The 55,506-nt window shown below is 49.3% G+C and carries 64 protein-coding genes, 3 tRNA genes and 3 pseudogenes (1 of these 70 only partly in view); 46 read left to right on the forward strand and 24 right to left on the reverse strand.

The window, feature by feature from the left end:
• A protein-coding gene (locus tag V5J35_RS10890) for a S41 family peptidase (RefSeq protein WP_354011256.1) crosses the window boundary here: on the forward strand, positions 1–1,171 show its 3' end. It extends 2,105 nt beyond the left edge of the window; the window shows 1,171 of its 3,276 coding nt (coding positions 2,106–3,276); its start codon lies off the left edge, out of view; its stop codon occupies positions 1,169–1,171.
• 12 nt (positions 1,172–1,183) lie between these two features.
• Here V5J35_RS10890 and V5J35_RS10895 read toward each other — a convergent pair whose 3' ends face one another.
• Both V5J35_RS10895 and V5J35_RS10900 read right to left on the reverse strand, forming a co-directional pair.
• Complete coding sequence (locus V5J35_RS10895) at positions 1,184–1,777, reverse strand: thioredoxin family protein (RefSeq protein ID WP_354011257.1); 594 nt, start codon at positions 1,775–1,777, stop codon at positions 1,184–1,186.
• A gap of 76 nt (positions 1,778–1,853) precedes the next feature.
• Positions 1,854–2,444 (reverse strand): annotated as a pseudogene (locus V5J35_RS10900) (BtpA/SgcQ family protein); the annotation flags it as partial.
• 63 nt (positions 2,445–2,507) lie between these two features.
• On the opposite strand from V5J35_RS10900, the pseudogene V5J35_RS10905 reads away from it, so the two are divergent.
• Positions 2,508–2,651, forward strand: a pseudogene (locus V5J35_RS10905) (transposase); the annotation flags it as partial.
• A gap of 182 nt (positions 2,652–2,833) precedes the next feature.
• Here the strand turns inward: V5J35_RS10905 and V5J35_RS10910 are convergent.
• The 4 genes and pseudogenes from V5J35_RS10910 to V5J35_RS10925 form a co-directional block, all read right to left on the reverse strand.
• The gene (locus V5J35_RS10910; RefSeq protein WP_354011389.1) at positions 2,834–3,532 is read right to left on the reverse strand and encodes an IS701 family transposase; all 699 of its coding nucleotides are present in this window, start codon (positions 3,530–3,532) and stop codon (positions 2,834–2,836) included.
• Positions 3,435–3,986 (reverse strand): annotated as a pseudogene (locus V5J35_RS10915) (IS701 family transposase). The gene V5J35_RS10910 and the pseudogene V5J35_RS10915 overlap by 98 nt, the downstream one beginning before the upstream one ends.
• A gap of 198 nt (positions 3,987–4,184) precedes the next feature.
• The gene (locus V5J35_RS10920) at positions 4,185–5,462 is read right to left on the reverse strand and encodes a tyrosine-type recombinase/integrase (protein ID WP_354016343.1); all 1,278 of its coding nucleotides are present in this window, start codon (positions 5,460–5,462) and stop codon (positions 4,185–4,187) included.
• A complete protein-coding gene (locus V5J35_RS10925; protein WP_354016344.1) occupies positions 5,462–6,064 on the reverse strand; it encodes an XRE family transcriptional regulator in 603 nt (200 codons plus the stop codon). The genes V5J35_RS10920 and V5J35_RS10925 overlap by 1 nt, the downstream gene beginning before the upstream one ends.
• Before the next feature lie 183 nt (positions 6,065–6,247).
• On the opposite strand from V5J35_RS10925, the gene V5J35_RS10930 reads away from it, so the two are divergent.
• The 15 genes from V5J35_RS10930 to V5J35_RS11000 all read left to right on the forward strand — a co-directional run bounded on the left by V5J35_RS10930 (position 6,248) and on the right by V5J35_RS11000 (position 14,950).
• A complete protein-coding gene (locus V5J35_RS10930; protein WP_354016345.1) occupies positions 6,248–6,559 on the forward strand; it encodes a hypothetical protein in 312 nt (103 codons plus the stop codon).
• A complete protein-coding gene (locus V5J35_RS10935) occupies positions 6,559–9,315 on the forward strand; it encodes a toprim domain-containing protein (RefSeq protein ID WP_354016346.1) in 2,757 nt (918 codons plus the stop codon). The genes V5J35_RS10930 and V5J35_RS10935 overlap by 1 nt, the downstream gene beginning before the upstream one ends.
• A 351-nt stretch (positions 9,316–9,666) precedes the next feature.
• Complete coding sequence (locus tag V5J35_RS10940; protein ID WP_354016347.1) at positions 9,667–9,996, forward strand: hypothetical protein; 330 nt, start codon at positions 9,667–9,669, stop codon at positions 9,994–9,996.
• Positions 9,996–10,223: a hypothetical protein gene (locus tag V5J35_RS10945; protein WP_354016348.1), complete on the forward strand. Its 228-nt coding sequence runs from the start codon at positions 9,996–9,998 to the stop codon at positions 10,221–10,223. Before V5J35_RS10940 ends, V5J35_RS10945 begins: the two co-directional genes overlap by 1 nt.
• Before the next feature lie 112 nt (positions 10,224–10,335).
• Complete coding sequence (locus V5J35_RS10950) at positions 10,336–10,836, forward strand: hypothetical protein (RefSeq protein WP_354016349.1); 501 nt, start codon at positions 10,336–10,338, stop codon at positions 10,834–10,836.
• A 23-nt stretch (positions 10,837–10,859) separates the two neighbouring features.
• Positions 10,860–11,366: a hypothetical protein gene (locus V5J35_RS10955; RefSeq protein WP_354016350.1), complete on the forward strand. Its 507-nt coding sequence runs from the start codon at positions 10,860–10,862 to the stop codon at positions 11,364–11,366.
• Between the two features lie 24 nt (positions 11,367–11,390).
• Entirely contained in the window at positions 11,391–11,657 is a 267-nt protein-coding gene (locus V5J35_RS10960) for a DUF7673 family protein (RefSeq protein WP_354016351.1), read from the forward strand.
• The gene (locus V5J35_RS10965; RefSeq protein ID WP_354016352.1) at positions 11,650–11,871 is read left to right on the forward strand and encodes a hypothetical protein; all 222 of its coding nucleotides are present in this window, start codon (positions 11,650–11,652) and stop codon (positions 11,869–11,871) included. The genes V5J35_RS10960 and V5J35_RS10965 overlap by 8 nt, the downstream gene beginning before the upstream one ends.
• Positions 11,871–12,140 (forward strand): hypothetical protein, encoded by a 270-nt coding sequence (locus V5J35_RS10970; protein WP_354016353.1) that lies wholly within the window; start codon positions 11,871–11,873, stop codon positions 12,138–12,140. Before V5J35_RS10965 ends, V5J35_RS10970 begins: the two co-directional genes overlap by 1 nt.
• Before the next feature lie 189 nt (positions 12,141–12,329).
• Complete coding sequence (locus tag V5J35_RS10975; RefSeq protein WP_354016354.1) at positions 12,330–12,563, forward strand: hypothetical protein; 234 nt, start codon at positions 12,330–12,332, stop codon at positions 12,561–12,563.
• A 33-nt stretch (positions 12,564–12,596) separates the two neighbouring features.
• Positions 12,597–12,770 carry a hypothetical protein gene (locus V5J35_RS10980; RefSeq protein WP_354016355.1) on the forward strand — a complete coding sequence of 58 codons (174 nt, stop codon included), beginning with the start codon at positions 12,597–12,599 and terminating at the stop codon, positions 12,768–12,770.
• Positions 12,771–12,804: 34 nt separating this feature from the next.
• On the forward strand, positions 12,805–13,527 hold the full coding sequence (locus tag V5J35_RS10985; protein WP_354016356.1) for a hypothetical protein: 723 nt from the start codon (positions 12,805–12,807) through the stop codon (positions 13,525–13,527).
• A 342-nt stretch (positions 13,528–13,869) separates the two neighbouring features.
• Positions 13,870–14,151: a hypothetical protein gene (locus tag V5J35_RS10990; protein WP_354016357.1), complete on the forward strand. Its 282-nt coding sequence runs from the start codon at positions 13,870–13,872 to the stop codon at positions 14,149–14,151.
• Positions 14,152–14,233: 82 nt separating this feature from the next.
• On the forward strand, positions 14,234–14,449 hold the full coding sequence (locus tag V5J35_RS10995; protein WP_354016358.1) for a hypothetical protein: 216 nt from the start codon (positions 14,234–14,236) through the stop codon (positions 14,447–14,449).
• Between the two features lie 180 nt (positions 14,450–14,629).
• Positions 14,630–14,950 carry a hypothetical protein gene (locus tag V5J35_RS11000; RefSeq protein WP_354016359.1) on the forward strand — a complete coding sequence of 107 codons (321 nt, stop codon included), beginning with the start codon at positions 14,630–14,632 and terminating at the stop codon, positions 14,948–14,950.
• Here the strand turns inward: V5J35_RS11000 and V5J35_RS11005 are convergent.
• From V5J35_RS11005 to V5J35_RS11020, 4 genes are all read right to left on the reverse strand, one after another.
• A complete protein-coding gene (locus V5J35_RS11005; protein WP_354016360.1) occupies positions 14,893–15,129 on the reverse strand; it encodes an Arc family DNA-binding protein in 237 nt (78 codons plus the stop codon). The genes V5J35_RS11000 and V5J35_RS11005 overlap by 58 nt on opposite strands.
• 89 nt (positions 15,130–15,218) lie before the next feature.
• Positions 15,219–15,470 carry an ogr/Delta-like zinc finger family protein gene (locus V5J35_RS11010; protein ID WP_354016361.1) on the reverse strand — a complete coding sequence of 84 codons (252 nt, stop codon included), beginning with the start codon at positions 15,468–15,470 and terminating at the stop codon, positions 15,219–15,221.
• A gap of 44 nt (positions 15,471–15,514) precedes the next feature.
• Complete coding sequence (locus tag V5J35_RS11015) at positions 15,515–16,612, reverse strand: phage portal protein (RefSeq protein ID WP_354016362.1); 1,098 nt, start codon at positions 16,610–16,612, stop codon at positions 15,515–15,517.
• A 15-nt stretch (positions 16,613–16,627) separates the two neighbouring features.
• On the reverse strand, positions 16,628–18,448 hold the full coding sequence (locus V5J35_RS11020) for a terminase large subunit domain-containing protein (protein WP_354016363.1): 1,821 nt from the start codon (positions 18,446–18,448) through the stop codon (positions 16,628–16,630).
• Positions 18,449–18,605: 157 nt separating this feature from the next.
• On the opposite strand from V5J35_RS11020, the gene V5J35_RS11025 reads away from it, so the two are divergent.
• From V5J35_RS11025 to V5J35_RS11130, 23 genes are all read left to right on the forward strand, one after another.
• Entirely contained in the window at positions 18,606–19,481 is an 876-nt protein-coding gene (locus tag V5J35_RS11025; RefSeq protein WP_354016364.1) for a GPO family capsid scaffolding protein, read from the forward strand.
• A 67-nt stretch (positions 19,482–19,548) separates the two neighbouring features.
• The gene (locus tag V5J35_RS11030; RefSeq protein ID WP_354016365.1) at positions 19,549–20,568 is read left to right on the forward strand and encodes a phage major capsid protein, P2 family; all 1,020 of its coding nucleotides are present in this window, start codon (positions 19,549–19,551) and stop codon (positions 20,566–20,568) included.
• A 72-nt stretch (positions 20,569–20,640) separates the two neighbouring features.
• Positions 20,641–21,369 (forward strand): phage terminase small subunit, encoded by a 729-nt coding sequence (gene gpM / locus V5J35_RS11035; RefSeq protein WP_354016366.1) that lies wholly within the window; start codon positions 20,641–20,643, stop codon positions 21,367–21,369.
• 167 nt (positions 21,370–21,536) lie between these two features.
• Positions 21,537–21,998: a head completion/stabilization protein gene (locus tag V5J35_RS11040; RefSeq protein WP_354016367.1), complete on the forward strand. Its 462-nt coding sequence runs from the start codon at positions 21,537–21,539 to the stop codon at positions 21,996–21,998.
• Entirely contained in the window at positions 21,995–22,459 is a 465-nt protein-coding gene (locus V5J35_RS11045; protein WP_354016368.1) for a phage tail protein, read from the forward strand. Before V5J35_RS11040 ends, V5J35_RS11045 begins: the two co-directional genes overlap by 4 nt.
• Positions 22,456–23,124 (forward strand): virion morphogenesis protein, encoded by a 669-nt coding sequence (locus tag V5J35_RS11050; protein ID WP_354016369.1) that lies wholly within the window; start codon positions 22,456–22,458, stop codon positions 23,122–23,124. Before V5J35_RS11045 ends, V5J35_RS11050 begins: the two co-directional genes overlap by 4 nt.
• Positions 23,125–23,171: 47 nt before the next feature.
• Positions 23,172–24,311 (forward strand): DUF2586 domain-containing protein, encoded by a 1,140-nt coding sequence (locus V5J35_RS11055; RefSeq protein WP_354016370.1) that lies wholly within the window; start codon positions 23,172–23,174, stop codon positions 24,309–24,311.
• Positions 24,312–24,429: 118 nt separating this feature from the next.
• Positions 24,430–24,876, forward strand: coding sequence for a phage protein (locus V5J35_RS11060; protein WP_354016371.1), 447 nt, complete (start codon positions 24,430–24,432; stop codon positions 24,874–24,876).
• Between the two features lie 6 nt (positions 24,877–24,882).
• Positions 24,883–25,332 carry a hypothetical protein gene (locus V5J35_RS11065; protein WP_354016372.1) on the forward strand — a complete coding sequence of 150 codons (450 nt, stop codon included), beginning with the start codon at positions 24,883–24,885 and terminating at the stop codon, positions 25,330–25,332.
• The gene (locus V5J35_RS11070; RefSeq protein ID WP_354016373.1) at positions 25,329–25,541 is read left to right on the forward strand and encodes a hypothetical protein; all 213 of its coding nucleotides are present in this window, start codon (positions 25,329–25,331) and stop codon (positions 25,539–25,541) included. The genes V5J35_RS11065 and V5J35_RS11070 overlap by 4 nt, the downstream gene beginning before the upstream one ends.
• An 8-nt stretch (positions 25,542–25,549) precedes the next feature.
• Positions 25,550–25,801 carry a hypothetical protein gene (locus V5J35_RS11075; protein WP_354016374.1) on the forward strand — a complete coding sequence of 84 codons (252 nt, stop codon included), beginning with the start codon at positions 25,550–25,552 and terminating at the stop codon, positions 25,799–25,801.
• A gap of 21 nt (positions 25,802–25,822) precedes the next feature.
• A complete protein-coding gene (locus V5J35_RS11080) occupies positions 25,823–26,104 on the forward strand; it encodes a putative phage tail assembly chaperone (RefSeq protein ID WP_354016375.1) in 282 nt (93 codons plus the stop codon).
• 65 nt (positions 26,105–26,169) lie between these two features.
• Positions 26,170–26,292, forward strand: coding sequence for a DUF6890 family protein (locus V5J35_RS24290; protein ID WP_419095902.1), 123 nt, complete (start codon positions 26,170–26,172; stop codon positions 26,290–26,292).
• Positions 26,293–26,310: 18 nt separating this feature from the next.
• Complete coding sequence (locus tag V5J35_RS11085) at positions 26,311–28,449, forward strand: phage tail tape measure protein (RefSeq protein WP_354016376.1); 2,139 nt, start codon at positions 26,311–26,313, stop codon at positions 28,447–28,449.
• A 4-nt stretch (positions 28,450–28,453) separates the two neighbouring features.
• Positions 28,454–28,825 (forward strand): DUF2590 family protein, encoded by a 372-nt coding sequence (locus V5J35_RS11090; protein ID WP_354016377.1) that lies wholly within the window; start codon positions 28,454–28,456, stop codon positions 28,823–28,825.
• On the forward strand, positions 28,822–30,015 hold the full coding sequence (locus tag V5J35_RS11095; protein ID WP_354016378.1) for a baseplate J/gp47 family protein: 1,194 nt from the start codon (positions 28,822–28,824) through the stop codon (positions 30,013–30,015). Before V5J35_RS11090 ends, V5J35_RS11095 begins: the two co-directional genes overlap by 4 nt.
• Positions 30,012–30,557 carry a phage tail protein gene (locus V5J35_RS11100; protein WP_354016379.1) on the forward strand — a complete coding sequence of 182 codons (546 nt, stop codon included), beginning with the start codon at positions 30,012–30,014 and terminating at the stop codon, positions 30,555–30,557. Before V5J35_RS11095 ends, V5J35_RS11100 begins: the two co-directional genes overlap by 4 nt.
• A gap of 3 nt (positions 30,558–30,560) precedes the next feature.
• On the forward strand, positions 30,561–32,198 hold the full coding sequence (locus V5J35_RS11105) for a phage tail-collar fiber domain-containing protein (RefSeq protein WP_354016380.1): 1,638 nt from the start codon (positions 30,561–30,563) through the stop codon (positions 32,196–32,198).
• A complete protein-coding gene (locus V5J35_RS11110) occupies positions 32,198–32,701 on the forward strand; it encodes a DUF4376 domain-containing protein (protein ID WP_354016381.1) in 504 nt (167 codons plus the stop codon). The genes V5J35_RS11105 and V5J35_RS11110 overlap by 1 nt, the downstream gene beginning before the upstream one ends.
• The gene (locus tag V5J35_RS11115) at positions 32,698–33,228 is read left to right on the forward strand and encodes a baseplate complex protein (protein WP_354016382.1); all 531 of its coding nucleotides are present in this window, start codon (positions 32,698–32,700) and stop codon (positions 33,226–33,228) included. The genes V5J35_RS11110 and V5J35_RS11115 overlap by 4 nt, the downstream gene beginning before the upstream one ends.
• A 47-nt stretch (positions 33,229–33,275) precedes the next feature.
• A complete protein-coding gene (locus V5J35_RS11120) occupies positions 33,276–33,977 on the forward strand; it encodes a hypothetical protein (protein ID WP_354016383.1) in 702 nt (233 codons plus the stop codon).
• On the forward strand, positions 33,947–34,633 hold the full coding sequence (locus V5J35_RS11125) for a hypothetical protein (RefSeq protein ID WP_354016384.1): 687 nt from the start codon (positions 33,947–33,949) through the stop codon (positions 34,631–34,633). Before V5J35_RS11120 ends, V5J35_RS11125 begins: the two co-directional genes overlap by 31 nt.
• A gap of 223 nt (positions 34,634–34,856) precedes the next feature.
• Positions 34,857–35,918 (forward strand): hypothetical protein, encoded by a 1,062-nt coding sequence (locus V5J35_RS11130; RefSeq protein ID WP_354016385.1) that lies wholly within the window; start codon positions 34,857–34,859, stop codon positions 35,916–35,918.
• 45 nt (positions 35,919–35,963) lie between these two features.
• On the opposite strand, the gene V5J35_RS11135 is transcribed toward V5J35_RS11130, so the two are convergent.
• The 4 genes from V5J35_RS11135 to V5J35_RS11150 form a co-directional block, all read right to left on the reverse strand.
• Complete coding sequence (locus V5J35_RS11135) at positions 35,964–36,443, reverse strand: hypothetical protein (RefSeq protein WP_354016386.1); 480 nt, start codon at positions 36,441–36,443, stop codon at positions 35,964–35,966.
• A gap of 534 nt (positions 36,444–36,977) precedes the next feature.
• A tRNA-Thr gene (locus V5J35_RS11140) sits at positions 36,978–37,053 on the reverse strand.
• A gap of 376 nt (positions 37,054–37,429) precedes the next feature.
• Positions 37,430–37,516: transfer RNA gene (locus V5J35_RS11145), tRNA-Leu, on the reverse strand.
• An 80-nt stretch (positions 37,517–37,596) separates the two neighbouring features.
• Positions 37,597–37,683, reverse strand: a tRNA-Leu gene (locus V5J35_RS11150).
• A 166-nt stretch (positions 37,684–37,849) separates the two neighbouring features.
• Between V5J35_RS11150 and V5J35_RS11155 the strand changes: the two genes are divergently transcribed.
• Positions 37,850–38,881 carry a hypothetical protein gene (locus tag V5J35_RS11155; RefSeq protein ID WP_354011258.1) on the forward strand — a complete coding sequence of 344 codons (1,032 nt, stop codon included), beginning with the start codon at positions 37,850–37,852 and terminating at the stop codon, positions 38,879–38,881.
• A 96-nt stretch (positions 38,882–38,977) separates the two neighbouring features.
• Here the strand turns inward: V5J35_RS11155 and V5J35_RS11160 are convergent, their stop codons facing one another.
• Both V5J35_RS11160 and V5J35_RS11165 read right to left on the reverse strand, forming a co-directional pair.
• Positions 38,978–39,253, reverse strand: coding sequence for an HU family DNA-binding protein (locus tag V5J35_RS11160; protein ID WP_034877734.1), 276 nt, complete (start codon positions 39,251–39,253; stop codon positions 38,978–38,980).
• Positions 39,254–39,387: 134 nt separating this feature from the next.
• Complete coding sequence (locus tag V5J35_RS11165) at positions 39,388–39,555, reverse strand: rubredoxin (RefSeq protein ID WP_354011390.1); 168 nt, start codon at positions 39,553–39,555, stop codon at positions 39,388–39,390.
• Positions 39,556–39,893: 338 nt separating this feature from the next.
• On the opposite strand from V5J35_RS11165, the gene V5J35_RS11170 reads away from it, so the two are divergent.
• From V5J35_RS11170 to phoR, 5 genes are all read left to right on the forward strand, one after another.
• Positions 39,894–41,132, forward strand: coding sequence for an NCS2 family permease (locus V5J35_RS11170; RefSeq protein WP_354011391.1), 1,239 nt, complete (start codon positions 39,894–39,896; stop codon positions 41,130–41,132).
• Between the two features lie 140 nt (positions 41,133–41,272).
• Positions 41,273–41,833, forward strand: a complete 561-nt coding sequence (locus V5J35_RS11175) for a chorismate--pyruvate lyase family protein (protein WP_354011259.1) — start codon at positions 41,273–41,275, stop codon at positions 41,831–41,833.
• A gap of 66 nt (positions 41,834–41,899) precedes the next feature.
• Positions 41,900–42,808, forward strand: coding sequence for a 4-hydroxybenzoate octaprenyltransferase (gene ubiA / locus V5J35_RS11180; protein ID WP_354011260.1), 909 nt, complete (start codon positions 41,900–41,902; stop codon positions 42,806–42,808).
• 137 nt (positions 42,809–42,945) lie between these two features.
• On the forward strand, positions 42,946–43,635 hold the full coding sequence (gene phoB / locus V5J35_RS11185; RefSeq protein WP_354011261.1) for a phosphate regulon transcriptional regulator PhoB: 690 nt from the start codon (positions 42,946–42,948) through the stop codon (positions 43,633–43,635).
• Between the two features lie 33 nt (positions 43,636–43,668).
• The gene (gene phoR, locus V5J35_RS11190; RefSeq protein ID WP_354011262.1) at positions 43,669–44,982 is read left to right on the forward strand and encodes a phosphate regulon sensor histidine kinase PhoR; all 1,314 of its coding nucleotides are present in this window, start codon (positions 43,669–43,671) and stop codon (positions 44,980–44,982) included.
• 82 nt (positions 44,983–45,064) lie between these two features.
• Here the strand turns inward: phoR and V5J35_RS11195 are convergent, their stop codons facing one another.
• The 8 genes from V5J35_RS11195 to pdhA all read right to left on the reverse strand — a co-directional run bounded on the left by V5J35_RS11195 (position 45,065) and on the right by pdhA (position 55,482).
• The gene (locus V5J35_RS11195; RefSeq protein ID WP_354011263.1) at positions 45,065–45,481 is read right to left on the reverse strand and encodes an H-NS family histone-like protein; all 417 of its coding nucleotides are present in this window, start codon (positions 45,479–45,481) and stop codon (positions 45,065–45,067) included.
• A gap of 234 nt (positions 45,482–45,715) precedes the next feature.
• Entirely contained in the window at positions 45,716–46,906 is a 1,191-nt protein-coding gene (locus V5J35_RS11200) for a DesA family fatty acid desaturase (protein WP_354011264.1), read from the reverse strand.
• A gap of 27 nt (positions 46,907–46,933) precedes the next feature.
• Positions 46,934–48,511, reverse strand: coding sequence for a SpoVR family protein (locus V5J35_RS11205; RefSeq protein ID WP_354011265.1), 1,578 nt, complete (start codon positions 48,509–48,511; stop codon positions 46,934–46,936).
• On the reverse strand, positions 48,508–49,785 hold the full coding sequence (locus V5J35_RS11210) for a YeaH/YhbH family protein (protein WP_354011266.1): 1,278 nt from the start codon (positions 49,783–49,785) through the stop codon (positions 48,508–48,510). Before V5J35_RS11210 ends, V5J35_RS11205 begins: the two co-directional genes overlap by 4 nt.
• A 93-nt stretch (positions 49,786–49,878) precedes the next feature.
• On the reverse strand, positions 49,879–51,801 hold the full coding sequence (locus tag V5J35_RS11215) for a PrkA family serine protein kinase (protein ID WP_354011267.1): 1,923 nt from the start codon (positions 51,799–51,801) through the stop codon (positions 49,879–49,881).
• Positions 51,802–52,325: 524 nt separating this feature from the next.
• Complete coding sequence (locus tag V5J35_RS11220) at positions 52,326–53,384, reverse strand: dihydrolipoamide acetyltransferase family protein (RefSeq protein ID WP_354011268.1); 1,059 nt, start codon at positions 53,382–53,384, stop codon at positions 52,326–52,328.
• A 39-nt stretch (positions 53,385–53,423) separates the two neighbouring features.
• Complete coding sequence (locus tag V5J35_RS11225) at positions 53,424–54,404, reverse strand: alpha-ketoacid dehydrogenase subunit beta (protein WP_354011269.1); 981 nt, start codon at positions 54,402–54,404, stop codon at positions 53,424–53,426.
• Positions 54,397–55,482 (reverse strand): pyruvate dehydrogenase (acetyl-transferring) E1 component subunit alpha, encoded by a 1,086-nt coding sequence (gene pdhA / locus V5J35_RS11230; RefSeq protein WP_354011270.1) that lies wholly within the window; start codon positions 55,480–55,482, stop codon positions 54,397–54,399. The genes V5J35_RS11225 and pdhA overlap by 8 nt, the downstream gene beginning before the upstream one ends.
• Between the last annotated feature and the right edge of the window lie 24 nt (positions 55,483–55,506).

Consider the following 55,506-nt stretch of genomic DNA (forward strand, 5'->3'; position numbering starts at 1 on the left):
CGTCTGGTCTCTGCTGGGGAATCAGTTTGCTGACCGTTCAATGAATAGCACAGACTGGCCGGCACAGCTGGATACTCACCTGCAGATGTTGAACCGGGTTACAAACCGAAGTGACCTGAATCACCTTATTGGCAGCATGATCGGTCAGCTGGGGGTGCTTCATCTGGAGATTGACGGAGGTGACCTGCGATTCAACGACAAGTGGAGTATAGAAAGCTCTCTGGGGGCTCTCTTCTCAATGGAGGACAAAGGGTTACTCATTGATCAAATTTATAAAACTGACCCTGATTTTCCCCTGAAACGCTCCCCGTTAGCCCGTCCTGGCATCCAGATTGAAGAAGGAGACAACATTACAGCCATCAACAACCTGCCGCTGGATCATCAGCAACCGATAGAAGAACGGTTAACGTTCAAAGAAAACCAGCAGGTGTTGCTGACCGTTAAAAAGCCGGGCATTCCAGACCCCATAGAGCAGATTGTCTGGCCAATATTGCCTCAGGAATCTGCCAGGCTACGCTACGACTCCTGGATGTACGACCGGCAACAGCGCACCGAACATCAGGGGCAGGGAAAGCTTGGCTACGTTCACCTGAGAGGCATGGAGGCCGATAATTTCGAACAGTGGGTGCAACAGTACTATCCCGTCTTTAATCGTGGCGGACTAATACTGGATCTGCGCAACAACTCTGGCGGAAACATTGACAGCTGGATTACCAGCCGTCTGCAGAGAAAAGCCATAACGTTCAACAGTTATATGGGGTCCACCGTGGACTGGAATATGCCATACGCCTTCAGGGGACATATCGTTGTTTTGGTTAACGAGCATACTGCTTCTGATGCGGAAGAACTGGCTGAAGACTTGAGGAACCTGGGACTGGCCACCATTATTGGCACTCGCACCTGGGGCGGAAGAATATGGATGTTTTTCTCTGAACTGATGGATCAGGGCTTTGTGACGGTTCCCTATATTGCAGGCTACAGAGCCAATGGCCGCTGGCTGGCAGAAAACTGGGGCATAGAGCCCGATATTCAGATTGATAATCTGCCCTATTCTACCTTCAACGGCAGTGACTCTCAGCTGGACAAGGCTATTCAGTTTCTGCTTGAGAAGCTGGAAAAAGAGCCTGTAGAAACCCCTGCAAGACCTGATTTCCCGATTGCCCGCCCATAGTTGATATGGGTGTTAATTCCCTCGCCATTTTATTGAACACCCCATGCTGGGCTGCTGATCCTTCGGGCCTTTACCGGTGGCTGCGATGGTTCGCATGGCATTGAGCAACTCCGGAACCCGGTCAGACGGATCGTCCATTCGGGCATTATCCAGCCTGCCGCGATACTGAAGCCTTCCTTCCCGATTTAAACCAAAAAAATCGGGCGTACAAACAGCGTCGTATTGTTTGCCGACGGACTGGTCTTCATCAATCAGATAAGGGAAGTCAAAGCCATGCTGGCTGGCAAACTGTTTCATCTTTTCCGGAGAATCTTCCGGGTACGCTTCGTAGTCATTAGACATAATGGCAAGGACATTAATGCCTTCCGCCATCAGTGAACGAGTGTCTTCAGCCAGTCGTTCTGCAATCTTCTGAACATAGGGACAGTGGTTGCAGATAAAAGCGATCAGCAGGCCTTTCTCTCCCAGATAATCACTCATGGTATAGCGGTTACCATCAACGTCTTTCAAGGTGAAGTCAGGCGCTTCCCAGTCAAAGTTACAAACCGGTGTATCCAGTAGCATGATTGCCCTCTCTTTTTTAGTCAGGAACCTGTCGGACTCCATTTATTTTAACAGTGCAGCCTGATTATGACCGCTATTCAACGCTTTCAGGCGGCATTTTTCAGCTCATGTTTTTCGATCAGCGGAAAGAATTTACTTTATCCATAAAACGGGTGACCCGGTCCTGATCGACAAAGTTTTCAAAGACCCCATCTTTCTTGAATGTGGTAGCCGTTACACAACCGTCGGCTATACTCAGCTGCTCCTGAACGTTTGATACGCACAGGGCGTCCGGACGATGGTTAAACACTGTCGATTTTGCAATGCTGTACAGGTCACGATCCCCCATGTAAACCACCGCTTCAGGCACAATGTTAAATAAAGTCTTTACATGACCAGCACCAATACGATGCTGATGGCGAATGCTCTCTCCGGTATTCGTATCCCAGACACCAAAGCCACTGGCATAAACACCGGAAAAGATTTCACGAACAAACAACCCGTCTACCGCTTTGGCAAGATCAAATGAGGCCACCGTGTCCCAGAGAACATTGACACCATAAGGAACCGTGATATCAGATTTCAGTTCGCCAATGGTGCGAGCCATTGCTGCGGTGGTTTCCGGTTCCACTCTTGTCAGATAGGGCAGGCTGAACTCATTTGAAAACATCACAGCGTCAACGCCACCATTTTGCAGAGCAAGCAGATCTTCCCCTGCCTTATCAATGTAGTGGTTTAATGATCTCGGACACCATTTTAGGTGGTAAAGTTGTCACCTTAGAAGAGGTGTTCAATGACAAGAAAACGTCGTTCATATACAGCAGAATTTAAACTGGAAGCTGCCACACTGGTTCTTGATCAAGGGTATTCAGTACCTGAAGCCAGCAAATCGCTTGGCCTGAATGAGAACGTTCTGCGCCGGTGGGTAAAACAGTTAGGGCTAGTCCTACAGCTGCACATTCAGTAAATATTGACTTCGCCAGTGCAGCACAGGGGCTGAGTACTGATGTTTGCGCCTGAATATCGACCAATGCAACACATGATCAATGCAATGGCATGGTAACAACCAGACCATTGTTCCGATGATTAACTTGCGAAGCTCCTGCAAGGTCAATGATATTATCCCAGTATCATCTGTTTTTTTTCATGCCGAGCTCTCGTTAACGCCAAAAAGGTTTGAGCCAGCATGACAAGTGTCATGTGTCGATACCAGGAATTCCAGTTTCTGACTTCATACTGATCCATGCCCAGCATGTCTTTGGCTTCTTCAAAACAGGTTTCTATGGCCCAACGCTGTCCAGATGCTTCTACAAGGCCCCTTAAGCTTGATTTATGTGCGGGAGCACAGCAACGAAAGATAACTACTTCATCCAGGTCTACTGAGGCGACGGGCTTTCTAAAAAGCAAACTGTGCTGCCAGCCTTCTGGTTCACAGCCATTAATCGGAATCACACACCATTGGTAAAGCCGTGCTCCTTTTGTTCCAGCACCACTCGACAGTGTTTCCCATTCGGCACTTTTCAGTAGTTCTTTTGCCAATGCGCGAGCCTTCTTCTGAACGTGTCCCACCCAGGCATAATGTTTTCCTGTGATGCCAAGAACATAGGGCTGCTGACGGTCTTCAAGATGCTTTCGTAAGTGAGAGCTTTCACCATAAACACTGTCGCCAAGAACCCAGTCTGGCATCATGCCTTGATCCAAAGCGGCAAGTAACATCTGTTCAGCCAGTTCTGTTTTGGTTTGGTTTGGTTTGAAAACTGACTGATTCAGGAACTCCTGCTCGATGGCAACGGGGAGGATCGTTTGTCCATGATTCAGGCAGGTAAAGTCGAGTGTCCAGTAAACAATGTTCTTCTTTGGTAGTACAAGCGAGATAAACAGCAACCTGACTATTTTCAATTCGACCTGCAGTACCACTGTATTGCCGCTGAACACCGCAAGAGTGTTTGCCCTATTTGATAAAGCCTGTTTCATCTACGACTGGTGAGTAGCTTTTGCCTGATAGAAACGCCAGATGCTCATGGAGAAGCTCTGCACGAATTGCTTCCTGATCCCAAACGGCACGACTAAGAAGGTGCTGATAGAGAAAAGGGTGACTATGACCTGCGAATTCAGCCATTTGCCACGTGTTATGCCTGGGTATGTGGCTCAGTAGACCCAGTACATAATCATGAATGGTATCGCTAGTTGGTTTTCTGGAGCAGTGTTTTGCAGCGAGCTTTAACAGGTGATCCAGAAGGCTGGTATCAATATCAAATAATGAACTAGACATAATGCTAACCCCGAGTACGGGATTAGCTTAGCTCATTATTTAAGTGCAGCTGTAGGACTAGACCTAAATGCCAGATACGAAAAAGCCCGAAGCGTTTACTAACGCTTCGGGCTTCATCATGTTTGGTGCCGGCACCAAGAGTCGAACTCGGGACCCACTGATTACAAGCTGACCCAGATCACAACACAAGCCATTGATTTATAAAGGTTCTTGATTATCTGAATCATCCTGTGACACCTTTGTGACACTTTTAGACAATCTCGCTGCTGCATCTGCAGCGTTCTTCTGTTGAACCTTTCTTCCGTCCAGGTAAAGCATGGTGGTGCTGATGCTGTCGTGATCTGCAAGTTGTTGCACAGAGTAAGGATCGGTTCCGTTCAACAATAACTGAGTGATCATTGTAGCCCGCATTCCCCAGTGGAAAGGTTTTAGTTTGGGCAGTCCGGCTGCTCTGCAGGCTCGGGTTGCCTGAGACGATACGTCACTGGTGTCGCTATACCACTGTCTGCCATCACCCTTGTCCAGCCAGTACTTTTCGTTTTCATTTCTCTCGGCCAGATCTTTTTCCAGAAACTCGTACAGCTCATCATTAATGGGTTTGTCAGGCCATTTATCTTTTTTATTTTCCCAACCCAGTTCTTCATTATCGCGGATTTTAATAATCCGCCGTTTCATATCAATGCAGTTCAGTGGCAGTTGCCAGATAGCCCCCAGACGCAGCAATGATTGAGTAGCTACCATATAGGCCCGCAGCAAATTCCGCATATCACGAATCAGTCGCTCATTGTCTGCCCGTTGTCTGCCAGTCAGGTCTTCAGATCGTTTAGCCAGCCCACGCTTATATTCACTGATAATAAATTGCTTGAGCTTTTCCAGTTCAGAAAGCTCCAGGGTTTTCATATCTTTCTTCTTAACCTTGGGAGCATTCACTTTGGGCTTATGCTTTAGAATCCTTTGATCGTAGAAACACCATCGAAGAAAGACCCGTAGTTGTCTGGCATGGACATTCTGACTGGTGACAGCCATGAGCTTTCCACTCTTACCAGGTAAGGTTTTCAAATGCTTAAGGAACTTAACTTCATGCTCTTTATCGTAATCCCGAACCCGATGATTTTGATTCGCCTGGATGTAATACTTGATCGTGTTCTTGTAGGATTTAACCGTCTCTTCTGATCGATGTATCTTTACTTCATCCAACCAAACCCTACTGGCCTGCTGAACTGTCCAGTTATTCTTAGCCTGCTGTTTCTTCGCTCTCTCTGCTTTCTCGGCCTCACTGGCCCGTTGAATCTTTCTACCCTGTTCCTGATAAAGCTCCATCAGCTTCAGCTGTTTATCCATATCAGACAAATGGCTCAAAGAATCAACAGAACATAGCGTCCGCCGAACACCCCGCCGACCTTTCTCCCAACCGCCCTCTGGTGGGAACTCTCCGACCCATTTATCGCCTCGTTTGGAAAACAGCTTCCTGGACATTATCGGGCTCCGAACCAGGCAGGTGTGCCAATGATTTCCAGGTCATCCACCTCAACCTCAAAAGGCAGATACTTATCACTGCCCGATCTGACCTCTACACAGCCTTTAGCCGGGTTTAACTGGATGTATCGAAGAAACAGTTGTTCTTCATCCTTAACCCGGATCAGGGCCATTCCGTTTGGTTGCTTGTTCATTGTGTTGATCACAATGTACGAATCTCTGTGAATAGACGGCTCCATACAATCGCTGGTCTCGTGGTACATCACTGCCTTTTCAACAGGAACCCCCAAAACATTGACCAGGTAATTACGGTCAAATAGAAACGGGGCTTTAACTTCAAATCCGATGAATGGAATAGCCACATAACCTGACGCATTTTGAATACCACTCGGATCACCTTTACCGGTGGCCAGCCAGTCAATCGTTACGCCAGCCGCATCAGCAATAGCTGATATCTGCGTCAGCCCGGGACTCTTAATCTCATCACGAATGAGCCTTGATTGTTGCGATGGGCTGATGCCTGTCAGCTGCTGTAATGCACTGGAGCCCCCCAGTTTTTTCTGAATGAACTGGACTCTCTCGCCAAGGGTTTCCATTTGCATGGCGCTATCACCTTTCATGATTCAAAACTAATACGCGAAAATATTGCAAATAATGTTGACTTTCCCAGTAAAGGGCTTAATCTACATATATGCAATATTAGTGATTATTTGCGATTTTTAATAAATATTAGCAAATATTTTTCCTTAACCGAGAAGTTTTAGCAGAACAGGGATAACAGGGCAATGACAAATAATGAACTATCAGAACTTCTTACCACATTACTGCAACGGCTCAGCCAGGGAGAGAGCATCGATATCCGCCACGACCAGATGTATCCCCTCAAAGTGGTTCTGGCCCGGCTGGATATATCCAAGCCTACGTTGATGAAAGCCATCCGGTCTGGCGAATTCCCGGAACCAACCGTCGTCTGTGGTCAGGATCGCTGGCCATCGTATGCCATCAATCAATACCTCTGGAAAAAAACGCCACACATTCAGAAAACAGAAGAACTGCGCCAACAGGCGGCCCAGGCTCTGGCGCAGGAGAACTCCTGATGCCATACGATCGAGACGCCGAAATCCTTGACGCCCTGATCAATGATCAGAGTTTCAAGTTCAATCAAAAGAATAAGAAGGTGTTGAATCAAGGTATATGCCCGGACTGCAATCGAAACTCAGTCTGGGTAAAACGGGATAAGCCAGGTCGCGTTTACTGTGACCATCAGACCAGCTGCGGTTACACCGAAACCACCAAAGAACTCTACCCTGATCTGTTTGAAAACTACTCTGATCGATGCCCGGCCACTCCCGAAGACCCCAGGGCAACCGCACGGGCTTATCTGGAAGACCGTGGATTCAATAGCGGCATTATTGTCGACTGGTACGACCAAGGTTGTATGCAATGCTATGGCCTGTATGCACCCACCGTCCGCATACCACTCTGGGGAAACCTGTTTGAAGAACGGATTATTGATAAAAAGCACGTTCAGAAAATAGGACGCAAAAGTAATTTCTCTTCCAAGGAAGACAAGACCGACAAGCACTGGGAACCCCCAGGATTCAAGCTTGAAGAAAACGACAGCTGTGTGATTACAGAAGGTGCATTCGATGCCTGGGTGTTCTACCACCTGAAACATTTTGAAGTGGCTGATTACAAAGCGGTGTCATCCTTTGGCAGTGGCAACCTGCCCAGAAATCTGATCAAAGAAAACGCAGGAAAAAACATTCTCTGGATACTCGCCTACGACAATGACGAAGCGGGCCTGAAAGCACTGCCGGGTCACATCCGGTTTATTGAAGAACTGGGCGAGCGTTACCAGGTCATGCTCTGCCAACCAGGTATGGACTGGAACGATGTTTACAAAAAGAAAGATGAAGACGGTCATTCAACACTCACCAGGGAATACCTGAACGACTGTCTCTGGCGTGGTCGTGTGGCTACTTCAAAAGAAGTCGGTGAACTCGCCTTCTGGAAATGGCTAAAGTCTAAATCTTCTCGTCTGGTTGTTGAATTTGGTGACGCCTTGTGGCGTTTCAAGATGAATGACAAGACCACTGAAGAATTCAAGGCATACCATGGGCAGGATAGCGACTCCCACTTCTGGATCGATCCAAAAGCCAATGTTACCGAAGCCATTAAAGTGTTCAGTGGCTATTCCGGAACCCCTGCCAAAATCAGCCCGGTATTACCCAAATTTCTCTATCTGGAGAAAGACTCCATCACAAGGGAACAGTGGTATGTCTTCCGCACCTCATTTTCCAACGGCAGCCGCCCGGAACTGATTTCCCTGACCAGTAGTGACCTGAAATCGCCGGGCGCATTCAGCGAGGCATTAAAAGCCAACACCCCCGGTGGACGCTTTACCGGTGACACCGTGGATATGGAGATTCTGGAGAAACGCTGGTTCGACTATGGCATCAGCACAGTAAGAACCTTGTCATTTATTGGCTATGACCGTGAAACCGGCATCTACGTTTTTACAGGGGAAGAAAACCCGAACAACCCCAACATGCCAAAAGACTTTGGCTTCTATAACAACCGGATGATCAAGGCCAACAAAATGGGCTTTATCACAGCCGGTAATCTCCGCATCAAAAGCAACAAAACCAGCCTCAACCTCTGCCGGGCCAACGGCAAATGGACCCCGGACTGGCTGCCACTGTTTCAGAAGGTATTCACCGATAACGGGCTGGCAGCTATGGCCTGGTGGTTGGGTACTCTCTTCTCAGAACAGATCAGGAATGAGTTTAAGTCCTGGCCTTTTGCCGAGTTCAGAGGTAAAGCCGGTGCAGGTAAGTCAGCCCTGCTGATTTTCTTATGGCGATTACTGGGCAGAGCGAACTATGAAGGAGACAGCCCCCAGAGTGGTTCCGATGTAGGTAGTGCAAGGGGTATGGCCGAGGCGGCCAATTTCCCCTACGTTCTGCTCGAAGGCGACGCCTCAAAGCAGTTCAACATTGAGTTATTAAAACCACTCACAGAAGGCGGGATACTTCGTCGGACAGGCATCAAGAACAGAGGTACGGATACGGACGTTATTACCTTCAAAGGTGGACTCTGTTTCGCCCATAACGATCCGATTGAAGCATCAGAAGCCATCATGTCTCGCCTTTTTTCTCTGTACTTCACACGAGACCATCAGATCTCCGGGCAGTCGGATTACTGGTTCCGTGAACTGATGGCCATGCAGGCCGAGGACCTATGCGCATGGCGTGACATAGCACTCAGTAATGAAACCACCATCCTGACCAAATTCCGCAATGAGTTTGCCCGGCTGGAGGTCGAATACAAATCCCGCGACAGCTCCATGCGTATCCGGATCGCCGAGTTCCACGCCATGGTGGCAGCCTTCGCCAACTGCCTGCCCATCATTTTCGGTACCAGATATCTGACTAAAGCCGTACTTATGCGGCTGGAAGAGTTTATCTGGAGCCGTGCGGTTGATCGGGAAAAGAGGCTGCGCAAAGACCACCCGCTCGTCGAGCAGTTCTGGGAATACTACGAGCACCTGAATGTTGGCCACAGTGCCGGCTACTCACAGAGCATTCAGACCGAACGGCTAAACCATTCAATCCCGGACGAATACATCGCTATCAACCTCACAGAGTTTGAAGCCACCTGTAAATCCGCAAGATTGGAAGGTCTCAGAATGCGAGAGCTGAAACCGCTGTTAAAAGCCTGTCAAAAGCACCCGTTTGTGGCCACCAAGAACGTGAAAAGCAAAATCAAACCCATGAAGCCAGACGGGACATCAGACACCGCTTACTGCTGGGTTTTCCAGAAGAAACCAAATAAGGGCAAGAAAAAATAACAACACTCGCGACACCGTATGTCCGACAGGAACCGCACTGACCGCACCAAGGCAAAAGGAAGGCAAAAAAAACAATGAATACAAAGAGATACAAGAAAACAGTAACCCGCACTTTTTGCGCACTTTTTACGAACCCGATTGATAACCGAGGTGCGAAAAAAACGAACCAGAATAGAACTGTAAAAATCAATAAAAACAACCTCTTACCAGCTCCGGTGAACTTTGGTGCGGTTAGCCACTTCACCACCAGACCCGCGAAACATCTGGGCTACAGCCTTATTCAGTCCCCCGGTGCGGTAAATGCGGAAACCTCAGCACATACCCTCGCTTTCTGTGAATAAGGAGACAGTCATGAGCCACAACATCACCAGAGAACAGCGCCCCCAACTGGAACAGCAGCGACGGGAATCACTGGCCAGGCACCTGATCCACAGCAAGCCCAAGCATCAGCAGATGTACCTGAAAAGTCTGAAGTCCGACACCTTGCGGGAAGAACTGCGGGAACTGATGAAACAGGAGCTGGCGAAAGAAATCGCGCTGATGGATACCCATCTGCGCAACCTGAGACTGTCCCGACTGAAGGATCGATGCAGCCATAAAGAATTCGACAGCAGCTTCTTCCGGGACATTCAGAACAGGGTCGACACCCTGCTGGCCAGTAAAGAGACCGGAGTCGCCTGATGGAGTACACCACCCTGAACCGGCTGGCCCGTCGTTACCCGACACTGGATCTGCAATCCCTGCAGATACTGGCCCTGGTCGCAGATTGGCAGGGCGTCACCATGGCCGACCTGGCGGAAGAACTGGACACCACTCACCACTACTACATACATCCAGTTCCATGTCTCCATGCTGGCCCGGGGCAAAAAAGGACGCGAGAAAAAAGGCATGAATTTGCTGCTGGTTGAAGACGACATGTTCGACAAGCGGCGCAAGAACCTGAAGCTCACCGAAGCAGGCGAGCGGGTAATCAAGGCAATAAAGCCACTTTTGAAATAAGAACTAAGTGAGGTAAACAAGATGTCAGCAATACGTTATTACCGCTGCGATAACCCTGAAATTCTATCTGTATTTGATCAGGTACAGGATGAAAGAAGTCAGCTTCAGAAAAAAGGAGCTGAGTTGGCTGAAGCTGTAACAGCGATTACAGGTGAACCATGCAAAGTAATGTTCAATGCAAATCTGCATGAATGGACAGTAGCTGGAGTTCGTTTTGAAAAATTCACTAAAGCATTGCAGGCCGATTTTTGCAAGCCAATGAAAAGTGGAAGTTTTATTACACGGCCAAAAGTAAAAGCTGATCCGGAAATAAAAGAACTTTTCAAAGACCTGCCAATAGTAGACAGAAACAAATGCTGGGAAGCACTGGGTACCGACTGGGGAAACTTATTGTTCACCCCGATTGGTTATGCCCATAAAAAAGGTGAATTCCTCTATATCGAATGTTCGTTAGATCTGACTGAAAGACTCACCGAAATCACAGGTGGTGAATATCAGCAGATTGAAAAACAAACTCAATAACAATAAACCAACAGGTGAAATACATGAAAACAAAACGAGTCACTATTCCAGCATGTGAAGAACACTGTGGCCAAATGGCGGTGAATGTAGAGCTTGAATGGAAATGCCCTGCCTGCGGTGGCCCCAGGGGTGAGGTTTATCAAACCCTGAGTTTTGACGGAAGTCGGCGTTTAGGTTGTGACGGCTGGGTAAACCCTTGTGGTCATGTTGATAAGTACAGCGCAGTCAGAAAAGAAGCCGTTGAACGCCAGGCTGTTGAAGAGCATCCACTGATTAAACAGTTTTGGGATTCCTTGATTCATGTTTTGAAAACTTATCCGGCATTAAATCATTCAAAACACCCTGAAGAAATTGCATTCAATATGAACGAAGTTAATAAGGTATTTCTGGTGGCGCAGGTTGCACATGTCAACTTTTATGAGCTGCGTAAACTTCTACCGGAAAGTAAATCCCGTCGATTTCTGCGCAAGGCAACTATCAAAAGTATTCAAACAAATAGATCCATTCATTGCTGGATCTTTGAAGACTAATTAATAACAACAAGGAGCAATAGCATGACTATTCCAAATTCTGTAATGAACTCGTTAACCGAAGCCTTTCAACCTCCTGAGCGCACAGTGGAAGAATACGCCGAAGCAGTAACCACGCTCTACAACATAGCTCGGTTCGTCACATCCAGCGGACGCTGTGCCGCACAACTACTGCTGAGTGGTTTCAATGGCGACAACTGGCAACTGGATATCACCGATCTGATACTGCTGGATCGCGCCAATTTCAAAACCGCCATGACCTATCTGGAGTGCCGAACCCACTTTGGGTGAGCCACAAGAACGCATCGAGAACGGTTATGAAAAGTTTCAGGAACTCCAGAAAATCTGGAGCAAATTGCACGTTGATAACATGTGGAAGGATGAGTGTCCAAAGTGTTTCGGCGATGGTGAAGTCCTCGTTAACCCGGAGGGTGACGACTACAGCACAAAACCCTGCACATGCTGTGGCGGAGATGGTCAGATTGCCCACATGGGAAATTTTTGATGAACACCGATTTTATCCACGCCGCAGGTCGCAACCCGCAAATGCGTCAGCAGGCCAGAGCCGAGATCGATCAGCTCACTGAGGCATTCCTGAATCAGGGTGGTCAGATTGAAGAGATCCCCGCTGGGGTCTGCAAAGACAATATGGATAAGCAGAACCGGGCATCCACTGGCACCGCCAGACTTAACCGCAAACAGAAGGAGGCATTAAAAAAGAAAAGGGAAAGGAAAGCAGTCGGGGCGGCCACCCCGACCGAGTCAAACCAATAACAACAACCGTCATCATCAATGGAGACTGACCATGAATGATTTTAACGACCAGCTGTTTTTCCATTATCAGCGCCGACTCCGCATTAAGAATAACAGAAATCGTCAACCGCTGTGGCGATTTATCTGCCGTCAGAGTACAGGGCAAGTGCAAAAGAACAGCAAGGGTTTAGCACTGAAATCGGGGGAATTATGACCGTAGAAAACAACATCGACCTGATGCTGATGCAGGTTATCCAGATGCACCTGACCAAGTACGGGCCAGACGCCACCATAAAACAACTGGGGGAACGGATGATCGGGCTGGCCCAGGCACAAAAACAGAACAAGGTTCAGGTGGTTTCACCAGCAGGTACCGCCATGGTCGTGGTTCATGAGCGCAGCCCACTGGCTGAACTGATACTGCGTCTTAATCAAGCAGGTTAAGGGCCGGGCGGGGAAACCTGCCCGGATAACAGAATGATGGATACAAACGACAAAGCCCGGCTGGAACTTAACCTGGAACTTAAAGCCCTGCGCAGATCCAGACCAAAAACACCCGGGCAGCACCGGGAACTTAGAGAACGAATTGAAACCATTGGCTTTTTATTGGGGCTGATTGAAAGGGGAGAGGAATTAGAAAATCAGGCTTAAAAAACTTCAAAATTACAAACAGGAACCTACAACAATGCAAAAGCTAACAAAGAATCAATCCCAGTGGTTCAAGCAGGCAAGCACCAAAGAACAGCACGCCTTTATGAGAAAGGGGCCAGCAGAAGTCGCCAACTATTGGAACACCGAGTCTGAAAAAGAAACCTTCGCCCCTGTGATTCGGGGTGTACTGATCGGCAATCCCATAGACTCTGCATCAAACGCTTTAACGCTGGCAGAAAAAGAACTGCATAAACTGAAACAGCAGGAACTGCCCACACTGGATGAACGGACCCTGGGCATCGATGGCGAATGCGTGAAACAGGCCGAGGTCTGCTACGACAAAGAGCTGAGAATCGATGGCATACTGCATATCGGTTCGCTGCTGGCCACCGATGTTTTTGAATCCCGCTGGCTGGATGGACTGGTCGAGTCTTTCGCGGATCACCTTTCTGACGACCCTGAATACCTGCAGGAATCCATGCTGCCACTTCAACCCAAAACCGAAGAGGATGCCGAGTTTAACGAATGCCTGGCGGAGCACCTGCACTTCCATAACTTTCAGGGGTTCGCACTGAAGGCATCGTCACCAGTGAAAAAATATGACTCCTGCGATTCTGCCAGCTTCAGCTGGGGTCATGTCCGGTTCGCCTGGTTTTATGGCGAATCCTTTGAAGAGGCTTTTAATCTTGCCCGGGAATGGGTTGATCGAATGGAAGAGCAGGATAAGCAGACGTTTTTGGAAAAGGCTGAAGCGTAAATAACCAAAAAATGAAAAATGTTATGTTCAACCCAACAGGACAAAGATATGACTGATAAAAGTAAATGCTGCACGTGCGGCTATGAGTGGGAAACAGGAAAAAATGGTAGACACTCATGCTCGGATAACTTTAAGCGCCGAATAAATAAGGCAACCGATATTGCTGCCAGGTTCGGCCAAATTGACGGAGCTCACCATAAGACATGGGTGATAGATCAAATGGTCAGAACCCTAACCGGTGACGATTACCCTGCATTTGTCGATTACGCAAGTGAGGACATTGGAGAAGACGGGCCATTCCGTGATGAATGGGATTGCGGGATTGCTCCCTGAGAAGACATTATGAAATTAAGAGACCTTAAAGTTGAAGAAAGATCGTTTAATGAAGATATCAGAATGCCCATGTTTGCAGCATGGCAGCTTGATCAAAACGGGTTTAGATATTGGCAGTGGTTTGTTTTCACCAAAGAGTCCATGGAAAAGCGTGAAAATGCAAACGTTAATGAGCTTGATTTAGAGATAACAGAGTTCTGGCCGTGTGATTTCTATCCTTGCTCCGAAGAAACTGTTGGTGATGATGATCATGCAACAGGTGTCTGTATCAATTGTGGGGAGCCAATGTAGGCGTATAACGCCGTTTTCAGCGGCAGCCGAAGGCTGTCCGTTGGAAAACTTTGGTAGGTGGCTGATAGGCAAGGAGGTTGCCGTGAAAGAGCATGAGATAGTTGAACCAAATTATAAACTTGATATAAAAAAAGCTGCCTGTCATCACTGTGGAAATGAATGTAAACCAATATGGGATGCACAGGTAAATGGTTATGTTTCAGATTGCCACGGCGTTGGATTTGATTACGAGAATACCGCTGGTAACATGAAATCTGAAAATGACGGTTTACGTTACATAAGCGACTGGGCTGAGTAAGCCACATACCCTTTTTTAGATGTACCGATCCACAATTACAAGACTTCTGTCGTAAAAAAATACACGGCCGTAAAATAAGCATTATAAAGAACTTAATGTATTAGCGATTGCTCGTATTGTGGCTGATTTAACTGGCTGTTTAACTGGCGTTGGGGGCAAACAACCTGAAAGGAGTAATTCATGTTGATTCAACAACTAAAAGAACCTGGTACCGCTCTGGTGATGGACCGTACAAATCGAAGTTACTATCAGGTGCGAGTTCCCTGTTTCGATCCTATTCTGGATCTGGATAGCCAGCAGGCCCGATTAAATGAAGCAGTAGACATTCTGTCCCTTCTGCTCACTCTGTCGGAAACCGTCAAACCGGGTCAGGCCACAGACCAGGCGATTGCCGGAGCGGGTTCCATGCTGCGCCGGGCCATCAATCTGATCAGTGCCGAGGCTCATTCCGTCGAACCAGTATCCGATTCACCAGACTGCCTGAGTTCTGCCACTTCCTGACGCAGGGCTCGCAACTCTTCCAGTATCAATTTGGTCATCTCGTCCTGCTCGAACGACTTTTCCAGGCGGTGCAGGTACTCCGCATTCTGAGACCGGTTATTCGCTTTCGCAGAGCGGAACAGCCGACCTTTCAGGTCATCGGGCAGGCGCAGGTTGAATACTGGAAATTCTCGGCTCAAAGCAGTCAGCAATCGTTTGATGAAAAATTGCATTTTATGAAGAGGGGGAGTTACAGGTGTAGTGGCAAACTACCACTACAAGGGAAGGATTAAGCCAGTTTAGAAAACAATTCCTGTTGTTGTTTCCGGTTCATACGGGCAAATTTGTCCCGCAGTTCCGGGGGCATCAGCAGGGCAGAGGGGGAGAGAACACGGTCAAATTCAAGATTTAGCGAAAAGCCCATGCCACATTCCGGGTTATTACACGTGCAGTACAGTTTCTTCAGTTCACCAGACGCCACCACACTGTCCTGGATGGTGGCGATCTCTCCGCAGACCTTGCAACGAACCCGAACACTCATAGTAAAACCAACTGACTTTGTGACACTATGTATAATTATGACAGTCAGCCCCCTGGTCTGCCAGCTTCTGCAGCCGCTTGATCCCCAATCGGTTCGAAGGAAATCCAGCCCCGTTCCGGCAGCCACTCATTAATATCCAGCATCTGCTCCTGAATAGGCAACACTTCGTTCTTACGCCAGACCGGGTCTACTTTGCTGATATCACCAAAGTTCACATTCCCCTCTGGCAGAACGTTGGCCATGGCCGGATGCATCCGGTGGGCAGCAATAATATCGCCTCTGGAAATGTTCTTGATTTTCTCCAGCTCATCTTTGGTGGAGAAATCACCCACCGGCAAAATTTGAATATCTTTCTCACGGCCACCGGGAATATGCAGGAACATATTTTTAAAATTCCCAATCCCCTTGGAGCTGCGAATTTTGTCTTTAATGGCTTCCTGGTCTTCTTCACCCAGACCGCTGGATGATGAATAGAAGATATAGCCCATGTGGGCACCGTTCAGATAATACCGGCGACGGAACAGGGTGGCGTCCTCATTCAGCAGCATCGATTGAATAGCTCCCAGATACGAAGGCACCCCATAAATATTCTGTTTCACATCGTAGTTTTTGATATGAACCACTTCCCCCAGTTTGAAGCGGATCAGATTACCTGTCTGGGTCAGCAGTCCATAGCGCCCCGGCTCTTTCAGTCGGCGCATATTAATAGCAGGAAGATGCCGCAGCCGGGTAGCTTCTCCCATACCATTGCGAAACCGCTGGAAGTAGCAATTCTTAAACACATTAAAGTCGGTAACAGCCGCATACATATGGCGCCTGGAGAGCATGGGCGACGGATTAAAACCCAGCATGACCTGCATGGTTTTGAATTCCAGAATGGGGCCGTGGTAGGCATTTGCCATTAATAACCGGGCAAGCCCCTGCAGGCTGACAGGTGGTTCGTAATAGCTGCCGTTATGAACCAGTTGCGACCCTACATAATCATTCAGCTGGCTTTTAAGAACCGCTTCCGGTTCTCCAAATTCGCACCGGAATGCGTTCGATGGTTTGCTTTCGTCACTGGTAACAGGTTTATTTACTGCGACCTTGGATATGGAAAACTTCTGGCTCTTGCCTTTGTTCTTCCGTGACCGTCTACCCATATTGATGTCTCTCCGTTAGCCAAAGGCCACCGAGCTGCAACTCTGGCGGCTGGTATCCATGGGTTCGTGAATCAGTGCGTGCATCGTGGCCCAGGCCACATCGGCGTGTCCGGTACTGTTGGTGCGTCCGGCGCTGTAGGTCATGCCGCCATTGCTGGTACTGGTCTGGCGAATGGTCAGGAAGGCATGGACAAAATCGGTCCATTCTGCCGGATATTCCAGGCGACCCGGTTCAATAACACTTTTAGCTTTCTGAACCAGTGCCGTTTTGCTGTTGACGCTGTAATGGATCGGCTGGGCCAGTGGGAAAAAGTTCTTGATAATGTCGAATACACCCAGTCCCGGTCCGGTGGTGTCCACGCCAATATGCTGAAAGTTAAAACGCTTGGTAAGCTGCCGGATCTGGTCAGCCTGCCAGGTGAAGGATTTATCTTTCCAGTGAAGTTTCTGAACCAGCCTGAATTTGCCACCGGGTTTCAGTGGGGCAGCAATAATAACAAAACTGGCATCGTCCCTGTGTCGGCTTGGGTCGTACCCGCCATAAACCGGCAGATTACCCAGTGGCCGGTCGGCTTTGGGGTCGTAATCTTCCCAGATATCGGTATCAATGCCGCAGGCTTGCAAATCAGCCAGCCGAAATACTCCCATGGTGTCGTCCATGAATTCGCACATAAACAACTGCCGGAACTCTTCCGGGCTGTATTCAATCTTCAGCTCTTCTTTATCAAAAAGGTCACAGCCGCCAGCCTCTGCATCATCCAGGGTGATAATTTTTCGCCAGTGGTTATCCGGGCAAAGCACACCCGATTGCATCTCTTTAAAGCCCGGAAATTCTTCCCGCTTACGCTTGAACCGTTTTTGATAGCGATCCCCGGTCCACAGGTCATAGGCTTCATGAGTAACGGCGCTGGGAGTGCTTAACAGGGTTCGTCGCCACTTCTTATGGGCAGCCATTCCAGTGGCGACTTTATAGAGTTCGTTAAACTTATGAATCCAGAAAAACTCATCAATAATCACATGCCCGTGATAACTCTGGGCAGACTTACTGTTATTACTGAGGAAATAGAGAGAGGCTGGCCCGTTGGCAGTATTCAGTACCATGGGGTTGCCTTTCAATTCGATATCAAAGTGTTCCTGGTACAGGTTCACAATGTACGTTTTGAATACTTCAGCCTGTGCCCTGGTCGCAGACAGAAAAATCTGGTTATCCCCGGTCAGTGTTGCGTCTTCACTGGATTCCTGAGACAGGTACCAGGACGCACCAATCTGGCGAGATTTTAATAAATCCCTGTTTCGGTATTTCTTGGCATTAGCCAGCTCAACTTGATAGGCGAAATAGTTTTTATGAAACTTCTGCTTAAAATCTTTCTCTGTTAAAAATGAAACATCATTCTTAATTTTGTTCTTCCGGTTCTTACTGCGAACAACAGCCGGAGCACCTTCTATCTTTTTGCGGTTATCCTGAACGATATCAGAATCAACCGGAGCAGCTTTTAATTTGGCATTGTTGATTTCAATCTGTCGGGCTCGCCCCAGTTTACTTAATGAAGCAATCAGCCGGTCAATCTCATTCAGGTCTCTGTCGGTCTTATCTTCCTTCTCAGCCAGCACCGTCAGCCGACGCTGAATCGCTTCCTCCACCGACTCATTGCGCAGCAGTGCCTTCCAGTCGTCCCGATCCATCCATGAATAGAGTGTGCGCCTGGGTACGTTCAGTTCTTCCTCAATTTCAGGAATCGTCTGCTTACGTAGAAACAGCGATCGCGCTGCATAACGTATTTCGTCAGAATGGTGTTTCTTGCCGCCCTGGGACTTGTTATTACTTAAAGTACTCATACTTCGAATAATAAAAGCCCTTTCATTAATACTGGTCGTTTAATAATCGGATTTAGCTAGTATCCGATTTAATTCAATGGTTCGTTTTTTGTTCCCTGATTAGGATTCAAGTGACAGCAGTCAATAAGTTTAATTAGAACGAGCCAGGACAATGTAAATGTCGAAACTGATTACCGATTGGGTGAAAGTCGCTGAATCAGGCCATACCATTGATGGACGAACTATTGAAAAGTCCTGGCTGCAAAATGCGGCAGAGCTTTATTCCAAAAACACTTACACCGCTATTATTACTCTGGAACATTACTCTCCTGAATGGGCTGGAAACTACGGAACGGTTGAAGCTCTGGAAGCCAGGGATGAAGACAACAGTGAAGTCGGCTTATACGCAAAGCTGTGTCCAAATGACCAACTGATCCGGATTAATCGTTCAGGTCAGAAGTTATTTACCTCCCTTCGTTTCCGCGAAAATTTCCGGCAAACCGGCAAGATGTACGTGATCCAGATCGGCGTAACCGACACTCCGGCATCTATTGGCACAGAACAACTCTCTTTCCGGGTAACAGATGGTGACCGGGTTGAACCCGGTGTCGAATTAACCAGCCTGCTACCTGAATCTTCTGACGACTCAGAAGCATTCACCCCTGCAGAACAATCCTACTTTAAAAAATTCATAAAGGCGCTGGCCTTCAGCGCTCCACAATCCACGCCACAATCCACGGACTCTGAAGACGAGGGCCACGATATGAAACCTGAAGAACTGACAGCCGCCATTGCTAAAGGCATTAACGAAGCATTTGCTGCCCGGGAAGAAAAACAGCCAGCACCCGACGCAACCCCGGACGATGACAAAGACACACCAGACACACCTGAAATGGTTTCAGCCGAAGTCTTCAATACCCTGAAGACAGAGCATGATGCGCTGAAAACCGAGTTCTCCAGCTTTAAGGAAGAAATGAGCAAGGAGCTACCCGGCACCGATATCGACAACGCTGGCGGGCAGGACGACGCACCTGCTGAGAAAATAGGTTTCTGATCACAGGCAGTTCACAGGGTTGAGGGCGCATTGAGAAGAATTTAACAGGTTTCAAGAGGATAAAACCGTGAGAAAAGACACAAGGAAGCAGTTTAATGCCTACCTGTCCGAAGTGGCAGAGGTGAATGGGATTGAAGACACATCGGTATCATTCAGCGTGGTTCCCACTGCGGTGCAGGGATTGCAGGACATGATTGTGGAGCAGTCCACTTTCCTGAACATGATCAACGTGCTGCCTGTGGATGCCCTGGATGGCCAGAACGTAAAAACAGGCATTGTCGGTCCGGCTTCCGGTCGCACCAAGACCACCACCAACAACCCTCGCCAGCCAAAGAACGGCCTGAGCATGAAGGGTTACGGCTATAAAATGGTGAAGGTCGATACCGACCTGGCCATGGATTACGAAAAGCTGGACGCCTGGCAGCATCTGGGTGACCTGAACACCCGTATCCGCAATTACACCACTGCCCAGATCGCCAACGACCGGGAAATCATCGGCTGGTACGGTGAGTCTGTTTCAGACAACTCAGACATCAACGCCAACCCCATGCTGCAGGATGTCAACAAAGGTTGGATGCAGTACATGCGCGACAATCTGCCTGAGAATGTTCTGGCAGAAGGCGCTACTGCTGGCGAGATCCGTATCGGTGAAGGTGGTGACTACGTGAACCTTGATGAAGCCGTGGTGGATCTGCTGTCTATCATCCCGGTTCATCTGCGTCAGGGTTTGGTGGTTATGGTGGGCGATGAGCTGACCATGGAGCACCGCAAGCGCATTTTCACCGATAACTCCATGACACCGTCCGAGAAAGCCCGGGCTGCCGCTTCCATGATGGAATTCGGTGGACTGCCTGCAGAACGTCCTTCCAACTTCCCGCCTCGCGGTCTGGTGATCACCAGTCACGACAACCTTTCTATCTATCACCAGCCAGAAAGCTGGAGACGGAACCTGGAAGAAGAAACCAAGTACAACCGCTGGATGGATTACAACTCCCGCAACGAAGCCAACGTGGTGGAAACCCCCGAGAAATTCGCTGCACTGGAGTTCAAAAACGTCAAGCTCAAGGACGGCGATACCTGGTCGTAAGGCCAGCATCAGCAGGATTGGAGGTGAAGTCACCGCCTCCTTTTTCAATGAACCACAGCAAGGGGTGAGACCATGCGATCCGTTATGAGGCAGTATCAGGAAAAACTGAAAAAACAGCAGGAACAGGGAGAAGCCCCTGTCTCTGTGACCAAAACCAGCGAACCACTGCCCGGCAATAACGGCAGCCTGATCAAAAAGCAGCAGAACGACGCGCTGATGGCCAGGGCCATGGCAGAAGACCTGAAGATCCTGAAAGACATACAGAGCACAGAGCGCAAAGAGAAGCTGAAGGCTGATGATCTGGTACCCAAATATCGCGCCTTTGTTGAAAGCTGCCTGGCGGATGACCGGGCGCACCCGATCCTGACCCAGATCATGGTCTGGTTGTTTGATGTCAACGACATTGCCGCCGCCATGGAGCTGGCTGAACACTGCTTCAAACACAAAATCCCCATGCCGGAACGGTTCAAAAGCGGCCTTGAAGTGTATGCAGCAGACGCCCTGCACAAATGGGCAGAAGCCCGGTTCAAAGAAGGCAACAGCCCGGAACCGTATTTTTCTGTGGTGTTTAACCAGATCCGTGACGATGCCTTTGATCGTCCGGATGCCGTCACCAGCAAATATTACAAGCTGGCTGGCCTGATGGCCTTTGACAAAGACGACTTTGAAAACGCCCTGGTCTGGCTGAACAAAGCTCTGGACATGGGCGAAACGGTCAAAACCAAACGCGACAAGGCCGCCAAAGCATTGCAAAAGCTCCAGGAAGAACGGGAGCAAAACGAAGACGGGCAGGGTTCCTGACAGTATTTCGGGCTCCTCACCCCACCCGCCCCGGGCGCTGACGGTGCCAGAGATTACTCCGGTAATCACACGCCATCAGTGGGTTAGCCCGGGAACTATTCCCCGGTAACTATTTTCCGGGAACGATTTTCCGGTAACGAGTAACAACAGCAGAGAAGGCATCACCAGTGAGTTTTGCAGGCAAACAGAACACGGTAGACAGCAAGCTGATCAGCAATCAGCCATTCTGGCCTGCGCTGGATCTGGCGGAATTGATCAACAGCTATCGAACGCCGTCCGATCTGCCCACCGCCACGGTAGAAGGTACTCTGCAAATCTCTATGGTGCAGGTTAACGCCAGGCTGGCCAGCTACCGCCAGACACAGGAAGCGGAAGGCCATGAAAACCTCACCGATGTTCCCTGTGAACAGGTAGGCGATGAGTCCATACAAGTCATTTTGTACAAGCGCGCCATATTCTGTCAGGCCAAGGCCAGCATCCTGCGCGACTGGCCCAGCATTGACCGACGTAAGGAAGCAGAAAACCAGGCACGGGCCAGCGAAGAAACCGAAGACCGTTATCTGGAATTTACTGATCAGGCCATCAGCCAGTTTCTGGGCAAACTCAGTATCAATGTGGAGGCGTTATGAGCAGCAAACTGAAAAGCCTCACCTGTTACCTGATCAGCAAAAAACAGTGTCGCCAGGAAGACCTGGATAGCTGGGTAGACCACTGCCGGATCATTCCGGAAAGCAGTGTTGAAGGTGAGTACTGCCAGCTGCACCTGAACCTGACCACCTGCACCCTGTTTATCGAGGAGTTCTCTGGTAATGCCACTGAACTGGTCGCCCATGTCAGTGCCTGGCTCCAGGATAACGACGATCCCAACGACCGGCAGCGTTTTGGCCTGACCGATCCGGAGATGGACATCACCATGCTGGACAGTTCCGGCAAGAAGTGGGACGTGGATATCAGCCTGCAGTTCCTGGAACCCGTTCTGGTTCAGGAAGACCCGAATGGTTCCATTGAATGGGATAGCACCCGCTGGTCATTAATTGAAGAACCGGTGGTTGATGTAGCTACAGAAGCAGAAGGAGTGTTCCCGGCATGAGCGTGACCTTCTCCGAAGATAAAAACGCCCGGCTGTCAGCCAACAGAACGCTGGAACTGCTGATGTTGCCGCCACCCAGACGCAAGCGGGTACTGAGAAAAACCGGGCAACAGGTCAGAAAGCGCAGTCGCCAGAACCTGAAGCAACAGAAAACCATCACTGGCGCGCCCATGGCTAAACGGAAAACCGGCAATGGTCGTATGTTTCGCCGCCTGGGCAAAGACATGACCACGGTCACCAAAGACAAATCCGTTACCGTGACCTGGAAAAACACCATGACCGGCAAGATCGCCTATCGCCATCACCACGGTGTGCCGGAAACCTTTAATAAAACCCGTATGGATCGCCGTTACGGTGTGCCGGATTACGACCAGCCAGCCACCCGCAAGCAGGCCAAGGCTTTGATCGCCGCCGGTTTCAAGGTCTACACCGGCAAGAAAAAGGGCAAGACCCAGAGCAAGCGCCCCAGCCAGCGCTGGATTATGGACAACCTGACCCTGGGCCATGCCGGTTATCTGGTGCGCACACTGCGCAAGGAACAGAGCAAAAAGAGCTGGACGGTGAAACCGCCAGCCCGACCGTTTCATGGGGTGACTGAACAGGAAGGTACCGAGATTCTGGTGCAGGAAATGGACAACGAATGGCAGCGCCAGGGCAAGCGGTAACAAAAGAACGCAGATAGCTTTTTACGGATAACGATGAGGGACACACCATGGCTTTAGGATCAGTCGCTGTAAACAACCTGAATATGATGCAGGGCTCGCCCAGTGAGGTAGAGCGCCTTTACCTGTTTGTCGGTGAAATCGCCGACGGGCAGAAGGATGAAAACCGTGGTCTGGTGCATGCCATCGACAGCACCACCGACCTGACTGCACTGATCGGCAGTGATAACAGCGCACTGAAAACCACGGTCCAGGCTGCCATCAATAACGGTGGTCAGAACTGGTTTGCTTATGTTCTGCCACTGGAGCCTATCGCCATCAAACTGAATGCGGTGGATAAAGCTGTTGGTGAGGTGTCTGTTGAAGGCGTGGTGATGTGTGAAGCCGTCACCCAAAAAGCGGACTTCGAAGATATGCACGCCAAGGCCGAAAGCATGATCGGCAAATATCAGCGCCGGGTTCACTTCCTGGCCTGTTACCGGGGCATCGACAAAGATACCGAGACCTGGAGTGCTTACACCACTGCCGCCAATGCGGTGACTGACAATGTTGCAGCAGAACGGGTTTGCGCGGTTCCACTGCTTTACCCGGAGTATCTGGGTTCTCTGGCTGGCCGTCTGGCTAACAAGTCGGTCACTGTCGCAGATTCACCCATGCGAGTGGCGACCGGTTCACTGGTCGGAAACTATGCCGAGCGTCCAACGGATAAAGACGATGAACCACTGACCAAGGCGGTTCTGAAAACCCTGCACGACACTGGCCGTTACTGTGTACCCACCTGGCAGGAAGATTACGACGGCACATACACCAGTGACGCCAGCACCCTGGCACCGGTCACCAGCGATTACAGCGTGCTGGAAAACCTGCGTCTGGCCGACAAGGCCGCTCGCAGAATTCGCCTGCTGCTGATTGCCAAGGTGGCAGACCGCAAGCTCAACAGCACACCCAAAAGCATGGCACGTCATACCACCTATTTTGGCAAGCCTCTGCGGGAAATGAGCCATAGCGTGACCGTAGGCAAAGACACATTCCCCGGTGAGATCAAGCCACCGAAAGAAGGCGACATTGTGATTGCCTGGCCGACCCGCACAAAGGTTCAGGTGTTCTTTAAGCTGCGTCCCTATGAAATGCCTAAAGAACTGGAAGGCAATGTTTATCTGGATCTCAGCAACCCGGCTGATCAGGAATAACAGGAACGACCTTCATTCATAGGGGGCGACCCCCAGGGATTACCCAAAGGGCATAAAGGGGGAAGTCCCTGGTACCCAAGGGGCATAAAAGCGCAGGAGCGCGAACGGGAGAACGACCATGAGACTGTCTGGAAAAAGTTTTGATGTGAATATCGGCGATAGCCTGGTGCATGTAGACGCCATGAGCGCCTCCATTGAAGACAACCGTGGCACCGTCAAGGACAGAGGCGTACCGAATGGTTACGTCGATGGTGATAAAAGCTGCTCTGGTGAGATCGAGCTGGACTGGGACAACTTCCTGCTACTTCTGGAAGAAGCGCGCAACGCTGGCAGCTGGTGCGACCTGGACACCTTCGACATTGTGGTGTTCGGCAAAACCAACCGCACCGAAGCCAAGGTGGAACTGTTCGACTGCCTGATCAAGATTTCCGACATTCTTGATATCGACCCCAACGGCACTGAAAAGAGCAAGGTCAAACTGCCCTTTGACGTGACCGGAAAGGACTTTGTCCGGATCGGTGGTGTTCCGTACCTGCGGGCTGAAGAAACCGAGGATCTGAGGTAAGCCGTTATGACACTGGGCGAACAGTTTGAACGCTATGTATTAAATGCCCTGGCTAATCATCGCTTACCACTGAGCAAGGCGGCTATTCGCCTGCTGGTTATGATCGCAGCCCATGAATCTGGCGGTTTCCGTTATGTGAAACAGATGGGTAACGGGCCAGCCAGAGGGTTGTTGCAGATGGAGCCCATCGGGTTGGAAGAGGTGCGCCGGTATGTTGTGCTCAGGCCCGAACGGTTCAGGTCTCTGAGGCTTCCCGAGCACCTTGATGAACTGATTTTTAATACTGAACTGGCCATTGTCTGTGCCCGGGCTTTCTTTATGGCAAAGCCCGAACCACTGCCGGATGAAAACAATATTGAAGGTCTGGCGAAGTATGCCAAGCAGCACTGGAACACAGAGGCTGGTAAGGCACGCTGGGAAGATTACGCCAATGCCTACAGGGAGCTGAACGCATGACTGCCATTTTTATGAAATTGTTTCTGGAATCCCTCAAGGCAATGGCAGGAAAGATGCTGTTCGGTGTGGTGTCAGAACGCTTTCTTTCCAGAATGCTGTGCATGGCCTTGCGCAAGCTGGCAGACCAGAGCAGCAACGAATTCACCAGAGAGGCAGCGGAAGCCATGATCGAGTCACTGAAGCGGCCCGATTTGCCCAAGATTAAATAGGAATGACGATGTCTGATGCCGACACCAAACGCATTGCAGAAGAAGCCGCAGAACAGGCTGTTGAACGTGTTTTGCAACGTTTGGGGTTTGATACTGAAGACCCCAAGGCACTGCAGGCAGATCAAACGTACTTGCGCAGCCAGAGAGAGATCAGCCAGAAAGTCACACTCTCTGTTCGCATCTTCATTATTACCACTTTTATTTCAGGCGTTGTCGGTATGGCCTGGATGGGCGTAAAGAAAGTTCTGGGAGAGAACTAGAACCACAAAATGGGGTGAACCATGAGCGAGAAAAAAACCAGCAACAACCGTGAAGTCATCGTGATGATGGATGACCGTGAACTCAAATTCGAAATTGGCCTGGCGGACTACAACAACTGCATTAACAAAATGCAGCAGAAGAACAAGGTACAGCCAATTCATATGTTCCTGATCAGCTGTGCTGCGGATGATGACACCAAGGCAGCGGTTAAAGAGTGCTACGAAGACGCACTCACAATGGATCTGTTTGGCGAAGTGCTGGAAGGCTACAAGCCAAAGGTTGAATTCACGGTAAAAAAATAGAGGAACGGGCCAGGGCGATTAAGGAGAACGGTATCGAACAGCTGTTCTGCTTTGCCCAGAAGTGGCTGCCACACCATCCACCGGATGATGAAACCCTGGCTCGCGCTTTGTACCTGGAACTGGAAGACCGGGAAAACCTGGTGCATGCAGTGACCACCGGCACCGTCAGAGCCTGGAAAGGCAAATAGATTAGAAGGACGCAAGGAATGGCCAGAGCACTGGAAAAACTGATGTTTACCATTGGCCTGATCGACAAGATCAGTTCCCCGGTAGCGAAAATTCAGAACAGTCTGGCAGGTCTGGCAGACAAAGCGAAGGTCGGTTTTGCTTCCATTGCCATTGGTGTGGCGGGGCTGGTCGGTACGGGGTACGCCCTGCAATCCAGTATGCAGCCGGCCATAGAGATGCAGCAGAGCCTGGGCGAAGTGCGCAGTCTGGGAGTGCATGAACAGGCACTGGACAAACTGGAAACCAAAGCCCTGCAGTTCTCTTCACGTTATGGAGAAAGCGCGACCGACTTTGTTTCTGCGTCTTACGATATCCAGTCCGCGATTGCCGGACTGAACGGTACCGAGCTGGCTTCCTTTACGGAAGCGTCTGGCGTTCTGGCCAAGGCCACCAAATCCGACACTGCCACCATTACCAGCTACATGGGCACCATGTATGGCATCTTTAAAAACCAGGCTGCCGCCATGGGTAATGATAACTGGGTGCAGGTGGTGGCCGGACAGACGGCCAGTGCCGTGCAGATGTTTAAGACCACCGGTTCAGAAATGTCAGCGGCTTTCACCAGCCTGGGCGCAGATGCTACGTCGGTAGGTGTGGCCATGAATGAACAGATGGCAGTACTGGGTCAGCTGCAAGCCACCATGAGTGGCAGCGAGGCCGGTACCAAATACCGGGCTTTCCTGGCCGGGATCGACAAGGCTCAGAACTCACTGGGGCTGTCGTTTACCGATGCCAGCGGCAACATCCTGCCCATGATCGATATTCTCGACCAGCTGCGCGGTAAATACGGTGAAACATTGTCTGTGGCTGAAAGTGCGGAACTGTCCAAGGCATTTGGCACCAAGGAAGCCTCCGCAATGATCAAGCTGTTAATGGCAGATACCGCCGGGCTGGAATACAACATTAATAAGCTGGGTGAAGTCAAAGGGATGGATACCGCCGCCATGATGGCTGAAGCCATGATTGATCCCTGGGAACGAATGGGAGCAGGTGTTCGAGCCGTAAAAATTGGTATTGGTTCGGCGCTATTACCGGTTCTGAATCCCATGATTACCAGTCTGGCTGATGGTGCGGCCGTATTAACAGAATGGACCAGTGAATTCCCAAACCTGACCCGTTTTCTCGGCACCGGAGCACTGTCCATTCTCGGTATCGGCGCGGCCCTGGCTTCACTGAATATCGTAATGGGCATCGCCACTATTGTCTCAGCAGGCTATGCCATAGCGATGAAAGGTTTGGGATCGGCAGTTCTGTTCCTGACCAGCCCTATCACCCTGGTGGTATTGGGCATTGGTCTGTTAATTGGTGCAGTGGTTGCCCTGATCGCTTACTGGGATGACATCAAAGCCTCATTAATGGATACAGGTTGGGGCCAGACGGTGGTCTTTATGCTGGAGTCCATTGTGGGCATGTTCCAGCAGCTCTGGTCACTGGTGGTTGTGGTGGCTCAAGTCATGGCAACGGCTCTTTCTCCCCTGCTCTGGATTCTGGAAAAAGTCGCCTGGATTGTCGGTGAAGTGATTGGCGCTGCATTGCTGGCGCTTAAAGTCGTTGCGATTGGTGTGTTCTCGTTGATCAGTATGGCGATCGGTGGTGTTGCCAAGGTGCTGGAAGGCGTGATCTGGGGCATTACCCAATTATTTAAGGGCATCAGCTGGGTTCAGGACAAGGTGATCGGCCTGCTGAACAAGATTCCGGGCATTGATATTGGTGGTACTCAGGAAACGGTCCAAACCGTTGAACAGATTGTGCCAGAGGAAACTCAGCAGCTACTGGGGCGTGCCAGTCAAATTCCTGTTGAACAAAGCATGGAAGTCATTGCCGGTATTCAGCAGGCACCTGTTGAACAGAATCAGGCAGTGGCTCCAGTTATTCAACCCACACCGGTTGAAGTCACTGCACCCGCTATCAACCTGGAAACCAGCTCAGAACCGGTTGAGGCTCCCAAAGTGGAAAGCCTGCAAGCCAGTCGTGCCAGCACCGTTCCCAGTGGCGGAGTCAGCAAAAGCATCACCAATGCCATTAATAACAACAGCAGTCGTTCAGTGCATGTGGGCAAGATCGAGACCAGCCAGCCCGCCCAGAGCATTGAATATGACCTGATGCTAATAGGGTAAGGATATGGCGCAATTTACGGATATTCATATTACCGACCGGGATCTGACCCTGGACGTTGCCGGAATTCCGGAACGCATCGATGACCGCTATGTGATTGCCCAGGATCTCAAGCACGCCATTCTCGACACCGGCATTCTGGTAGAACTGATTGCGGAGCGCAGCCCTATGAAGTGGGCGCGCAATATGGTCAGGCTGGCAGACCTGGCGGAAGAAGATATCCGGATTATTCCCGGAACTGTTCTGATTCGAAGAGACAAAAAACACATCGGGAAAATCACCATCTTTGCCGAAACCACACTGGGCAGAATTGCACTGGCCGGTGAGCAGCAAAACGACCAGACCTCTCTCAGCATTAGCAGCGAGGTCACACCATGAACCATAAGGAAGATTTCACCAAAATCGTTCGGGACGCTGGCATTCCCACTACTGAGGAAGAGATGCAGGCCCAGTGGAACCAGATCAATGAAGACCAGGACAGTTTAATTAAAAACGACAACAAATGGTCGTCATTCTGGAGACTGGTCAGCGCCCTGGTGACGGCACCGGCCATGTGGGTGGTGCAGTTCCTGATTAATGAGCTATTGCCAAACAGCTTTATCAAGACCGCAGAAGGCACCTTTCTGGAAATCCTTGCCTGGGGTCTGAAGATCAGCCGCAAACCAGCAGTAAAAACCAAAGGCAAGATCACCTTTACCCGTGACCAGATTAGCAACGCCGTAGTGGTTCCAGCGGGTACACGCATTCAGTCGCCTGCCATTAACGGCAATGTGTACGAACTGGTGACACTGGCAGACACCCCTTTTCCTGATAATCAGTTAACGGTAGAGGTGGAAGCCGAAGCCGCAGAAGCCGGTGAGGGCTGGAACCTTGCGCCCGGGTATTTCTCCATACTGCCGGAACCCGTCACTGGCGTAGTGTCTGTTCGCAACGATGACGACTGGATTATCCAACCAGGTGACGAAGCCGAAACCGACGAAGAACTGCAACTGCGCTGCCGTAACCAGTTTACAGCCGTTGGAGAGTTCCACCACGATGCCGCCTACCGCGCCATTATTGCCGAATTTGCGGCTATTCGTGTGGACTATATCTGGTTCGAGCATGGCGCACCCCGGGGAGAAGGCAGTGCCAACGCTTATATCATGATCGACAGCGGCGCACCCGATCAGCCCTTTGTGACAGGCATCAACACCCATATCAACGACAACGGCTACCACGGTCATGGCGATGATATGCAATGTTTCCCCATGCCTGAAAAAGGGTATGCACTATCGCCCGATGCGTACCTGAACCCCAACCTGACCGAAGCACAGCAAAATCAACTGCTGTCAGATATTGAAAACATGATCCGGTCAGCCTTTCGGGAAAACAGCGACTACACAGTGACAAAGAGCTGGCCGTTCAGCCGCTTTTCCTTTTCCAAACTGTCGGAAGAACTGCATGCACAGTTCCCGGATCTGGTCAGTATTGAATTCAACCGTGATGACATCGTGAACGATATGGAACTGCCAGTGATCAGTTCCCTGGCTATTAAGAAGCAGGTTGCCATGGGAGGTGTAGCCCTATGATCAAACTCAAGCTCAAGTGGTGGATGAATGGCGAAAAAGAAGATGGTCAGCAGGGTGAACTGGCAAAGCTGACCAAAGCCGCGCAAGCCTGGTTTGATCGTGTCGCAGACTGGGCAAAGTGGCCAGTGCTGCAACTGGACCCGGAAACCTGCGCCCCGGGCCTGCTGCACTTAATCGCCTGGCAGCGAGGCATTACCCAGTTCCCTGGTGAACCCGAACGGCAATACCGTCTGCGCACCAAGCACGCCTATGTCAATGCCGCCGACGCAGGATCGGTGATTGGTTTCCAGAATATCTTTGCCCGTATGGAACTGGGCGCAGTTTCCATTGCAGAACGATCACCGGACAAACCCTGGGACGTGATCACCCTACAGGTCACTGACACCACCGTGGCACGGGATGCCGCCTATCTGAACTGGATCATACAAACCTATGGTCGCACCTGCCGCAGATACGAATGGGAAATTGTGACACCGATTTCAAACACAGTGCGGTCGGCATCCTTCAGTTGTGACTATGGCACCTACTATTGCAAGGAATGATCAATGGCAGAACGAATCACAAAAGCAGGGCGCAACCTGCTGGCAAAGCACCAGGGCGATGAAACACATTGCAAGATCGACAAGTTTGTTCTGGCACTGATACCTGGGCAGAACCCTGCTGATGTCATAGACCCGGACCGGGGCCTGCCGCCGGCTAACCAGGTTGTTCACGAACAGGATGTCACGCGGGATGGTTACCTGGCACCGGATATGGTGACTTATTCCTTATATATGGATGCCAAAACCGGCCCGTTTACGTTCAACACCATCTACACGGTTTCCACGGTTAACAGTAATACCGTGATGCAAATCATTACTGTGCCGGACACGCCCAAGATAGCTGACGATCCCGGCAACAGTGTGCGCGGTCAGCCAATGGTGCGTAATGCAATACTGGTGTACGACGATGCGGCAGCGATTACCAATGTCAGCATCGAGGCTGAAGCCTGGCAGTGGGATTTTGAGGATGCTACCGAGACCATTAAAGGCTTTATTGAGATTGCCACTCAGACTGAAGTGAATGCCGGAACGGATCATCAGCGGGCGGTGACACCGAAAACCTTAAAAAGCCGGTTAGCGTCGTTCACCCGTAATGCGACGGAAACGGTTAAGGGTTTTCTGGAGATTGCCACCCAGACTGAAGCGAACGGTGGCACTGATGACACAAAAGCCATCACCCCTAAAAAGCTAAACAGCCGTACCGCTACAGAAAGTCGGCGAGGTGTAGCAGAAGTCGCCACACAGGCAGAAGCTGATACGGGAACGGATGACAGCCGGATTGTTACACCCAAAAAGCTGTGGAGCATTCTAACGTCGAAGTTTGCCCGGATTGATCAGCGTCCAACCTTCAGCAAGGGCATTCTATTGGGTGATGATAAGCTGTTTTTCAATATCAGCTCCAACAATGACTACATCCGCTATGGCGATGGAGATAACACATATCATCTGGTGGCTGACGGTGACGATGCTGATTATGAAGATACTGGTAATGCCAACCTGAAACTTGGCGGCATCCAGTTAGGCAGTGGCGCAAAAGTAACAGGCGTCAGCGACTCAGCAACCAGCACCTCAAAAACCACCCTTGCCACGTCGTATGCCGTGGATGTTGCGCGGGATGATGGGACACGGCAGGCGACAGAATCAACACGCGGGCAGGCTGAGATTGCGACGCAGGCAGAGGTGAATGCGGGGACGACTCATACACGGATAGTGACGCCTAAGACGCTGGCGAGTCGGTTGGCATCCTGGGCTGCGGGGTTGTTTAAGTCGGCGGCTTATCTGGATGCCGGGCAGTATGACGGGCAGGTGGCGTTGATTGGATCGCCGGTTACTGACGGTCAAACTGCGGTAATAGTTGCAGCTGGGTCTAATGCGAATGGCAATTATAGAATCTGGTCTGATGGCTACAAAGAGCAATGGGGAATATGTGGTTCTATTGATCCGGGCGGTTCTATTACATTTTTATTGCCGATTGCTTATTCATTAGGGGACTCAACACTAACTGCATTACCAGTTGGACATGGGACAAGTAGTAATCCCCTTGGAATTAGTGGCCGAGCTTCTAATACAAGCGTTACGTTATACAACAGGGGAAGTGTATCTCAAATAGTAAATTCCTACTGGACTAGCACAGGATTTTAATGATGGAACCCTATTACAATCCAAACACTGGTGGGCCACTGCACTCTATAGAAAAAGACGGTGTCTGGCTTGGGTTTGACACCACAGGCTGTACTCACAAAGATGAGATGCCGCCAGAAGCTCAGGAATGGTTCGTGCGCCCAGCCCGTGATGGTTATAAATGGGACTGTCTCAACGGCAAATGGCCGGAAGAAGTGCCGGTCAATGTTTCAGAAGAAGACCAGAAAAAAAGACAATACCAGCAATGGAAACAGGATCGGCAGCAAGCCGTTGATACCATCCTGGTTGAAATTGACGGACTGGTATTTGATGGCGACGAAACCAGTCAGACCCGAATGATAAGGGCAGCGACACTGGCAGAAACTTCCGAAGAAAAAGTGCAGTGGATACTGGCGGATAATTCCGTGGTTGAGGTAACAGCAGACCAGTTGCGCAGAGCAGCCAGAGAAGCTGGACGAGTTCAGGTATCGCTGTGGATTCCACCTGAGAGCCTGAAGTCATGATCGAGTTAAACGGAGTCAGGGTTCCCGGCCACAATATGACAATTCGGGGAACTCTGCGTCTTGAGGACAAAGACTTGTCAGGGCAGACCAGTGCCAGTGAAACAGCTGAAGAAGGCATCAAGCCCCAGGTTCTGGCGGTATCCCTGATTATCAATATGGATGCCCCGGAAGAACTGGACACGCTGATCGGGATGGCTCGCGCAGTAGACGATCTGGGCGACCGGCTTATTTACGACATAGTGAACACAACCGCTAATAGTGCCCGGATTACCCGGATTAAATTTACTGAAAACCTGGTCTACTCCGAAAATGAAACCCAGCGTTTCTGGCAAGTCAATTTTACCTTACGGGAGTGCCAGACGGTTCCGGAAAAAATTGAGGAACGGCAGGAGCAACCTTTAGCCCAGGAACAGACCACGCAGGGCAATACCGTGGCTGACGCTTCTGAAACACCAGAAACCAAAGACCCGGAATACACAGGTATGAAAGCCTGGTTAAAAGACATTGATAACAGGCTCGGATCATGACGGGCAGAAATGGCAGACAGCGTTAAAAACACAGGAGCGGTTTTACATTGAAAGTCATTAAACAGCTCGAAGTCGATGGTAAACCTTATCCGCTGATTAAAGATGATGTCCGGCTGAGCCTGAAACGTCCGGGCCGGGCCATTCTGAATGTAACATCAACTCAGCCGCTGTCAGGTCTGGTTATTCTGGATATAGGCTGGAGCCATGCCCGGCCAAAGCGTTTTTTTATGGGGTATGTTGTCGAGTCGCTGACCGTATCCACCAATGAACAACAGCTGCTCTGTAATGAAGTCGCCGCTGCCTTGGACAGCGATCATTTTATGGGGCTGCGTCATACGACCGTCAATGATGTTCTGGCAAAGATGGCTAAAGGAACTCCGCTGACGTTTGTCACGCCGGAGTCGGGTTATTGCAAAAAACAGTCGCCGTACTTCTTCCATTTGGGTGGTGGTTATCAGGCAATGGATGCTATCGGGCCCGTATTCCAGATTCCCAACTATATATGGCAGCAACAGGGTGACGGCACTATTTTTGTGGGTTCTTGGGATGACAGCCGCTGGCCTTCCCGTTCGATTCCAATCCCCGACAAAGTGTTTAAACGACATATTGCCCAGGGTACTGCCGAACTGGCGATGGTTCCGGGCTTGCGCCCCGGTGTGTTGTTCAATCGTGGCATTGTTACTGCCGTGCAGCTGAAGAAAGAGAGAATGGTCATCTCATGGAAGAAGAAATCCGCCGCATTCACCTGAGCCAGTTTCCAGAACATAAGCATGGCTACCATTTGCCTATGTTCGGCAGAGTGGAACGCATTGCCAACCCACCCAAAGACGGTGGTGTCTGTTCTCATGCTGAACCCCTTCATGCAGTCGATATTCAACCACTGGATGAGCACTTTAAACCCAGAGGGGAATTACTGCGTGACCTGGTGGTTTCCGTTCCCTATGCAGGCCAGCACCGTGGCTTTTTCGCACTGCCCGATCCGGGTTGTATTGTTGAGTTCTGTTTCAGTTATGGTCTGCCGCACCTGATTCATATTCGCGGTGTGATCCCCTGGGGGCTGGAACTCCCGGAAGTCGATGCCAATGAAGCCCGCTGGCAACAGAGCACCACCACGTACCAGGGCTATGACAAAGACGGCAACTGGCACAAGGTCGGCAAGATTCACCAGAACATCGCCGCTATCAAACAAATCATGAAATCACCCAGGACCTGGGTAGGTTCTGATTCTGAAAACGTCCTGCAGATTCTGATTGATTTTATGGAAGAAACAGCCGCCGCTCTGGATACTATTGCCGGTCATACTCATAGCGGTGGACCTAAGCCGGATCAGGGTGGGGATATTTCCGGGAAAAGCTCGGCGATTAAAGAGATCAATAACGGAAGGCTGAAGCCTATCACGGAGTAGAAGAACAAGGAGTACAAATGTCAAAGCCCATCATTCCCTGGATCGGGGGCAAGCGAAGACCCCATTTGGCTGGGCAAGTTTCGTAGGAGGGGTTTGAGTTTTAGATTAGTCAGTGCTGAGATAGAGTGATCCCCGTCAATAAATACGACAAATGGTACTATCATGCTTATTTTCGTATTTATACAATATCTGACGCCTATTATGTCGTTTATGGAGTTAGATAGTGGATGTAGAAAAACTTGTAATTTCAAGTGATGAGGATGCGATTCGTCTTATTAATGATTTGACAAATGGTCAAGTAGACCCAGACTTTGTTGACGTTAGTTTTGACGACTGGCCAAACATCCATGTCTATCTGAAGGGTGAGAAATATAATAAGTCAATGACCCCCAGCGTTATGGCTGGGTTTATCGAGCTACAAAAAAATCTGAATAAGACCTTTGCCTTGCTCAAGTATCAGGACTCAGGCAAGCGTTTAACGGAAGAAGAACAAAAGCAGCTCGAAATTTCAGTCGAAGTCGAAGAAGGCAGCTCAGACTTGATGGCCAAGCTGGCAAAGCCTTTGGAAGTGGTGGCAAAAGGGGTCGCTAATGGAGTGCAAAACATGGACTCACTACACATGCTCATAGCCGTTTTAGGCGTTGGGGTTATGTTTGCCGGGGGGCTCTCCTTCAAGAATTATCTGCAATACCGTAGAGAAGTACGCCTGAAAGAGCTAGATACGCAGAAGAGTGTTGAAAACAGAGAAATCAGGCTTGCGGAACTTAATCAGCAGGAATTTGCCAGTGCGCAGGAAACAGAACGGCTAAAACTTCTCAAGGATGTGTTTAGTAGTCATCCAGCACTAAAAGCTGCTGAAGATTTTGCGCATGACTCCCATACGGCTTTACTGAAGGGAGCCTCTAACGCTGATTATGCAAGAATTCAGGGTTCTAACCTCCCGGTAGCGATGGTTGACGAACTCAAGCGTAATGCCAGAAAGCGGGGAATTGATGATCGTCTAACCTCTACATTCAGGGTGCTGGCTGCGGATCACAGCCCTGAATCAGAAGTGAGGCTAAAGCTTCAGAGCATTGAAGATAAAGACGTTATCAATGCTAGCTTGTTGCTTGATGAAAATTTGGACAGGGAAAAGCTTGAGTTCCTTCCAAAAATGAAAGAACTCATTATTCGTGCAGAATGGGATAAATCACCTCTGACCTTCACACTTATTGTTCGACGTTCTGGTGATAAGATTACAAAAGCGACTGTTGAATCAGTCCAGGAGCCTGCAAAAGTTGCTTAACATAAATGAGCCGGAGAAAACCGGCTCATTTGCTTCTATAGATTTTTATTGTGTAGCTTGCTCAACTTTGAACCAGTCAATATCTGCAGGGGTGTAGTCAGCGCCCGGCGCCATATTCTTTGCTATACCGTTTACGGCATAGACTTTATCTTCAGTGACCCAGTAGCCAGCATGTTCATTAATGACCACGGCGATCCCTTCACCCAAATCCCCCGTCCTGTAATTATGAACACTGTTTTTACTGTTGGGGATGGCCAGCAATACTTCGGTCACTGCCGATCCAGCACTGATGGCCGGCTCTACTTTTTCTGATTTCATGGCAACCGTTTTTTCCTTAACCACAGGTTCGGGCATTAGCACCTGACCAATCCCCCCAGCGAGAAAGAACAGGGCAACACCAGCCAGCATGCCCGGTTTGCCATATTCAGGTTTTATTTTCGCAACGGTCTTTTGGAGCTTATGTGCTCTCCAGGAACAAATAAACAGGGCGATGCCTGCCAGCGAGATTAATCCAACGAACTCCATAAATCCCTCTCCATTTTTTTATTGTTCTCAGCCTGATGGTAACCCACCCTCAGCCACCTGCAACACCAATCCAACGCCCACAACCCGTATTCACTCCCAAAAATCCCCCCGCAGCCCAGAAAAACTCCCAGCCCCAGAAAAAATTCACTCCTTCTCCCCACCTCACCTGCGCGCTTTTCGTCAAAAAGTGCAATGGTTTTAAGGTTCTGTGCATAGGAAATAATCTCTGAAGACCACAGAGTATGCGGGCTGAAATAATCAGAAGACCTTGCTGCACGATTGCACGCTACGCAGAGAAATGAACAACTGTGCAAAGATGCTGCACGGGAAAGAAAGTCAGAGAACTGGGTGCAGACCGCATGAAAACTAAGGTTGTAAGTATTTTTATTTTGCCAATGACAGGTTATTAGTGGTGACACTTTTGTGACATAAACACCCTTTTTTGGGTTAGTGACACCCTTGTGACACCCACTTTTTTACAGGCATAAAAAAACCCCAAAGTCTTGAATTACAAGGGCTTTGGGGTTTAGTGCTTGGTGCCGGCACCAAGAGTCGAACTCGGGACCCACTGATTACAAGTCAGTTGCTCTACCAACTGAGCTATACCGGCAAGGAACGATGCGTATATTATGTTCGGAGCTTGTTTTTGTCAACACGCTTTATGGATTTATAAACAAAAACAGACCCTTAGGGTCTGCTTTTGTCACTTTCCTTGTTCGGTGGCTTCCTGCCAGACCGCTTCCTGATTCAGTTTAAGCCTTCCTGGCTCCCGGGCATCCTGCCTGACTGATGGTTCTATTATGCAGGAACAGGAAAATCCGAACAGAAGGAAAAATCTATTGTCTTTGTGAGAGATCGGCTATTCGTTAGTTAATCGAGTACTAACTAAGAAGAAGGAAAGTGATTGTGGGGGATGTTTAAAAAACAAATACAAAAAAGCCAAATCGCTCTTTATCTGAAGAGTGATTCGGCTTTTTTGAGGAATTTGGTGCCCAGGAGAAGACTCGAACTTCCACGCCCTTTCGGACACTAGCACCTGAAGCTAGCGCGTCTACCAATTCCGCCACCTGGGCAAATCAAGTTTTTTAAGAACTCTTGATGTTCTTCAAATCAGCAGGTAACTCTGATTTGTGTGACCCACTCAAAAGATGAGTGGTGCCCAGAAGAAGACTCGAACTTCCACGCCCTTTCGGACACTAGCACCTGAAGCTAGCGCGTCTACCAATTCCGCCACCTGGGCCTCGTGAGCTGCGTTGTCGTGCTCAGCAAGTGGTGCGAATAGTAGGGATGATCATTGAAAGAGTCAACACCTTACGGTTGAAAATTTGGTTGCGGATTTTACGCATGCATGGCAAAAGTGCTTTTATAACTACTTGATACTCAAGTCATTACCAGGGGAGGTCAGAATGCAGTTGAACAGGAAAGACATGCGACTTCTGAACCAGCTGTTGAGTTTCTGGGTAGACAGGGCGCTGTTGACCGATGAGCAGTCGGCACTCCTGCGGCAGTCGGTTAAAGAAAAGAAAGCTGGTTGGCAGCTTCTGGCACGTTATGCCTTTTATTGCACGATCGTATGTGGCGTTTTAGCCATTGCTGCTGTTCTGATGGATGAAAAACTAATTGAGCTTCTGCTAAAACTGTTTGATGCCTCAGCCATTGTAAAGTCTGCCAGCTTTGCCATTGCAGCTGTTCTGGTTTTGTATTTTGGCCATCGGTTTGGGAAAAAGGCACCGGGCCGGTTTTATACCCGCGAATCGTTCTATTTTCTTGGCGTATTATTAATCGCTGCTTCGGACTGGTTTCTGGGGAAGGCTCTGGATACGGGTAGTGGTCACTATTCATTATTGTTGTTTCTGGCCTTCTTTATCTATTCGGTTGCGGGTCTGGTGCTTTTTTCCCAAACACTGTGGCTGTTTGCGCTGATAACACTGTTCTGGTGGTTTATTGCAGAAACCAATTATCAGGCAGGCAAGGCTCTTTATCTTTACGGCATGAACCTGCCCGTCCGGTTCAGCCTTTTTGCTGCGGCTGTTTTATGCTTTAGTTATTTAATGCCGCACAGTTCTGTCACCAGACCGTTTTTTCCAATGACAAAAATAGCAGGGCTGATATGCCTCTTTGTGGGTTTATGGGGGGTTGCGGTGTTTGGTAATTACGACGATGTCGCAAACTGGAGTGAAGTATCCCAGTACGAACTGTGGCAATGGAACCTGCCATTAGCCATTGCCTGTGGAATCGCTATTTGGGTTGGGACAAAATGGGATGATGACATTTACCGGCATGTGGGTATCAGTTTCTTCATCCTTCTCATCTACACACTGTTTTTTGAATACGTTTGGGACGTAATGCACCAGGCTTTGTTTTTTGTTCTGCTGGGATTGAGTTTCTGGGCGCTCAGCCAGTTCGCAGAAAAAATCTGGCTTAAAAAACAGACATGAAAATATAAAACGGTTAAACAACAAGAGCCCGAATGCTGTTGCAAACGAGCTCTCTTATTGTATGACAACAGGTGTATAAAAACTGGAAGGTAATACTTAATCGTTTACCGCATCTTTTAATGCTTTCCCCGGTTTGAAAGCAACAGTATTACTGGCTGCGATCTGAATAGCTTCACCGGTTTGCGGGTTCTTGCCTGTCCTGGCTGCACGACTGCGTTGCAGAAAAGTACCAAAGCCCACAAGGCTCACAGTATCTTCTTCTTTGAGTGCTTTGGTAATAACGTCAATGAGTGCATTCAGAGCCTTACCGGCTTCGTCTTTGGTAAGGTCTGCCTGATCTGCAATGGCATTAACGAGATCTGGTTTGCGCATGGTGTCATGGACTCCCTTGTTGTTTTTTTTGTGTCCCACTGGCGAGGCAACAATCAACAGACTAATCCACTGATGCCATAAGGGCAATACCTGAATGCGCCTGAATGCCTTGATAGTCGGGCTTTTAACAGAAATCAGGAAATATCAATCATTTCAAAATCTGATTTTTCTGCACCACAGTCAGGACAGAGCCAGTCTTCAGGCACATCTTCCCAGCGGGTACCTGGCTCTATGCCGTCTTCTGGCCAGCCTTCGGCTTCGTCGTAAATCAGCCCGCAAATAACACACTGCCATTTTTTCATACTCATACCAACCCCTCCTGCAACGGCCTTAAGGCTTTTTATAGCTTTAGTCCGGGTGTGAATCCAGCCAATGAGTTTAAATACCGTCGCGCATTGAGTTTACCAACCCTGAACATCAAATGTCAGATAAACGCGTCACATTCAACTAAATTGAATGCGCTTTGTTCTGATATGAATGCTGGTTCCATGACTGGATAATAAACACTTGAATTATTGAGGAGTCAGGTGTGAACAACACGACACAGGCGGTTCCAGGAGCCTCCGCAGGGCTGAAACCATCGTTTCTCGAACGCATTTTCAAGCTGAGCGCACACAATACCACCGTTAAAACGGAGCTGATGGCCGGTGCAACCACCTTCATCACCATGTGTTATGTGATCTTTGTTATTCCGGCTATTTTGTCAGATGCCGGTATGGATTCCGGTGCGCTGTTTGCCGCAACCTGCCTGGTGGCTGGTCTGAGCACCATCTTTATTGGTGTCTACGCAAACTGGCCGATAGGTCTGGCACCGGGCATGGGATTGAACGCTTTCTTTGCCTATGCTGTTGTACAAGGCATGGGATACAGCTGGGAGCAGGCCATGGGTGCTGTGTTCTGGGGCGGTATTGGCTTTATGTTGTTAAGCCTGTTTAAAGTACGTGAATGGATCATCGACAGCATCCCTTCCGGACTTCGCGTAGGTATTACCAGTGGTATCGGTTTGTTCCTGGCTCTGATTGGCCTTAAAAGTGCCGGAGTGGTAGTGGCCAGTCCCGGAACCATTGTTACTCTGGGGGATATCACTCAGTTTGGCCCTCTGATGGCGAGCCTGAGCCTGTTCCTGATTCTGGGTTTGTCTTTCCGCGGTATTAAAGCATCAGTATTGATTGCTATTGGTATTGTCTCCCTGATTGCCCTGATCGCAGGTGACGTATCCTATACCGGCATTGTGGCTGCACCACCAAGCGTTGCCCCCATTGTTGGCAAGCTGGATATTATGGGTGCTCTGTCACCTGAAATGATTGGCGTTATTGTTGCCTTCATGTTTGTAAACCTGTTCGACACCACCGGCACTTTGATCGCTGTGGGAGACAAGGCAGGTCTGGCCGACGAAAATGGCAAGATGACCAACATGAATCGCGCTCTTATGACCGATGGCGCTGCGTCCTGGATTGGTGCCATTATGGGTACACCAACAGTCACCACTTACGTTGAAAGCGCCTCTGGCGTGGCAGTCGGTGGCCGTACTGGTTTGACGGCTGTCACTGTGGGTGTGTTGTTCCTGCTGTGTATGTTCCTGTCGCCTCTGGCTGGAATGGTGCCTGCCTATGCGACCGCTGGCGCACTGGTCTATGTAGCGGTTCTGATGGTGGGCAGCCTGACCCGTATTGACTGGGATGACCTGACAGAAGCAGGGCCGGTACTGATCACAACCATTATGATGCCGCTGAGCTTCTCAATTGCTAACGGCATTGCCCTTGGTTTTATCGCTTACCCGGTGATTAAGGTACTGGCTGGCCGGACATCGGATGTAAGCATCAGCGTCTGGGTTCTGGCCGCTCTGTTTGCACTGAAGTTTGTTGTCTTTGGTATCTAAACTTCAGCTTCCCCTCTTCACAAGGTGTGCGTTCTGCACACCTTGCTCTTCAAAAGAACTTCAAAAGAATTACCCTACAGAACCCTGCCTTTAAGTGCTATTGTGTCTGGGATAGCCAGCAGATCAGATGAATACAACAAATGCCGTTTATAGATTTCGCTCACCAGACCTGGCAACCCAAACCAGTCCTGACCGATGAGTGTATGAAGAGCATTCCGGAACCCTACAGAAGTTGGCTGCTTGATTCCGGTTCTCTGACTCAACGCCTGAAGTCCATGTGTACCAGACAGTTCCGGGTCAAAGTGCTGAGGCATGAATGGGGCGTTCCCTCCCGTTCAGAGCTGGAATTTCTTGGGTGCCGTCATGAAATGGCAAGCATTCGGGAAGTGTTACTGATTGTCGATGACCACCCCGCTGTGTTTGCCAGAAGTGTTTTGCCAGCCAGTAGCCTGACCGGGGAAAACCGGGAATTGCTGGAGCTGGGGGAACGCCCGCTGGGAGAGTTTCTGTTTAACCAGCCGTCACTCAAACGGGGTCAGATTGAGATTGATGAACTGCCTGCCTGCCAGTTTAACCTGCATTTAGATCGACCATATAAGGAAGAAAGTGCCTGGGGAAGGCGCTCACAGTTTTTCCTGAATGGTAAAGCTATTTCGGTTTGCGAAGTTTTTTTACCGGAATACAATCCAGAGCTTATGTAAGAGTACTTATAGAAAGTCTAACCTGTTAGACTGAAACCCAAGCCAGTTGCAACAATGACAATCATCATGACGTACCTTAAAAAACTGGCGGGGGACTCTTTCAACCTTCAATCTTTTTCGGCCCGCTACCCCCGCATAAAGGATTTTGTCCAGCTGTGTCGGCTGGATCGCCCTATTGGCATCTACCTCTTGTTATGGCCCACCCTTTGGGCATTGTGGATGGCAGCAGAAGGTCTGCCCAGCCTGAAAAACCTGTTAATTTTTATTGCCGGAGTGGTTCTGATGCGCAGTGCCGGCTGTGTCATCAACGATTATGCGGATCGCCACTATGACGGCAGTGTAAAAAGAACCAGCAACCGCCCTCTGGTAACGGGAAAAATCAATGAAAAAGAGGCTTTGCTTTTTTTCTCGCTTCTGGTCGCCCTGTCTTTTGTTCTGGTTCTTCTTACGAACCTTCTGACCATCATGCTTTCTCTGGGTGGACTTGCCCTTGCGGCTATTTATCCATTTGCCAAACGTTTTACTCACTTGCCTCAGGTGGTTCTGGGAGCCGCTTTTGGCTGGGCCATCCCCATGGCCTACGCCGCAGAAAGTGGAACGATAAGTCAGATTGGCTGGTTATTGTTTCTTGGTAACGTGTTCTGGACGGTAGGTTACGATACCCAGTACGCCATGGTGGATCGTGATGATGATGTGAAAATTGGTATCAAGTCGACCGCTATTTTGTTTGGTGAGCTGGACAACATCATTATCGGCGTCCTTCAATGCCTGGCTCTTGGTACATTAGTAATGGTCGGTATTCAGGCAGGTCTTGGCCTGAGTTTTTATTGTTCTCTGGTGGTTGCGGCAGGATTGTTTGTTCATCAGCAGTTACGAACGCAAAATCGGGAAAGAATGGACTGCTTTAAAGCGTTTCTCAGTAACCACTGGGTAGGAGCCGTCATTTTCTTGGGCATTGCTTTCGGTTATGTTTAAGCCTTTTTAAGCTTCCATAAGATAGAGGTGTCATCTGTTTGTAACATTTGAGCTGTGTAATGGCGCAAATGGGGATTTTATCTGGCAAAACAGGCTGCCAGGTTCCGAAACAGATGAGACAAGAAAGGTGAACAGGCATGTCAGGAAGAACAATTCTCATCGTAGACGATGAAGAACCAATCAGGGAAATGGTCTCTGTCGCTCTGGAAATGGCAGGTTATAACTGTCTGGAAGCGGCTGACGCCAAACAGGCACATGCTCATGTTATCGATCACAAACCAGACCTTATTTTGCTGGACTGGATGTTGCCGGATATCTCCGGCATTGAATTCGCACGTCGTTTAAAACGGAATGAGCTGACCTCTGAGATACCCATTGTCATGCTGACCGCAAAAGGCGAGGAAGACCATAAAATTCAGGGGCTGGAAACAGGCGCAGACGATTACATCGTCAAACCCTTCTCCCCACGGGAGCTGGCTGCGCGCCTGAAAGCCGTCTTGCGTCGTGCAGGTGGGATGGACTCCCAGAACCCGATTGTTATTAAAGGTCTTGAACTTGACCCTGTCAGTCATCGGGTCAGCATCAACGGCAACCCGGCGGAAATGGGACCCACTGAATACCGGTTGCTGCAGTTCTTTCTGACGCATCAGGAGCGGGCTTACACACGTGGGCAGTTGCTGGATCAGGTCTGGGGAGGCAATGTGTACGTGGAAGAACGAACCGTCGACGTCCATATCCGTCGGCTGCGCAAAGCTCTGGGATCAGACTATGAAGGCTTTGTACAGACGGTTCGTGGTACGGGTTACCGATTCTCGGTAAAGGTTTAAAGCTGTTTATCAACACTCGAAAAAAGATCCGGAATGACCAGTATTACCAAATCTTACATCCTGAGCCGAATGCTGTTGTTTTCAAGTATTGGCTTCTGTCTTGGCTGGCTTCTGGGCAACGCTTTTCTCGGGCTTTCTCTCGTATTGGCAGCTTATTGCCTCTGGAGTGTTAAAGAGCTGTTCCGGTTGCTGGACTGGCTGAATGCTGCCAAAGACCGCAACGAAGAACCACCTGAAAGTAAAGGCCTGTGGGGGGAGATATTCGACGGAATCTATCGCCTTCAGAAGCACCATGGACGAGCCCGCCGCAAACTCTCTACCGTTATAGATCGAATCCAGTCATCGACAGCCGCGTTAAAAGACGCGGTGGTCATGGTGGATCGTCATAACAATCTTGAATGGTGGAACATTGCGGCAGAAGAGCTGTTAGGCTTTAAGAAGCCCGACGATCAGGGGCAGCCCGTCACCAATTTGCTGCGTGATCCACGCTTTGTGGATTATTTTGAGCAGGGTCGTTATCAAAAACCGCTGCAGATTCCCTCGCCGCTCAATGATGAGTACCAGATTGAAGTGAATATCACCGTGTATGGCCGTGGCAACCGCATGATCATTGTCCGCGATGTCACCCGCCTTATGCAGCTGGAAACCATGCGTAAGGATTTTGTGGCAAACGTTTCCCATGAACTCAGAACGCCACTGACGGTGATCTCAGGCTATCTGGAAACGTTGATCGACGGTGTACACGATCATGATCTTCCACCAATATGGGGCAAGGCCATGAACCGTATGCAGGAGCAGTCACTGCGTATGCAGGGACTGGTTCAGGATCTGTTGACGCTTTCCAAACTGGAAGCCGCTGAAATCGACGAGAACAGCGCTGTCAGTCTGCTGCCGATGCTTCATGCCATTGTTGAGGATAGTAAGGCGTTAAGTGGGGAGAGCCAGCATAAGATTCACCTGGAATGCCCTGAAGACGCCGAACTGGCCGGTTGCGCTCACGAGCTGCGTAGTGCCTTCTCGAACCTGGTGTTCAATGCTGTGCGCTATACCCCGGCAGGTGGCAAGATTTATGTACGTTGGTGGCAGGACGAAGATCGTGGTCATTTAATGGTGGAAGATAATGGTATTGGTATCGATCCAATCCATATTCCCCGATTAACGGAGCGTTTTTACCGGGTTGATAAGAGCCGTAGTCATGCAACCGGTGGAACCGGTCTGGGGCTAGCCATTGTAAAGCATATTATGCTGCGTCACGGCGGTCGGATCAGTATCAGTAGTCATCCGGGCAAGGGCAGCAAGTTTGTCTGTCATTTCCCCAGGAAACGGCTGGTGGCTTTCGCAGATTGATGAGTGATCAGAAATATCAATGTTGCCCAACGTAAAAAGGGAGCTAAGGCTCCCTTTTTACTGTCAGTGATGGCTGAAAGAATTATTCAGCAACACAGTCCAGGCGTTTTTTGCCAGTGCGGTCCAGGTAAGCCTGGAAGTCGCGAGGCAGACGGCCTGTGGTAGCGCCTTCCCACTGAATGGTGTCACCAGCTTCAGTCTGGTATTCAAAAGTGTACTTCTGAATGTTACGACGCTTTTTAGGGGCTTCCAGTTCCAGAGCACCCAAATCGTCCAGGGATACGCCGCGATCATTCATAATCTGCTTGATCGCTTCAATGCTTTCAATTTTGGCCTGGCGCTTTTCATCTTCTTTATCGCGAGCTTCCAGCTTTTCAGCAAGAACGTCGTTCATGCGAGAAATGATGCGCTCCAGATCTTCGACATGAACATCTTTGAACAGGGAACGAATACGGGTTTTGCTGCTCAGGCGATGTTGAATTTCTTCAAAAACGTTCATTTAAAATGACTCCCTCATCTGACTTAATATCCGAATTATGTTTGTACGGACTTGGGTGTTAATATAAGTGTCCTTATTTATACAGCAAGGATTTAATTGATGGAAGTATTCAAGTCTATTTTACAAAATAAAAATGTAAAAATATGCAATTGAATGAATACAATATAACCTTGCTGACTTAAAAAGAAATATTTTATTTATCCCCTGAATTGCCCTCAAAGAATTGTGATGGATTCACCCCTGTTTTAAGGCTGGTTCTGGCAGGGTATAGGTTTTCAGGCTTCTGGAAAAGTCCTGCAGAACTTTGATTCCACTGCTTTCAGCTTCATGACACCACTGAATTAAGGCTTCAATGCGTTCATTTTGGTCTTTAATTTGATGCCAGATCGCCTGTAAATCTTTCTTTTTCCTGTAAATGGTATTCAAAACTTGACTGGTATCAATAATTGAATGAATTTTTTCCATGTGAGCAGGTGCCAACAGATGCTCTTCCCGTGCCAGAAGCTTTTGAGCCGATTTTAAAAGACGCTTTGTCTTTTCAGTAGCGATTTTTTGCTCATGATTGACCAGTGGCGCAATGACCTGACGACGGTACTGCGCCATTATCTGAAATCGATTATTAATAACAGCCATTACGGTATCACGATCAATATGGTTTTTATCTTTATTGCGAATAGCCAATGGCTTCGTTCTTTTGATGCTGGCCAGACCTAAAAAGCGAAACAGCCGAATCCAGAGCCAGCCTATATCAAACTCCCAGGGGCGAACCGATAGTTTGGCAGAATTTGGGTAGGTGTGGTGATTATTGTGCAATTCTTCACCACCAATCAGTATTCCCCAGGGAAATATATTGCGGGCTGCATCTCGGCATTCAAAATTGCGATAGCCTGAATGATGTCCGACACCATTAATCACACCCGCTGCAAAAAAGGGAATCCAGATCATTTGAATAGCCCAGACGGTTATACCAATAAGGCCAAACAGGGCGACATCAATCAATAACATGATGGCAATACCGAGAAATGGATAAGGGGTATAAAGATGGTTTTCAATCCAGTCCTCAGGCGTTCGTTGCCCATAACCTTCTATTGTCTGAGGATTTCTGGCTTCCTTTCTATACAGCTCAGCGCCCTGCCAGAGTACGATTCCCAAACCTCTTTGTACCGGGCTGTGAGGATCTTCTTTCGTTTCACACCGGGCATGATGTTTACGATGAATGGCCGTCCACTCTTTTGTGCGCATTCCGGTTGTCAGCCATAGCCAGAATCGAAAGGCGTGTTTGAGTACCGGATGCAGGTCAACCGAATTGTGAGCACTGTGCCGATGCAGATAAATAGTGACAGACAAAATAGTGATGTGAGTGAGCAACAACGTTGCCAGAATGACTCCCAAAGGTGAGAGGGCAAGCATGCCTTCGTACCACATTTGAATACCTCACTGATTCGAACAGGCTCACTTCTCTTTCGGTGAGTCACTTTTTTCAGGGCAGTGATAAGACTGAGTCACTTTATCACCCTGACAGGTTTCCATGGTGACATCAAATTGCCACAACCGGTGAATGTGCTTTAACAACTCAGGAGTGGTTTTATCCAGCGGTCGCCCCTGATGTTCATAGTGCCTCAGTGTTAATGTCCTGTCGCCCCGGGTGTCAACATTGTACACCTGAATATTAGGTTCCCGGTTGCCCAGATTGTACTGGGCTGCCAGAGCTTCCCTCACTTCTTTATAGCCCGATCCGTTATGAATGGCATCCACCTCCAGATAGGACTTACTTTCGTCGTCCAGCACTGAAAACAGCCTTAAATCCCGCATGACCTTCGGGGAAAGGAATTGCAGAATAAAGCTTTCATCCTTGAAGTTTTTCATGGCGAAATGCACAGTTTCGAGCCAGTCGCTACCGGCAATATCCGGAAACCACTGTCTGTCTTCATCGGTCGGGTCTTCGCAGATTCTGCGAATATCCTGAAACATGTTGAAACCAAGGGTATATGGGTTGATACCGCTGTAATACGGGCTGTCAAACGAAGGCTGATAAATAACGTTAGAGTGCGAGTGCAGAAACTCCATAATAAAGCCGTCAGTCACTTTGCCTTCGTTATGCAGTTCATTCATCAGATTATAATGCCAGAAGGTGGCCCAGCCTTCGTTCATCACCTGAGTCTGCCGTTGCGGGTAATAATACTGGGCAATTTTCCGGACAATACGCACCAGTTCACGTTGCCAGGTTTCCAGCAGCGGGGCGTGTTTTTCCAGAAAATACAGTACGTTTTCTTCCGGATCTTTGGGAAAGCGGACTTTTTTCTTTTCCGCTTTCTCTTCTGACTTGGGAATCGTACTCCAGATATCGTTCAGGGTTCGCTGGATGTATTCAGCACGTTCTTCCTGACGGGCTTTTTCCTGTTCGGCAGACAGCGGGCGAGGTCGCTTATAGCGATTGACCCCCTGATTCATCAGGGCATGACAGGCATCAAGAATCTCTTCGACCTTTTCCACCCCATACTTCTCTTCACATTGTGCAATGTAAGACTTGGCAAACATCAGGTAATCGATGATGGATTCAGCATCGGTCCAGGTCTGGAACAGGTAATTACCCTTGAAGAAGGAGTTGTGTCCATAACAGGCATGAGCCAGCACCAGCGCCTGCATGGTCACGGTGTTTTCTTCCATCAGGTAGGCGATGCAGGGGTTGGAATTGATCACAATCTCGTAAGCCAGCCCCATACGCCCACGCTGATAATTTTGCTGGGTATGCAGGAACTGTTTGCCAAAGCTCCAGTGGTTGTACATCAATGGCATGCCTGTGGAGGAGTAGGCATCCATCATTTGTTCAGAGCTGATGATTTCAATCTGGTTGGGATAAGTATCCAGCCGAAACTTGTCGGCGATTCGTGCCAGCTCCCGGTCGTATTCCTCAATCAGTTCAAAGGTCCAGTCAGGACCGGTGGAGATGTACTGCTTTTCCTTTTCATCTTTAACAGCCTTATCACCGCTCAGGGCTGTATCACCGCTCAGGGCTGCATCATCGCTCATGCTGTTTCCTTCTTCTCAAACAGTCTCCGGAAGACCGGGAAAATATCTTCAGGCGTTTTAATCTGCTGCATGGCAAAATGATCCGGGAACTGCTCGGCCACCGATTCGTATTCCCGCCACAGGTTCTGGTGGGCGCGATCCGTAATCTCTACGTAAGAGAAATACTGCACCTTGTGCATAATGGATTCGGTAAGAACTTTTGAACAAACACTGGAGTCGCCTTCCCAGTTATCACCATCGGAAGCCTGGGCAATGTAGATGTTCCAGTCAGTCGGACTGTAACGCTTGTCGATAATGTCCCGGCTCATTTCCAGGGCGCTGGAGACAATGGTGCCACCGGTTTCCCTTGAATAGAAAAAGTCATCTTCGTCAACTTCTTTAGCCGCAGTATGGTGACGAATAAAAACCACTTCAATCTGTTTGTAATTGCGTTGCAGGAACAGGTACAGCAGGATAAAAAAGCGCTTGGCCATATCCTTGATTTCCTGCGTCATGGAGCCCGATACGTCCATAACACAGAACATCACCGCTTTATTGCTAGGACGTGGCACCCGGATACGGTTGTTGTACTTGAGATCGAAATCATCAATAAACGGCAGTTTCTTCAGTTTACCGTTCAGCCGTTTGATCTCTTCCCTCAACTCAATGGCACGTTCCAGGTCAGTCGCGTCAGGGCTGACTTCCATTTCCCTGAGTTCTTTTTTAAGGGCTCGAATTTCTTTTCGGCTGGAACCGCCCAGGGCAATTCGCCGGGCATGGGCAGAACGCAGCGAACGAACAATGTTTAAGCGATCCGGTGAGCCTTCATTGGTAAAGCCTGCATTTTTGGTTTCATACTCTGTGGCGTCATGGAGCTGCTTGCGAACCAGATTGGGCAGTTCCAGATCGTCAAACATGTGGGAAAGGAACTCTTCGTGATTAATCTGGAAGGTAAACTCATCCATTCCATCGCCGGAATTGCCAGCCTTACCAGAACCGCTGCCACGCCCTGCACCACCGTTGGGTCGTTTGATACGATCACCCTGAACAAAATCCTTATTGCCCGGATGCACCTGTTTATAACGACCACCCTGACCGTGTTGAAAATGAGGCTCGGATAAATCCTTGGTAGGAATAGTGACTTCACTGCCGGACTCAACATCCGTAATGGAGCGTTTATTGACCGCTTCAGAAACCGCTTTCTTGATATGCTTGCGATAGCGATCGAGAAAGCGCTGACGGTTTACCGTACTTTTGTTCTTTCCGTTCAGACGACGATCAATAATTATGCTCATCACACGCTCCCTGTTTGTTAGTCGTACAGCGGGGCTAAATCCCTGCCCCGCCTGATGACCTCACAACTACTTCCGGAACTCCTTACTTCGGAGCTACTGAGACTTTCTTACGCGTATGTACCATTCAGCCAGCAGCCTTACCTGTTTCTCGGTGTAGCCTCTGTTGACCATACGTTTCACAAATTCATTGTGTTTGCGCTGGTCGTCATTGCTGCTTTTAGCGTTGAAAGAAATCACCGGAAGGAGGTCTTCAGTGTTAGAGAACATTTTCTTCTCAATCACTGAACGCATCTTTTCATAGCTCGACCATGCCGGATTCTTGCCGTTGTTATTTGCCCGAGCCCTTAATACGAAATTAACGACTTCGTTACGGAAGTCTTTAGGGTTGGCAATACTGGCGGCTTTCTCGATTTTTTCCAGCTCTTCATTGATGGTGGCGCGATCAAGAATGTCCCCGGTTTCCGGATCTCTGTACTCCTGATCCTGAATCCAGAAGTCAGCGTAGGTAATGTAACGGTCAAAGATGTTCTGACCGTACTCAGAGTAGGATTCCAGATAGGCGGTCTGAATTTCCTTACCCAGAAAATCAATGTATTTGGGTGCCAGGAACTCTTTCACATAGCGCAGATAACGCTCATGGATCTCTTTCGGGAACTGTTGCTGCTCAATCTGCTGTTCCAGAACATAGAGCATATGTACCGGGTTAGCGGCAACTTCACCGGGGTCGAAGTTGAAGACTTTTGAGAGAATCTTGAAAGCAAAGCGTGTTGACAGGCCTTCCATGCCTTCATCAACGCCAGCAGCATCTTTGTATTCCTGCAATGGCTTGGCATTCGGGTCGGTGTCTTTCAGACTTTCACCGTCGTACACACGCATCTTGGAATAAACGTTGGAATTCTCCGGCTCTTTCACCCGCGACAGCACCGAGAACTGAGCCAGCATTTTCAGAGTATCCGGCGCACAGGGCGACTCTTTCAGCGAACTGTTCTCCAGCAGCTTTTCATAAATCTGTATTTCTTCGGTCACTCTGGTGCAATAAGGCACCTTGACGATATTTACCCGGTCAATAAACGCTTCATTGGTTTTATTATTACGAAAGCTCTGCCATTCCGACTCATTGGAGTGAGCAAGAATAATACCGTTGTAAGGAATAGCCCCCATGCCTTCGGTACTGTTGTAATTACCTTCCTGAGTAGCCGTCAACAGAGGGTGCAACACCTTGATAGGAGCCTTGAACATCTCTACGAATTCCATGATGCCCTGGTTGGCATTACACAATGCGCCAGAGAAGCTGTAAGCGTCGGGATCATCCTGAGAGTACTCTTCCAGCTGGCGGATATCGACTTTGCCCACAAGGCTGGAAATATCCTGATTGTTTTCATCACCCGGCTCGGTTTTGGCAATGGCGATCTGGTTCAGGATACTGGGGTAGAGTTTAACCACTTTAAACCTGGTAATGTCGCCGCCAAACTCATTGAGTCGTTTGACAGCCCAGGGAGACATGATGCCGCCGAGGTAACGACCGGGAATGCCGTACTCACTGGTCAGGATGTCACCGTCTTCATCGGCATTAAACAGGTTCAGGGGGGACTCAAACACCGGGGACCCCTTAATGGCGTAAAAGGGGATTTTTTCCATCAGGGCTTTAAGCTTCTCAGCCAGAGAGGATTTACCGCCACCGACCGGCCCAAGCAGATAAAGTATCTGTTTCTTCTCTTCCAGTCCCTGAGCCGCGTGTTTGAAAAACGACACGATTTGTTCAATGGCTTCTTCCATGCCATAGAACTCTTTGAAAGCGGGATAACGCTTGATCAGTTTATTGGAAAAAATTCGGCTTTGTCGTGGGTCTCTGGAAGTGTCGGTCATTTCCGGTTCGCCAATCGCCTGCAACATGCGTTCAGCAGCATTAGCGTAAGTGGAAGGCTCATCCCTGCATAACTGCAGGTATTCCTGAATGGTCAGCTCTTCCTGTTGATGGGATTTAAACCTCTGTTGATAGCTGTCAAAGATATCCATATCGCGTCACCTGCCCTGTCTGATGTGTTTGGTCGATTCCCACGCTGCGGCTGCACAAACAGTCTTCTCACAACAGGGTTATCGACAGAATCAGTACAAAGACCACCTTTTAATTATAGAACTGTCAAAAAACAGCCCTGAGCCAAAAGCTAAAAAGTGGCCGAGGCTGACAGCCATTTCCATTGGCTGACATCATGGAACGCTTAACCTTCGTATAAGAAAAACTTATTGGAGGTTAACTCAAACAGAGCGGGAAAAAGCAAGCCCCTTTAAATTTATAATGTGGAGTTTTTAGACAATCTGCAATAGCTGGAGACTTAAAATACCGTATTTTTATTTCTGACAGACTTGTAACATAAGTCAGATGACGTATTTGGTTAAGTTGCGGAGTTTTTCAGGATCGGTGTTTGTCAACATCGGTATTTGTCAAAATAGTTGCCCCGAATGGCATAAGCGTGTTTCAACCAACGCAACTGGTGAACGACGGCTTTGCGATAAACCATTCTGTCCACCAGCGCCCGTCATTATTTTTTTAATTGTGTGATCAACGTATGTAAAAAGCGAGTGGCTTCTCCACCGGTTGCAGCCCGATGGTCGAAGGTTAAAGAAATCGGCAATACTTTATGACTGACGGCCTGCCCGTCAACACTGACAATTTCTTCCCGTAACTGCCCGACACCCACGATGCAAACCATCGGAGGCACAATGATCGGTGTTGCATATTTACCAGCAAACACACCAAAGTTGCTTAATGTAATCGTAGCGCCAGCCATTTCCGAAGGTGGCAGGGTACGTTCATTAACTGCGGTTCTGAAAGCATTGATCTGATCTCTCAGCTGTTTAGCGTCCAGAGTGTCCGCAGCACGAATGACCGGAACAAACAACCCTTCCTCACTGTCCACTGCCAGTCCAAGATGTACGGTATCAAACACTTCCCTGCTGGTCGTGTTGCCATCAAACCAGGCATTTAAGGCAGGCTCTTCCTGACAGGCTCTGGTAATAGCCTGTATCAGTCGTACAGTAATGTCCTCACCTTTTGCCCAGTGATCAATGTCGGCATCATCAAACAGGGTGACAGGCACGACTTCGGCGTGGGATTGCGCCATAGTGTTCGCCATAAATTTGCGAACACCTTTCAAAGGCTCAGGGTTTTCCAGTGCGTATCCGGTTTGGACAGGCTTTTCGGTTAATGTCATGCCAAGGCGGGAAGCCAGCTCATTGACGGAACCTTGAGCAGAGGGAGTTGCTAATGAGTCTTCCGGTGGAGAGCCAATAAAGAAAGTATCGTCTTCTTCCGGGCTGGCAGAGTCTGTTGCCAGCTTCCCAACTACTGTCCCTGTGTCTTCTTCCTCCGATACAAACTCAACCAGTGGTGCACCGGTCAGAATGGTATCACCGGGCTGTCCACACAAACGCGCTACTTCAGCGGTAACCGGAGAAGGGACTTCAACAACGGCTTTGGCTGTTTCAACAGAAACAATTATCTGGTCTTCTTTTACGTGGTCGCCTTCCTGTATATGCCACTCAACAATATCTGCTTCAGGAATTCCTTCTCCCAGGTCGGGCAGGTTAAAAAATTTCATAGGCAGCTTCTCGTTTTTTATTTCTCAATGAAATGATGATTAATGAAAAGACAATGTTTTTAATGCAGCTTTCATAATGTCGTCAGGGCTGGGCAGATAATGATCTTCCATTCGATAGTAAGGCATGATGGTGTCAAAACCCGTCACTCTCTCTACAGGTGCTTTAAGCACAGTTAACGCCTGTTCGGCGAGACTGGCAGCAATTTCTGCCCCTGCACCAAAGCTTTTACAGGCTTCATGGACAATCACGCATCGACCGGTTTTCTGAACCGATGTCAGAATAGTCTCCATATCCAGAGGCTTGATGGTGGCAACGTCAATCACCTCGGCTGAAACTCCGTGTTGCTCAAGAGTACTGGCCGCTTCCATAGTTTCCTTTACAGAGGCTCCCCAGCTGACCAGAGTAACATCCTGACCCTGTTTCAGGGTAAAGCACTTATCCAGAGGCAGCAGTGGCGTCTTGTGATGAACTTCCTGCTTTGATGCCCGGTAGATGCGTTTAGGCTCCAGAAAAATAACCGGGTCAGGTTCATTAATGGCAGACCGCAACAAGCCATAAGCCCGCACAGGCGATGACGGAATGACCACCCTCAGGCCGGGAATATGCGCCAGCAGGGCTTCAGTGCTTTCTGAATGATGTTCCGGTGCATGAATGCCCCCACCAAAGGGAGCCCGCAACACCATCGGGCAGGATAAACGACCACGGGTTCGATTACGCATACGGGCTGCGTGGCAGATCAGTTGTTCCATGGTAGGAAAGATAAATCCCATAAACTGTATTTCTGCCACCGGCTTCAAACCCTGTGCAGCCATGCCTATGCTGATACCGGCAATCAGCGTTTCCGCCAGCGGTGTATCCATGACCCGCTTAAAGCCGTATTTATCCCTTAACCCCTGAGTGGCACGAAACACACCGCCATTGACACCAATGTCTTCACCCAGCATCACCACATCCGGGTCGGTTTCCATGGCATGATCCAGAGCCAGGTTAACAGCCTCTACCATTGTGATCTTACTCATGATTCTGACCTCCCGCAGCCCTCAACTCGGCTTCCTGTTTCTGCTGCTTCAGCGCTGATGGCATGTTCGCGTAATGGTAATCAAACAGGTCTTTTACGGGAGGAAGCGGCGTGTTGAGGTAGGTTTGAACTTCCTGTTCAATCTGCTGGCTGACGTCTTTGATAAGCGCCTGTTCCTGCTGTTCGTCCCAGTATCCCCGATGATGCAGGAAGGTTCTTAGTCGCTTGATGGGCTCTTTACTCCATGCCTGCTGCAATTCGTCACTACTGCGATAGCGGCTGGCGTCGTCTGCCGTGGTGTGGTCCCCCAGACGGTAACTGATGGCTTCAATAACCGTTGCGCCTTTACCACTGCGAGCCCGGCCCATTGCCTCGCTGAGTACTTCGTGCAGCGCAATTACATCATTACCATCGACCTGATAAGAGGGCAAACCGGCTGAAATGCCTTTCTGGGCTAAGGTAGGAGCGCCTGACTGAATGGTTCTGGGGACTGAAATAGCCCACTGGTTGTTATTAATGACAAAGACCACAGGCAGCTGCCAGGTTCCGGCAAGGTTCAGAGCTTCGAGAAAATCCCCCTTGGACGTTGCGCCATCCCCCAATGCACAAACCGCAATACCGGACTCGTGACGAATTTTCAGGGCTGCAGCTACACCTGCGGCATGGCATGCCTGAGTGGCAATGGGAACACAGTTGGGAAAGTCCTTGCCCCAGTGTTCGCTGGCACTGCCCCGTTCATCACCGCCCCAGTAAAGCAGAATGTCGGACAGTGGAATGCCTCTGGCCATCAGTCCGGGATGGTCGCGATAATAGGGAATCAGCACATCATCTTTTTGCATCATAGAGCAGAACACGGTACTGATGGCTTCCTGCCCAAGACAGGAAGGGTAAGTACCCAGCTTACCGGTTCTCTGCAGGGCTATCGCCTTGGCATCAGCCTGGCGTCCCAGCACCATATTGCGATAGTAACCGAGCAGAATCTCTTTCTTCTGTGTCCAGTCAGGCAGTCGCTCGATCACTTCACCTTCAGCATCCAGGTACTGATAAATAGGAATTGGATTAAGTTCTTTCTGTTCCACAGTAAAAGCCTCTGTTATTAGTCG

It is taken from the genome of Endozoicomonas sp. NE40, assembly GCF_040549045.1.
Lineage (GTDB): Bacteria > Pseudomonadota > Gammaproteobacteria > Pseudomonadales > Endozoicomonadaceae > Endozoicomonas_A > Endozoicomonas_A lisbonensis.

What these genes read in the sequence shown, in the direction of transcription:
- V5J35_RS10895 (WP_354011257.1), bottom strand. Translation starts at nt 1,777, where the DNA reads ATGGAGTCCGACAGGTTCCTGACTAAAAAAGAGAGGGCAATCATGCTA.
- V5J35_RS10920 (WP_354016343.1), bottom strand. Translation starts at nt 5,462, where the DNA reads ATGTCCAGGAAGCTGTTTTCCAAACGAGGCGATAAATGGGTCGGAGAG.
- V5J35_RS10925 (WP_354016344.1), bottom strand. Translation starts at nt 6,064, where the DNA reads ATGCAAATGGAAACCCTTGGCGAGAGAGTCCAGTTCATTCAGAAAAAA.
- V5J35_RS10930 (WP_354016345.1), top strand. Translation starts at nt 6,248, where the DNA reads ATGACAAATAATGAACTATCAGAACTTCTTACCACATTACTGCAACGG.
- V5J35_RS10935 (WP_354016346.1), top strand. Translation starts at nt 6,559, where the DNA reads ATGCCATACGATCGAGACGCCGAAATCCTTGACGCCCTGATCAATGAT.
- V5J35_RS10940 (WP_354016347.1), top strand. Translation starts at nt 9,667, where the DNA reads ATGAGCCACAACATCACCAGAGAACAGCGCCCCCAACTGGAACAGCAG.
- V5J35_RS10945 (WP_354016348.1), top strand. Translation starts at nt 9,996, where the DNA reads ATGGAGTACACCACCCTGAACCGGCTGGCCCGTCGTTACCCGACACTG.
- V5J35_RS10950 (WP_354016349.1), top strand. Translation starts at nt 10,336, where the DNA reads ATGTCAGCAATACGTTATTACCGCTGCGATAACCCTGAAATTCTATCT.
- V5J35_RS10955 (WP_354016350.1), top strand. Translation starts at nt 10,860, where the DNA reads ATGAAAACAAAACGAGTCACTATTCCAGCATGTGAAGAACACTGTGGC.
- V5J35_RS10960 (WP_354016351.1), top strand. Translation starts at nt 11,391, where the DNA reads ATGACTATTCCAAATTCTGTAATGAACTCGTTAACCGAAGCCTTTCAA.
- V5J35_RS10970 (WP_354016353.1), top strand. Translation starts at nt 11,871, where the DNA reads ATGAACACCGATTTTATCCACGCCGCAGGTCGCAACCCGCAAATGCGT.
- V5J35_RS10975 (WP_354016354.1), top strand. Translation starts at nt 12,330, where the DNA reads ATGACCGTAGAAAACAACATCGACCTGATGCTGATGCAGGTTATCCAG.
- V5J35_RS10980 (WP_354016355.1), top strand. Translation starts at nt 12,597, where the DNA reads ATGATGGATACAAACGACAAAGCCCGGCTGGAACTTAACCTGGAACTT.
- V5J35_RS10985 (WP_354016356.1), top strand. Translation starts at nt 12,805, where the DNA reads ATGCAAAAGCTAACAAAGAATCAATCCCAGTGGTTCAAGCAGGCAAGC.
- V5J35_RS10990 (WP_354016357.1), top strand. Translation starts at nt 13,870, where the DNA reads ATGAAATTAAGAGACCTTAAAGTTGAAGAAAGATCGTTTAATGAAGAT.
- V5J35_RS11000 (WP_354016359.1), top strand. Translation starts at nt 14,630, where the DNA reads ATGTTGATTCAACAACTAAAAGAACCTGGTACCGCTCTGGTGATGGAC.
- V5J35_RS11010 (WP_354016361.1), bottom strand. Translation starts at nt 15,470, where the DNA reads ATGAGTGTTCGGGTTCGTTGCAAGGTCTGCGGAGAGATCGCCACCATC.
- V5J35_RS11015 (WP_354016362.1), bottom strand. Translation starts at nt 16,612, where the DNA reads ATGGGTAGACGGTCACGGAAGAACAAAGGCAAGAGCCAGAAGTTTTCC.
- V5J35_RS11020 (WP_354016363.1), bottom strand. Translation starts at nt 18,448, where the DNA reads ATGAGTACTTTAAGTAATAACAAGTCCCAGGGCGGCAAGAAACACCAT.
- V5J35_RS11025 (WP_354016364.1), top strand. Translation starts at nt 18,606, where the DNA reads ATGTCGAAACTGATTACCGATTGGGTGAAAGTCGCTGAATCAGGCCAT.
- gpM (WP_354016366.1), top strand. Translation starts at nt 20,641, where the DNA reads ATGCGATCCGTTATGAGGCAGTATCAGGAAAAACTGAAAAAACAGCAG.
- V5J35_RS11045 (WP_354016368.1), top strand. Translation starts at nt 21,995, where the DNA reads ATGAGCAGCAAACTGAAAAGCCTCACCTGTTACCTGATCAGCAAAAAA.
- V5J35_RS11050 (WP_354016369.1), top strand. Translation starts at nt 22,456, where the DNA reads ATGAGCGTGACCTTCTCCGAAGATAAAAACGCCCGGCTGTCAGCCAAC.
- V5J35_RS11055 (WP_354016370.1), top strand. Translation starts at nt 23,172, where the DNA reads ATGGCTTTAGGATCAGTCGCTGTAAACAACCTGAATATGATGCAGGGC.
- V5J35_RS11060 (WP_354016371.1), top strand. Translation starts at nt 24,430, where the DNA reads ATGAGACTGTCTGGAAAAAGTTTTGATGTGAATATCGGCGATAGCCTG.
- V5J35_RS11065 (WP_354016372.1), top strand. Translation starts at nt 24,883, where the DNA reads ATGACACTGGGCGAACAGTTTGAACGCTATGTATTAAATGCCCTGGCT.
- V5J35_RS11070 (WP_354016373.1), top strand. Translation starts at nt 25,329, where the DNA reads ATGACTGCCATTTTTATGAAATTGTTTCTGGAATCCCTCAAGGCAATG.
- V5J35_RS11075 (WP_354016374.1), top strand. Translation starts at nt 25,550, where the DNA reads ATGTCTGATGCCGACACCAAACGCATTGCAGAAGAAGCCGCAGAACAG.
- V5J35_RS11080 (WP_354016375.1), top strand. Translation starts at nt 25,823, where the DNA reads ATGAGCGAGAAAAAAACCAGCAACAACCGTGAAGTCATCGTGATGATG.
- V5J35_RS11085 (WP_354016376.1), top strand. Translation starts at nt 26,311, where the DNA reads ATGGCCAGAGCACTGGAAAAACTGATGTTTACCATTGGCCTGATCGAC.
- V5J35_RS11090 (WP_354016377.1), top strand. Translation starts at nt 28,454, where the DNA reads ATGGCGCAATTTACGGATATTCATATTACCGACCGGGATCTGACCCTG.
- V5J35_RS11095 (WP_354016378.1), top strand. Translation starts at nt 28,822, where the DNA reads ATGAACCATAAGGAAGATTTCACCAAAATCGTTCGGGACGCTGGCATT.
- V5J35_RS11100 (WP_354016379.1), top strand. Translation starts at nt 30,012, where the DNA reads ATGATCAAACTCAAGCTCAAGTGGTGGATGAATGGCGAAAAAGAAGAT.
- V5J35_RS11105 (WP_354016380.1), top strand. Translation starts at nt 30,561, where the DNA reads ATGGCAGAACGAATCACAAAAGCAGGGCGCAACCTGCTGGCAAAGCAC.
- V5J35_RS11110 (WP_354016381.1), top strand. Translation starts at nt 32,198, where the DNA reads ATGATGGAACCCTATTACAATCCAAACACTGGTGGGCCACTGCACTCT.
- V5J35_RS11115 (WP_354016382.1), top strand. Translation starts at nt 32,698, where the DNA reads ATGATCGAGTTAAACGGAGTCAGGGTTCCCGGCCACAATATGACAATT.
- V5J35_RS11125 (WP_354016384.1), top strand. Translation starts at nt 33,947, where the DNA reads ATGGAAGAAGAAATCCGCCGCATTCACCTGAGCCAGTTTCCAGAACAT.
- V5J35_RS11135 (WP_354016386.1), bottom strand. Translation starts at nt 36,443, where the DNA reads ATGGAGTTCGTTGGATTAATCTCGCTGGCAGGCATCGCCCTGTTTATT.
- V5J35_RS11155 (WP_354011258.1), top strand. Translation starts at nt 37,850, where the DNA reads ATGCAGTTGAACAGGAAAGACATGCGACTTCTGAACCAGCTGTTGAGT.
- V5J35_RS11160 (WP_034877734.1), bottom strand. Translation starts at nt 39,253, where the DNA reads ATGCGCAAACCAGATCTCGTTAATGCCATTGCAGATCAGGCAGACCTT.
- V5J35_RS11165 (WP_354011390.1), bottom strand. Translation starts at nt 39,555, where the DNA reads ATGAAAAAATGGCAGTGTGTTATTTGCGGGCTGATTTACGACGAAGCC.
- V5J35_RS11170 (WP_354011391.1), top strand. Translation starts at nt 39,894, where the DNA reads ATGGCCGGTGCAACCACCTTCATCACCATGTGTTATGTGATCTTTGTT.
- V5J35_RS11175 (WP_354011259.1), top strand. Translation starts at nt 41,273, where the DNA reads ATGCCGTTTATAGATTTCGCTCACCAGACCTGGCAACCCAAACCAGTC.
- ubiA (WP_354011260.1), top strand. Translation starts at nt 41,900, where the DNA reads ATGACGTACCTTAAAAAACTGGCGGGGGACTCTTTCAACCTTCAATCT.
- phoB (WP_354011261.1), top strand. Translation starts at nt 42,946, where the DNA reads ATGTCAGGAAGAACAATTCTCATCGTAGACGATGAAGAACCAATCAGG.
- phoR (WP_354011262.1), top strand. Translation starts at nt 43,669, where the DNA reads ATGACCAGTATTACCAAATCTTACATCCTGAGCCGAATGCTGTTGTTT.
- V5J35_RS11195 (WP_354011263.1), bottom strand. Translation starts at nt 45,481, where the DNA reads ATGAACGTTTTTGAAGAAATTCAACATCGCCTGAGCAGCAAAACCCGT.
- V5J35_RS11200 (WP_354011264.1), bottom strand. Translation starts at nt 46,906, where the DNA reads ATGTGGTACGAAGGCATGCTTGCCCTCTCACCTTTGGGAGTCATTCTG.
- V5J35_RS11205 (WP_354011265.1), bottom strand. Translation starts at nt 48,511, where the DNA reads ATGAGCGATGATGCAGCCCTGAGCGGTGATACAGCCCTGAGCGGTGAT.
- V5J35_RS11210 (WP_354011266.1), bottom strand. Translation starts at nt 49,785, where the DNA reads ATGAGCATAATTATTGATCGTCGTCTGAACGGAAAGAACAAAAGTACG.
- V5J35_RS11215 (WP_354011267.1), bottom strand. Translation starts at nt 51,801, where the DNA reads ATGGATATCTTTGACAGCTATCAACAGAGGTTTAAATCCCATCAACAG.
- V5J35_RS11220 (WP_354011268.1), bottom strand. Translation starts at nt 53,384, where the DNA reads ATGAAATTTTTTAACCTGCCCGACCTGGGAGAAGGAATTCCTGAAGCA.
- V5J35_RS11225 (WP_354011269.1), bottom strand. Translation starts at nt 54,404, where the DNA reads ATGAGTAAGATCACAATGGTAGAGGCTGTTAACCTGGCTCTGGATCAT.